Raw genomic sequence first — 54,690 nt, forward strand, 5'->3', positions numbered from 1 at the left:
ACGCCGTCCAGGACGAGATGCTCGTCGGCGTCGCGAAGATCACCGTCGCCACCCAGTAACACCCCTCCCTGCCGACCCCCGGGTCGGCAGGCCCCCGGGTCGTCTCCGTGGCGACGCACCGGCCCCGCCCTGCTCGACGGGGTCGGCGATCCCGGTGGACCCCGCCTCGTGCTCACGCACGGGGCGGGGTTTTTCCGTTCCCGGCCCGGGTCAGGATGACCGGCGGCGACCGGCGGCGGGCTCGGGAGGCGCGGCGGGCGGCCACGGGTCGGGCTCGGCCGTGCTGCGGGCGATGAGCGTACGGACGTCGGCGTCGTGCTGCAGCGTCCACGCGACGGCCGAGTTCAGCGACGACGCAGTGTGCAACCACGGGCGACGTCCGCCCTCGTCGCGGCAGTGGGCGTAGACGTCGAAGGCGAAACCGCCCGTGACCGGCCGCTGGCGCACGTAGCCGAGCGGGGCCGCCTCGCCCTGCCGGATCAACCACAGCCCCTGACCCCCCGGGATCGGCGGATGCGCGCACGGATGCTCGGCCGGCGGCTTGTTCAGCGCCGCCCGCGCGTTGTCGAACTTCGTCTGCACGCCCATGACGGTGACCGTAGGCGCGACCACCGACGCCCGGCCCGCCCGGCCCGCCCGGCCCGCCCGGCCCGCCCGGCCCGCCCGGCCCGGCCGGCCCGGCGAGATGTCGCGACGTGCCGCTCATCTCCGGACGTGAGCGGCACGTCGTGACATCTCGAGCCGCCGGGGAGGCTCCGGCGTACGACGAAAGTCGTACGCGAGGTCCCGACTCCTGCACCCGGTGTCGCGGCGACGCAACCGCGAGCGTAGAGACATGATCACGACACCGACCCGAGAAGCCCCTCCGTCCCGCCGGCGCCACCCGCGCCTCCTCGTCCGCAAGACCCTCGCCGCCGCGGCCGTCGTCGCCCTGGGCGTGACGCTCGCCGGGTGCGCCTCCGGGGCGACGGGCGCGACGACCGACGCCGCGCCTCCTGCACCGCCGCAGCACCAGCCCGGCGGGCACTCCCTCACCCGCGACGACGTCGACTCGTGGCTCGACGGGGCCGTCGGCTCGGCGCTGCAGACGACCGGCATCCCGGGAGCGACCGTCTCGGTCGTGGCCGACGGCGAGCTGCTGACGGCCCGCGGTTACGGCATGGCGGACACCGGCACCGGCGACACACCCGCCGCGGCCGTCGACCCCGAGCGCACGCTGTTCCGCGTCGGCTCGGTGTCGAAGGTGGTCTCGGCCACGGCCATCATGCAGCTCGTCGAGAAGGGCGAGCTCGACCTGGACGCCGACGTACAGCAGTACCTCGACTTCGACCTCGACACCCCGAAGGGCGCCGTCACCCTGCGGCACCTGCTCACCCACACGGCCGGCTTCGAAGAGGTCATCGCCGGACTGATCGGGACGCCCGGCAGCGAGAAGACCCTGCGTGAGGCCGTCTCGGAGGCGCCGCCCGCCCAGGTCTACACACCCGGCACGACCCCGGCGTACTCGAACTACGGAGCCACCCTGGCCGGTTACGTCGCCGAGCGGGTCAGCGGCGTCCCCTTCGACGAACTGCTGCAGCAGCAGGTCTTCGACCGCGCCGGTATGACCTCGTCGTCGTTCGCGCAGCCGCTGCCCGCCGACCTCGACGCCCGCCTGTCCCACGGCTACCCGGACGACTCGAAGCCCGCGGTCGCCACCGAGGTCGTCAACGCGGCCCCGGCCGGCGCGATGTCGGCGACGGCGACCGACATGGCCCGCTTCATGCTCGCCCAGCTCGGCGATCTGCCCGACGACCAGGCGCTGCTGCAGCCCGAGACGCTCGCCGAGATGCACCGCCCCGCCCTCGACGCCGACGACCTCGGCACGCTCGTGGCCGGCCAGCGCATGGACCTCGCCTTCTTCGACGACAGCACCCCCGGCCTGGCCGCCTTCGGTCACGACGGCGACACCCAGGTCTTCCACTCGGCGATGCGGATGTTCCCCGAGCACGACACCGGCATCTTCCTCAGCCTGAACGGCAGCGGCCGCTCGGCCACGGCCTCGCTCGACCTGCGCACCACGGTGCTGCAGGGGTTCGCCGACCGGTACCTGCGCGACACGGCGACGATCGCGTCGGGCGCCGGCACCGGCACCGGCTCCACCGACTCCGCGGACGGCCCCGTGGCCGCCGACCTGGCCGGCACGTACCTGTCGTCTCGCTCCCCCGTCACCAACCCCGGCGCCCTGCTCGCCCTGAGCGGTCAGACCACGGTCGTGCCCCGCTCGGACGGCACGGTCGCCGTGACCCCGAAGCCGCTCGGCGTGACCACCGGCGTCTACGAGAAGGTCGGGACCGACCTGTGGCGCGAGGTCGGCGGGGACGCCCTGCTCGCGACCCGGACGGCCGGCACCGACGGGGACGCGACGGTCGAGGCGATCTCGTGGGGCGCCTCCTTCACCATGCTGCGAGCGCAGCCCTGGCAGGCGGCGTCGGCCGTGCTGCCGGGCGTGATCCTCGCCGTCGTGGTGCTGCTCGCCTCGATGATCGTCTGGCCCGCCACCGCCCTCGCCGGCGTCGGTCGACGCCGTCGGGACATCCGAGCGGGCCTGTCGTCCGGATCGGTCGCCACCACCCCGCGTCGCCGCGACCGCACCCTGCTGCTGTCCCGCCTGGGGCAGGCGTCGACGCTGCTGGCCCTCGTCGGCTGGGCGGTCGTCGCGGTGCAGGCCATGTCGTTCGTCGAGGTGTCGGCCGTGACGATGCGTGTCCTGCAGGGATTGCAGCTGCTCGGAGTCGTCGCGATCGTGCCGGCGGCCCTGGTCGCCTGGCGAGCCGTGCGCGACCGTCGCGGCTGGGCCGTGCTGACCGGACGCCTCCTCGTCCTCGTGTCGCTCGTGGTGCTCGCCGGCTTCGCCTTCGGCTTCCGCCTCATCTCCCCGAGCGTGAGCTTCTGATGACCCGCCCCCAGCGCGACGTCCGGGCCGACGGTGCACAGCCGTCGTCGGCCCGGGGTCGCCAGGGCCACGGCACCTGGCATGCTCGGACGGTGACCACGACCCCTGACACCGCGCCCGCCGCGACCACCTCGGCGACGGACCCCACCTCGGCGGCCTCGGCCGGGCCGGGCGTGGCGACGGTGCGTCGCGTCCTCGAACGGCTGGGCGTGCGCACGGCGCTCGGCCGCGACGTCGCCCTCGCGGCCGTCTGGGCGCTCGTCACGATCGTCTTCCTCGCGACACTGCTGGCGGCGGGCGAGTTCTACGGGGCGAACCGCAGCATCCCGACCGCCCAGGTCGTCGCCGTCGTCGTGCTGGCGCTCGTCCAGCAGGTGCCCCTGGTGATGCGGCGGGTCCGACCGGTCACGGCGCTGCTCGCCGTCGCCGTGCTGCAGGCGGGCCTGCTCGCGGTGCTGCCCACCGGCCTCGCCCTCTGGACGGCGGCGCCCGTCGTGACGGCCTACACGGTCGCCACGCTCCGACCGACGCGGGTCGTCGTCGGTGCCGTGCTCGCCGCCGTCGGCATCGAGGCCGTCGGGGCAGCCGTCGGGGCCTCGGCGATCGTCAAGGACCAGCTCGGGGCCACCCCCGGCCTCGGCGAACTCGGCGCGGTCGTCGAAGCGCTCGCCCTCGTGGCCAGTGCGGTGCTGATCAACGGCGTGAGCGCGGCCGTCGGCTCGTGGGTGGCCCTGCGCCGCGCCCACGACCGCGACGCCCGCGCCCGCGCGGCCGAGAGCATCGAGCACCAGGCGACGCTCACCCGGGCGGCGGTCGCCGCCGAGCGCACCCGCATGGCCCGCGAGCTGCACGACGTCGCCGCGCACCACCTCACGGGGCTGGTCGTCCAGGCGGGTGCCGCCGAGCGCCTCGTCGACGGCGACCCCGAGCGCGCGAAAGAGTCCCTGCGCAGCGTCCGCGCCCAGGGTCGCGAGACCCTCGACGCGCTGCGGTCGATCGTGGGCATCCTCCGCGAGACCGGCGACGGGCCGAGCGGCACCGTGCCGGTGCCGGGTCTCGGTGACGTGAGCGACCTCGTCGACCAGGCCCGCGCCTCCGGGGTCGTCGTCGAGTCGCACGTCGACGGGACCCTGCCGTCGCTGCCCCCGCTCGCCGACGTGACGGCCTACCGCACGGTTCAAGAGGCACTCGTCAACGCCCGCCGCCACGCACCAGGGGTGGCGGTCGAACTGCGCCTGCGAGCCACGGCCGGCTCCCTGGTGATCGTCGTCGAGAACGACCTCCCCGTCACTCGCGACACGTCGGGCGGGGGCGGATTCGGGCTGGTCGGCATGCGCGAGCGGGCCGACCTGGTCGGCGGACGGCTCGACACCGGGGCGACCGCCGAGGGGCGGTGGCGGGTGCGGCTCGAGCTGCCGGTCGAGACCGACGCCTCGCCGGCCGGGCCGTCGGCGCCCGCTGCGACGTCCGCTGCGACGTCCGGGCCCGGCGCGGAGCTCGCCGGCGGGGGTGCCGAATGATCCGGGTCGTGCTGGTCGACGACCAGGCGATCGTCCGGACCGGCTTCCGGGTCGTGCTCGAGACGGCGGGCGGCATCGAGGTCGTCGGCGAGGCGTCCGGCGGGCGCGAGGCGGTCGAGGTCGTCCGCCGCACCCGACCCGACGTCGTCGTGATGGACGTGCGCATGCCCGGCGGCGACGGCATCGAGGCGACGCGGGCGATCGTCGACGCGCGGGTCGGGACCGGCGGCGCAGGAACGCCCGCCGTCACCGGCGTCACCGGCGTCACCGGCGTCACGGGTGTCACGGGTGTCGAACAGGAGGCGCGGGTCGGGTCGGCGAGCGCCCCTGCCGTCCTCGTCGCCACGACCTTCGACCTCGACGAGTACGTCTTCGGCGCCCTCGAGGCGGGCGCGAGCGGGTTCGTGCTGAAGGACGTCGAGCCGGACGAGTTCGTCGGGGCCGTGCGGGCCCTGGCCTCGGGTCGTGCGGCGATCGACGGTGCCACCACGCGGCGGGTGATCGCCGAGTTCACACGTCGGCGACGCACGTCGGCGGTCGAGCCGTCACCCGACGTCCTGACCGAGCGCGAGCGTGAGCTCGTCCGCCTGCTCGGCGAGGGGCTGTCGAACGACGAGATCGGCGAGCGCCTGGTCGTCGAGACGAGCACGGTCAAGTCGCACCTCACCCGCATCACGACCAAGCTCGGCACCCGTGACCGGCTGCAGACCGTCGTCTGGGCCTACCGCTCGGGCCTGCTGCCCTGAGCCGGCCGCCCCCAGCCGACCGCCCACGTCGCACCGTGCGGCACAGGGGTGGAGGTCGGCTAGGCGACCGGTTCGACGAGTGTGACGTGCTGCGTCGCCACCCGCACGGGCTGGCCGGCGAACGCGGCGGCCCGCGCCTCGGACTGCAGGTAGGCGGCCTCGACCTCGGCGAACCGGGCCGCGTCACCGGGAGTGCTGACGGCCCAGACGAACTCGTTCGCGTCGCGGTCGGCGTAGGCGAACTCGATCGCGAAGCCCTCGGACAGGCGGGCGGGGATCAACGTCGACGTGAACCACGCGACGAAGTCGTCGAGCACCCCCTCGACGAGTTCGTAGCGGCGCAGCTGGACGGTCTTCGACGAATCGGTCATGCCGCCACCCTACTGACGCCCCACAGCACCACGAGATGGACACCGCACCACGACTAGTCCTGGCGCTGTGGCCATCGCCTGGCGTTGTGCCGGCCCGGCCCGCCCGGCCCGCCCGGCCCGCCCGGCCCGCCCGGCCCGCCCGGCGTCGTACCAGCCACGCCCGCCACGCCCGCCCGGGTAGCGTGGCGGCGTGACACCGCTGACGCTCTCCCTCGCCGCCGCGGCCATCGTGGTCGGTGCGCTCACGCAACGGATGGCGGGTATCGGCTTCGCGCTCACCGCCGCACCCCTGCTCGTCGTGGTCCTCGGCCCCGAGGCCGGGGTCTCGGTCGGCAACGCCCTCGCCGCCGTGCTGGCGCTGGTGGTGCTGGCGAGCACCTGGCGGACGGTGCGGTGGCGGACGGCGGCCCTCCTCGTCCTGCCCGCGCTCGTGACGATCCCGATCGGGGCGTGGGTCGTGCGGACGGCCCCGACCGGTCCGCTGACCGTCGCGGTGGGCGCCCTGGCCTTGGTCGGAGTGCTGGTGATGGCGTTCTCGAGCCGCGCGCGCCTCCTGCCCGGCCGGGTCGGCGCCGTCGCCGCCGGGGCGCTCGGCGGCTTCATGAACGTCACCGCCGGTGTCGGCGGTCCCGCGCTCACGGTGCACGCCGCGAGCGACCGCTGGCCCCGCGAGGTCTTCGTGGGCACCGGCCAGGTCTTCCTGCTCTCGATCAACCTGACGTCGGTGGTGACGAAGGGCATCCCGCCCGAGCCGGTCCCGGTCTGGGCGGGAGCGCTCGGCCTGCTGTTCGTCGGGGCGTTCGTCGGGCACCACCTCAGCAAGGTGGTGCCGGCCCGGGTCGGCCGCGTCCTCGTGCTGACGCTCGCCGGCGTCGGCAGCGCCCTCGCCCTGGTCCGGGGCATCACCCAGCTCTGACCCGCCACCGCATCCCGCCGAGATGTCACGACGTGCCGCTCACGTTCGAACGTGCGCGGCACGTCGTGACATCTCGGCAGCTGGAGCAGAACGGGCAGCCCGGACGAGGAGGCGCGGGCCCCGTCCCCTCGCCCCTCGCCTAGACTCGGCCCGCCATGCAGTGCGACTACTTCGACGCGGGGCTGTGCCGTTCGTGCACGCTCCTCGACCGCCCCTACCCGGTGCAGGTCGCCGAGAAAGAGGCGCGCGTCCGCGACCTCCTCGGCGAGCGTCACGCCGCCGCGGCCTGGCTGCCGACGCTGACCGGCCCCGAGGCGGGGTTCCGCAACAAGGCGAAGATGGTCGTCGGGGGGACGATCGACGAGCCGACGCTCGGCATCCTCGACGGGCGTGGCCAGGGCGTCGACCTGCGGGGCTGCGGGTTGCACACGGCGGGCATCCAGGCGGTGCTGCCGACGCTGGCGGCGTTCGTGACCCGCGCGCGCCTCCTGCCCTACGACGTCCCGAAGCGTCGCGGCGAGGCGAAGTACGTGCACGTTACCGAGTCTCCGACGGGCGAGCTGATGGTGCGCTTCGTGCTGCGCAGCGAGCAGGCCCTGCCGCGACTGCGTGCCGAGCTGCCCTGGCTGCTCGAGACCCTGCCGCAGGTCGTCGTCGTCTCGGTCAACCTGCTGCCCGAGCACAAGGCCGTGCTCGAGGGCGCCGACGAGATCGTGTTGACCGATCGCGAGACGCTCACCATGGGGCTCGGCCCGGTCGACCTGCAGTTGCGGCCGCAGAGCTTCTTCCAGACGAACACCGCGATCGCGGCCGGGCTCTACGCGCAGGCGGCCGACTGGGTCGACGAGCTCGATCCGGCCTCCGTGTGGGACCTCTACTGCGGCGTCGGAGGGTTCGCCCTGCACGTCGCCCGCCCGGGCGCCGGTCGCACGAGTCGGCACGGGCACCGCGAGGTCGTCGGCATCGAGACCAGCGAGGAGGCGGTGGCCAGCGCCCGGGGCAGCGCCCGCCGCGCAGGCCTCGAGCACGTACGCTTCGCGGTGGACGACGCCACCCGGTTCGCGACGACCGCGTCCGCGGGGTCGGCGTCCTCGGGGCCCGGCACCGCGCCTCCTGAGCTCGTGATCGTCAACCCGCCCCGACGCGGTATCGGCGCCACGCTCGCCGCCTGGCTCGAGGGGTCGGACGTCGAGCACGTCGTCTACTCGAGCTGCAACCCCGTCACCCTGGCGAGCGACCTCGACGCCATGCCCTCGTTCGACGTGGTCGCCGTGCGCGTGTTCGACATGTTCCCGCAGACGCCCCACCTCGAGGCGATGGCCCTGCTGCGTCGCCGCTGAGCGCGCCCGGCGCCGCCGCGCGGAGGTCAGTCGTCCTCGCGGCGCTCGTTCTCGGCGGGAGGCGCGGGCTGGCCGGGCTGCGTCTGGCCGGGCTGCGTCTGCCCCGGCTGCGTCTGGCCGGGCTGCCCGGGCGGCGTCTGCCCGGGCCGGTCCGCGCCGCCGTCCTCGGTACCCGGTGCGGGGGCCGGCGTGGCCGACGGAGCGGGCGCGGGAGGCGCGGGTCGCGTCACCGCGGACCCTCGCGGAGCCGTGAACCCGCCTCCGCCGTATTGCGCGTTGGCCGCCTGCATGACCGGCTGGAACACCCGGTGCCGGGCGGTGTCGGCCGACCCCTCGGTCAGCCGGTTGCCGCGCATGCTGACCTCGCCCTGCACGTTGCCGACCCACACGGCGGTGGCGACCTCGGTGGTCGAGCCGACCATCCAGGTGTCCTTCGAGTTGTCGGTCGTGCCGGTCTTCCCCAGGATGTCCACCCCGTCGCCGGGGTTCGACGCCGTGCCGGTACCGCCCGCGGCCATGACCGACTCGAGCGCCAGGGTCGCACCGCGGGCCGCCTCCTGCTGCACGGCCTGACGGCAGTCGGCGCCCGGCGGGGCGATGGCCGACCCGTCGGGCCGGGTCACGCTGTCGATGGCGACCGGGCGGCAGGCCTGACCGTCGTTCGCGATGGCCGCGAAGGCCGACGCCATCTGCAGCGGGGCGATCGTGTTGCCGCCCGAGCCGAGGACGTCCGACGGCAGGGCGCTCAGGTCGTCGCCGCTCGCGGTCGTCACTCCGAGGTCGGCCGCGGTCTCGGCGACGTCGCACAGGTCGAGCTGCGCGGCCATCGCGATGAAGCCAGTGTTGACCGAGGCGCGCGTGGCCTGGAGCGGCGTGAGGTCGCTGCCCGCGCCTCCGGTGTCGTTGCGCACGTTGTAGGTGGGGCCGCTGAGCCTGGCGTCGCAGGCGGTGAACGACGACATCGGCCAGGCACCGCGCGAGGCGTTGACGGTCTCGTACAGGCTGTTGCCCTGCTGCAGCCACTCGACCAGCGTGAACGCCTTGTAGGTCGAACCGACCTGGAAGCCCGCCGAACCACCGTGTGCCGTGTCGGCCGAGTAGTTGACCTGGGTGGCGCCTGGTCCGGCGTCCGCGCTGCCGTAGGCCGTGTTCTGGGCCATGGCGACGATGCGGCCGGTGCCCGTCTCGACCGAGACGACCGAGCCGCCGATGTCGGTGAACGCCGCGGTCGCGGGCACCTGGCGCTGCAGCTCGCCGGCCGCGACGTCCTGCAGGCCGAGGTCGAGCGTCGTCACGATCTCGAGGCCGCCGCGACGCAGCAGCTGGCCGCGTTCCTCGCGGGTCTCGCCGAACTCCTCGCTGTTCAGCACCTCGGAGCGGACGTATTCGCAGAAGTAGGCGGCCGACGCGGGCTCGGCGTTGCCGCACCCGCTGGTCGACGGGGTGATGACGGGAGTCACGGGCGTGCCGATCGCGGCCTCGGCCTGCTCCGCGGTCAGCATGCCGGCGTCGCGCATGTTGGCGAGCAGCAGGTCGCGGCGCTCGGTGTTGGCCGGGACGTTCTCGGGCACGTCGATGCGCAGCGACTGCGGCGAGTTCACCATGGCGACGAGACTCGCGGCCTGCTCGGGCGTGACGTCCGCCGCCGGGACGCCGTAGTAGTACCGCGCCGCCGACTCGATGCCGTAGACCGTGCCGCCGAAGTTGGCGATGTTGAGGTAGGCCGTCAGGATCTGCTCCTTGTCGAAGCGCTCCTCGACGCCGATCGCCATCTTGATCTCGCGCAGCTTGCGCTCGAGCGTCGTGGTCGTGGCCTCTCGATAGGCGACCTCGCCCGCGGCGACGACCTCGGGGTCGCCCGACTCGAGCTGCGCCTCGGCCTGCTGCACGAGCACGTTGCGGACGTACTGCATCGTGACGGTGGACGCCCCGCTCTCGATGTCGCCCCCGCTAAGGTTCTGGAACACGGCCCGCACGGCGGCGAACGAGTCGACGCCGTTGTGCTCGTAGAAGCGCGGGTCCTCGGTGGCGACGACGGCGTCCTTCACACTCTGCGCGATGGCGTCGGGGCCGACCTCCTCGCGGTTCTGCGAGAAGAACTCGGCGACCTTCACGGGCTGCCCGTCGCGCGTCGCGTAGATCGTGCTGGTCTGCGCCTGCTCGCCGATCTCGAGCGCCTCGGGGATGGTGTTGAACGCCTGCACCCCGAAGCTCGCGGTCGTGCCGGCCACGGCGATGACGGGCGTCACCAGGATCGTGACGAGCACGCCGGCCAACACGGTCAGGCCCGTCATCGCGGCGAGCGCACCGATCACCCCCACGGGGTCGCGGCGGGTGGTCGGGCTCGGGAAGGTGGCCACGGGTCGGGCCTCTCGGGTCGCCATCCCCTCCACGGTAGGTCGGCGACCCGGCCGGGCGCGAGGGCCGGCCGCCCCCGGGGAGGTCATTCCCAGGCGACAGGTGTCGTTCTCTCAGGAGGCGCGGGCCGGTTCGGGCGCGCCGGCGGCGGCTGCGAACCGGCGAGCCGCGTCAGAGCACCACGGTGCTGCTGCGCCAGCCGAGCGAGTCGGCCCCCGTCTGCCAGACGACCGTGAGGCCACGACCGGCCTCGCTCGACTCGCCGACCTCGGTCGTGAAGCGCTTCCCCGAGCCGGCCGACACGGCCTCGACCGACGAGGGCTGCTGCCCGTCGAGGAAGACCTGGAGCGTGTCGGGGTAGCCGACGACGCTCGGTCCGGTCTGGTTCTGGCTCTGCGGGCTGGCGAACGAGATCGACGCGGGGGCCGTGGTGTTGTACGCCGCGCCTCCTGCGGTGCCGTCCTCAGGGCCGACGGCCGGGTTGATCCACTCGTAGAGCGAGTCGCCGGTCGGCGGCACGCCGGCGTCGTCGACCCGCAGCCCCTCGGCGGTCTCGCGCACCACCCAGGCGTCGGCCAGGTCGTCGGTCGTCGCGCTCACCAGGGTGAACGCCCCTTCGGGGCCCTCGGCGGAGACGAGTCCGGCGTCGCGCAGGACGGCCGCCTCGTCGGGCGTGACCGTGCCGTCGCTCGGCGAGGACGACGCGAAGGTCTGCTCGGTGCCGTAGAACCGCTGCGCCTCGGGGCTGAGCAGAGCCCAGGCGGCAGCCGTGTCGTCGTCCGCGATCGCGTCGAGGTAGCGGACGACGATCGCCTGCTCCGCCGAGGCCTGCTGCGCGTCGGCCGGGACGGTGGCGGTCGCCGTGGCACTCGACGAGCCCGTGCCCGCCGCGGTCGGAGCCGTGACGGCGGGGTCCGACGTGCATCCGGTGGCGGCGACCAGCGCACCGACGGCGAGGGTCGAGGTCATGAGTAGCTCTCGTGTCTTTGCCATGGGTGGCACGGTAGCGAGGCGCGGGGCGGGCTCGTCGCGACTCCCAGGGGATGCCCACGCACGTCGGCCGACCCCGAGCGGGCAGAAGATGCGGCTCGCGTGCGGCAGACGAGCACCTTCTGCCCACTCGCGACCGACACCAGGGGCCAGGGGCCAGGGGCCCCGACCGCAGGAGGCGCGGGCCGGCTCAGGCGCGCGCGACGACCGCCCAGCCGTGCGGCCCCACCGACAGGACCTCGCCGTCGAGCCCGGCGTCCCGGCCCGCCAGCCATTCGCCCGGGGCGGGGTCGGCCACGCGGAGTTCGTCGTCGCCCAGGTTGAGGGCCACGATCAGCGACTCCGCGGGCGACGAGCCGGTCAGCTCGAGCACGAGCGACTCGTTCGCGACCGACACCGTGCGACTGCGGGCGGTGTGCAGCCACGGGTGGCGTCGACGGACGCCGATCAGCCGCTGGTGCAGCGCGAGGACGTCGGGGAGGGCGTCCGGCACGCCGGCCCCCGGCGCGTCGGCGGGCGTGGGCGGGAACGCGGGACGCACGGCGTCGTCGCCGCCGACCCGCGCCTCCTTGACGGCCCGCAGGCCGAACTCGTCGCCGTAGTAGACCGAGGGCGTGCCGCCCAACGTGAAGAGCAGGGCCACGGCGTGGTCGTGGTGGCGGTCGTCGTCGATCTGGCTGGCGATGCGCGTGACGTCGTGGTTGCCGACGAAGGTGAGCGGCACGAAGTCGTCGAGGAACCCGTCGTGACGCTGCAGCGCCCACTCGAGCTCGAACAGGTTGACCTCGGCCAGGGCGTGCCAGACACCCTGCCACAGCTCGTACTGGGTGACGGAGTCGAGGCCTCCGTCACGGACGGCCGCGACGTAGTCGCCGTGCAGCACCTCGCCGACGACGTACACGTCCGGGTGCCGTTCGCGCAGCGGGGGCAGCACCGTGGCCCAGAACGACGACGGCACCGAGTAGGCGGCGTCGAGCCGCCACGCGTCGGCACCGCGGTCGGCCCAGTGGGTCAGGACGTCGGTCACCGTGCGGGCCACCTCGGGCGACGAGTGGTCGAGGGCGATGAGTCCGCCGTGCCCCTCGAACGTCGCGAAACCGTCGCCGTCGCCCGCGTCGTCACGCCGGAAGAGGGCGGCGGAGGGCGAGTCGGGGTCACGACGCGCCTCGACCAACGCGGGGAACTCCGGCCCGACGTGGTTGAAGACGCCGTCGAGCATCACCTTGACGCCCTTGGCGTGGGCGGCCTCGATCAGGGTGACGAGGTCGGCCTCGGTGCCCAGGCGCGGGTCGACCGAGAACCAGTCGATCGTGTCGTAGCCGTGGGTCGACGACGCGAAGACGGGCCCGAGGGCGAGCCCGTTGGCACCGAGCGTCAGCAGGTGGTCGAGCCACGGGACGAGATCGAGGAGGCGCGGTGCCGGCGAGCGGTCCGCCCCCGTCGTGTCGGCCCCGACGAAGCCCAGCGGGTACACGTGCCACCACACGACGTGCTCGGTCCAGGAGGGGCCCGCCAGGGCGGGGCCGGTCGTCGCGGGTTCGTGTTCGCTCATTCGCGCCACCCTAGCGACGGGTCGTCGTGAGGTGTCCCCCGCTCAGCTCGCGGGGCCGAGCAGGACGGCGAGCAGGGCCGCAGCGCCCCCGACGATGAAGAGCATCGTGCCGGCCTGCATGGTGCGGGTCTTGTTTCGGTCTGCCGTGGGGACGTCGACCTCGAGGATCGGGCAGCCCGACCAGCCGATCAGCCCGACGCTCAGGGCGACGAGCGCGGCACCGACCCAGAACAGCGTGGCGAGCCCGGCCGTGAGCAGGGCGGGACGCCAGCCGGTCGAGAGCAGCAGCCCGAGGGCCACCGCCACGCTGCCGACCGCGGCGACGAACCAGATCGTGCCGGTCCACATGATGCGTTGGACGTTCTTCTCGGGGGTCATCAGGTCGTGCAGCTCGTGGGTCACCAGAACATCTTTCACCCTCTGCAGCGATCCGGCGCACACGGGCACGGCAGAGCACACAGAAACGGGCGGGTTCGTGCGGTCCGGGCGTCCGAAGACGTCCGGACCGCACGAACCCGCCCGCCCTGCTCGCCGAGCCGCGGGCCGCGACTACTTCGTGGCGCCCTCGAGGAGCGGCACCAGCTGGTCGAGAGCGTACTGACGCGAGAGCGCCGAACCGAGCGAGTACGCGGCGGCGACGTCACCGTCGATGACGACGGCGTGGCCGTCCTGGACGGCCGGGAGGGCCTTCCACTGCGGGTCGTCGGTGATCTCGGTCGTGTCGATGTAGATCGGGAACGCCACGATGACGTCGGCGTCGATCTGGTCGAGCTGCTCGCTCGAGATCGACACCGAGAAGCCGCCGGCGTTCGGCTTCAGCGCCGCGATGGCGGGGTTCTGGTCGAAGCCGAGCGCCTCGAGCTGGTCGACCCGCTCGCTGTCCTCGACGTAGGCGCCCCAGCCCTCGCTGGTCTTGGTCGCGGCGGTGATCGTCTTGCCCTTCCACTCGGGGTGGGCGGCGGCGACGGCTTCGACGGCCTTCTCGTTCTCGTCGACGAGCTGCTCGCCCTTGGCCTCTTCTCCCAGCGCCTTCGACACGAGCTCCATCTGGTCGTCGAAGTCGGTCAGGTAGCTGTCGCCACCCTCGGGCACGCCGACGGTCGGGGCGATGCTCGACAGGCGGTCGTAGCGCTCCTGGTCGCCGGAGCTCTTCGTGTCGAGGATCACGTCGGGCTCGAGGGCCGCGATCGCCTCGTACGAGGGCTCCAGGGTGCCGATGATCTCGGGGGCCTGGTCGTAGAGACCCTGCGCCCAGGGGCCGACACCGTCGTTCTCGTCGCCGAAGGCCAGCCAGTCCGACGCCCCGACGGGCTGCACGCCCAGGGCGAGCGCTGCCTCGGCGTCGCCCCAGCCGAGCGCGACGACGCGCGTCGGCTTCTTCTCGACGGTGACCTCGCCGAACTTCGTGTCGATCGAGACGGGGAACGCGCCCGACCCGCCCGAGGCGCCCCCCGCGGCGTCGTCGGAGTCGGTGTCGGCCGAGCAGCCGGCCAGGGCGAGGGTGACGACCGTCAGGGCGGCGGCGATCGAGAGTGTCTTGCGCATGGATTCCTCGGGGCTGTGACGTCGGTGCTGTGACGTGGGGTCGGGCGGAAGGTCGGTGCGGGTCGAGACGGGCCACGCCCGGTACGACTCCAAGTGAGGGTAGCCTAAGCTAATCATCATGGCGATGCCCCGAGCGCTCACGGTCGGCCGTGCCCCGCGACCGACGCGAGGCTCCCGGCGCACCCGCACGCGCCTCCTCGCCCTCGTCGCCGCCCTGGCCCTGTTGGCCCTGGCCGTCGTGCTGGGCCTCGCCGTCGGCGCGCGGCCGGTCGCCTTCGACGAGGTGGTGCGCATCCTCTCCGGGGCAGCGAGCCGCGACACCGCCGACGCGACCGCCGTGCTCGACCTCCGCCTGCCGCGCACGGTCGCCGCGATCGTGGCCGGCGCAGGGCTCGGGGTCGCCGGTGCCGTCGTGCAGGCCGTGACGCGCAACCCGCTGGCCGACCCGGGCATCCTCGGCGTCACCTCGGGCAGCGCCTTCGCCGTCGCCCTCGCGGTCGGCTTCGCCGGGGTCACCTCGGCGAGCGGCTGGGTCTGGTTCTCGTTCGTCGGCGCGGGCGTCGCGACCGTGGCGGCCGCCCTCATCGGCGGCGCCGGACGAGGAGGCGGTGGCCCTGCCCGCCTGACCCTCGCCGGTCTCGCGCTCGGGTCGGTGCTCGCGGGCATCACCTCGTCGATCGTGCTGGCCGACCCCCGCCGGTTCGACGCCGTCCGCGCCTGGGAGGTCGGCTCGCTCGCCGACCGCGGCTGGGAGCCCGTGCTCACCGTGCTGCCCTTCGTCGCGGCCGGGGTCGTCGTCGCCCTGATCGCCTCGCGCCCGCTCGACGCGGTCGCGCTCGGCGACGAGCACGCCGCGTCGGTCGGGGTCTCGGTGCCCGCCGTGCGCGTCGTCTCGTTGGTCGTCGTCACCCTGCTGGCCGGAGGCGCGACCGCGGTGGTCGGGCCCGTCGCCTTCGTGGGGCTCATGGTCGCGCACGCGGCCCGCGGCGTCGTCGGGCCCAGCCAACCGTGGATCACGGCACTGTCGGCCGTGCTGGGGCCCGTGCTGCTGCTGCTCGCGGACGTGCTCGGCCGCGTGGTCGCGCCCCCGGGCGAGCTGGCCGCGGGGCTCGTCACGGCCGCCGTCGGCGCCCCCGTGCTGATCGCGATCGCACGACGCCGACGGGTGGGCGGCGCATGACGCGGGCGACCGAGCCGGGCACCCGTCCGACCCGGGGCACGCAGGCGACGCCGGCCTCCCCGGGTGCCGGGCCGCGCCTCCTGCGCTCGGTGCGCACGACCGGCGGGCGGCGGCGCACGGCGACGCTGGTGCTGGTCGTGGTGGCCGTCGTCGTCGCGATCGTCGCCCTCGGCATCGGCGACTACCCGCTCAGCCCGCCCGAGGTCGTGCGGGCCCTGCTCGGCGGCGACGGATTCGCCTCGACGATCGTGCTGAACTGGCGCCTGCCCCGCGTGCTCGCCGCCCTGGTCTTCGGCGCGGCGCTGGGCGTCTCGGGCGCGATCTTCCAGTCGCTGACCCGCAACCCGCTGGGCTCGCCCGACGTGATCGGCTTCTCGACCGGCGCCTACACGGGGGCGATCGTCGTCATCGTCTCGGGGGCGGCCACGACCCTCGGCACGGCGGCCGGCGCCCTGATCGGCGGACTCGTGACGGCGCTGGTCGTCTACCTTCTGGCCTACCGTCGTGGGGTGCACGGGCTGCGGCTGATCATCGTGGGCATCGGCGTCACGGCCCTGCTGCACTCGGTCAACAGCTGGCTGCTGCTGCGGGCCCAGACCGAGGTCGCCCTGACGGCATCGTTCTGGGGGGCGGGGTCGCTCGCGCTGGTCGGCTGGAAGCAGCTGGTGCCGGCGCTGGTGCTGCTCGTCGTGCTGACCCCGCTCGTCATGGGCCTGTCCCGCCCGCTACGACAGCTCGAGCTGGGCGACGACACAGCCCGGTCGCACGGCCTCGGCGCCGAGCGGTCACGCCTGGCGCTCGTCGTCGTGGGCGTCGCGTTGACCGCCGTGGTGACCGCCAGCACCGGCCCGATCGCCTTCGTGGCCCTGGCCGCACCGCAACTGGCCCGACGCCTCGTGCGGTCGGCCGGGGTGCCGCTCGTCGCGGGCGGCCTGGTCGGCGGGGTGCTGCTGCTCGTCGCCGACCTGATCGCCCAGCACGTGGCCGCCAACCCGGTGCCGGTCGGCCTCGTCACCCTCGTGATCGGCGGCGTCTACCTGATCACGTTGCTCGTCTCGGAATCCCGGAGGTCCGCGTGAACGCCGACGCCACCCGCCCGCCCCGCCTCGTCGCCCGGCAGGCGCATCTGGCCTACGACCGTCGCACGGTCAGCGAGGCCGTCGACGCCGACGTGCGCGACGGCTCGTTCACGGTCATCGTCGGGCCGAACGCCTGCGGCAAGTCGACCTTGCTGAGGGCTTTCGCGCGCCTCCTGAAGCCCCGGTCGGGGTCGGTCCTGCTCGACGGACGTGAGCTCGCGGACGTGCCGGCGAAAGAGGTCGCCCGCATCGTCGGCCTCTTGCCGCAGACCTCGACCGCACCCGACGGCATCACGGTCGCCGAGCTCGTCGCGCGCGGGCGCTACCCGCACCAGGGGCTCTTCCGGCAGTGGACCGGCTCCGACCGCGAAGCCGTCGACGCGGCCCTGTCCGAGACCGACCTCACCGAGTTGGTCGACGTGCCGGTCGACGAGCTGTCGGGTGGGCAGCGGCAGCGCGTGTGGGTCGCGATGGCCCTGGCGCAGCAGACACCGGTGCTGCTGCTCGACGAGCCGACGACCTACCTCGACATCGCGCACCAGTACGACCTGCTCGACCTGTTCGCGCGGCTGCACGGGCAGGGCACGACCGTGGTCGCGGTGCTGCACGACCTGAACCAGGCGGCGCGGTACGCGACCGACCTGATCGTGATGGCCGACGGCGACGTGGTGGCGACGGGCACCCCGGCCGAGGTGCTCACCGAGCGACTCGTCACCGACGTGTTCGACCTGCCCTGCGTCGTCGTGCCGGACCCCGTGACAGGGTCGCCGATGGTCGTTCCGCGGCGCCGCTGAGCCCCGGCCCCTGCCCCGCCGCGACCCCTGCCCCCTGCCCCCTGCCTGGGCCCGCGCCTGGGCCCCGACGCCAGGCCGCACCACCATCGCGTCGTCGAACCACGCTCCGGGGTGGTTCGACCACACGACGGTGGTGCGCCCCTCCCCGGAGGCGACGAGCTCTCGGTCAGGGCAGATCGGCTCCGAGCTAGCGGGTGCGGGACGCGGGGCGGGCGCCGCGGCCGCGACGGTCGGCACGCGGGGCACGGGAGGGCAGCACCGCCGCGACCAAGAAGAAGACGATGCCGAAGATGACGACGATCGACCCGATGACCATGAGGGCGATGATGACGGTTTCCATCCGACCATCCTCCCGGGCGGACGGGGTGCGCACAAGGCGCGACTCCTGAGCATCCGCCGCCCGCGCCTCCTCGGCTCTCGGCCGGCGAGTGGGCAGGAACTGTCCTTCCGACGGGGGCGGACGGCACCTTCCGCCCGCTCGGGGCCTCCCGCAGAACCAGGAGGCGCGGGTCGGCGGGGTACGCCTCCCAGCGTCCCGACCGGCGTCCGCGGGCAGACAGTCGTACCACCGGCTCGTCCCGCACGCCCTCATTCGGCCCGATGACGGTGGTGGGACGTAGCGTCGAGGTCGCCGGGGCGACGGGGGACGTCGACCGGCACCCCGTCTTCTCCGAGGAGCCCGAGTGACCAGCGACACCGCCACCACCCGCCCCACCCTGTTCTGCCTGCACGCCCTCGGCATGAGCCGGCTCGAGTTCGGCCCCGTGACCGAGTCGCTCGGCGACGAGTTCGAGGTGGTCGCCCTCGACCTGCCCGGCTTCGGTGACGCCACGACCGCCGACGGGGTGACCGTCGACGACATGGTGCGCCAGGTCACCCGGCAGATCCGCCGACACGGCGCCACGCGATGGCTGCTCGTCGGCCACAGCATGGGCGGCAAGGTCGCCTCGATCGTCGCCGCCCGCACGCTCGCCGGTCAGGGCGGACTCTTCGGCCTCGCCGGGGTCGTGCTGCTCGCGGCCTCTCCCCCGTCCCCCGAGCCGATGAGCGAGGCGAACCGCGAGCAGATGATCGCCGCGGCCGCCGACGGCCCGCTCGACGCCGACACGACCCGCGGCTTCGTGGACGACAACGTCGGGGCCCCCCTTCCCTCGGTGCTCGACGACCAGGCCCTCGCCGACCTGCATCGCGCCTCCCCCGAGGCGTGGACCGCCTGGTTCGACCGCGGCAGCCGCGAGGACTGGTCGGCCGAGGTCGGCACGCTCGGCCTTCCCGCCCTGATCGTCGCCGGGGGTGCCGACGGGCCGCTCGGTGAGGACGCCCAACGCCGCCTGAACGGCAGCGTCTACCCGCGCGCCACCCACCTGACCCTCGAGGGGGCCGGCCACCTGCTGCCGCTCGAGCGCCCGACCGAGGTCGCCTCGGCCATCGTCGACTTCTGGCGCGACGACGCCGGGCGGGCTCCCGTGATGTCCGACGACTTCGCCCGGGTGATCGCGTCGAGCCGCACCGCGTCGAACACGCGCGGCATCCTCGCCAGGCGAGCCGTCGCCGACGACCCGCGCTACGTGCCACAGGTGCTGACCGAGGCCCAGCTGACCACGCTGCGCGCCGTCGCCGCCCGAGTCGTGCCGCAAGAAGACCCTGCGCACTCGATCGACCTCGCCGCGCGGGTCGACGCCCAGCTCGCCGCGGGCTACGGCGACGGCTGGCGCAACGCCGACCTGCCGAGCGACCCCGAGGCCTACGCGCTGGGCCTCGCCGCCCTCGCCGACTTCACCGGTCTGACGCCCGAGCAGCAAGACGAACGTCTCGCCGCGATCGTCGCCGGCGACCCCGACGACACCCTCGAGACGGTCGGCGACAGCGGTGGCGGCGACTCGCACCACGGTGGCGACCAGGGCGAGGCCGGGCTCACCGGCGGCACCCCGGGCAGCACCGACCAGCCCAGCGCCGACGAGGCCCACCCCTTCTCGGTCGAGCAGCTCACCGCGTGGTTCGAGGACTGCCGGGTCGACCTGGTCAAGCTCTGGCTCGCCCACCCCGCGACGATGGAACGCATCGGCTTCGACGGTTTCGCGAACGGCCGTTCCGGTCGCGCCCTGCAAGGATTCAGCCGGCTCGGCGCCGGCCAACGAGAGGGCTGGGAACCAGCCATGGAGGTCACCCGATGAAGCTCGACGGACAACGCACGTACGACGAGTCCGAGGTCGTCGACGCGGTCGTGATCGGCACCGGCGCCGGCGGCGCCCCGATCCTCGCCAAGCTCGCCCTGCAGGGTCTCAAGGTCGTCGCCCTCGAGGCCGGCCGCAACTTCGAGCCCGACGAGTACACGCAGGACGAGATCGAGGCCGTCCAGATCAACTGGATGGACGAGCGGCTGAGCGGCGGCGAGACCCCGACCGCCTTCGGTCAGAACAACAGCGGCAAAGGCGTCGGTGGCTCGACCCTGCACTGGGGTGCGTTCACGCCGCGCCCCGACGAGCGCGACCTGAAGCTCAAGTCGCTGACCGGTGAGGGCGAGGACTGGCCCGTCGATCACGCCGAGCTGATCAGGTACGTCGAAGAGGTCGAGCACTTCGTCGGCGTCTCCGGCCCGGCCGACTACCCGTGGGACCCTTCGCGTTCGTATCTCATGCCGCCACCGGCGCGCAACGCGTCGAGCGACATGATGATCCGCGGCTGCGAGGCCCTGGGCATCCGGGCGACCGACGCCCCCGCGGCCCTGGTCAGTCGTGACTGGCGTCAGGAGCACGTGGGCACCCGCCCGGCCTGCGTCGGCTGCGGCAGCTGCCACCAGGGCTGCCGCAGCGGCGCCAAGGTCAGCATGGACACCAGCTACCTGCCGATGGCCGTCGCGAACGGGGCCGAGATCCGCCCCGAGTCGATGGTCACGGGCATCGAGCTCGACGAGGCCGGCGAGGTGTCGGCCGTGGTCTACGTCCGCGACGGCGTCGAGCATCGCCAGCGCACCGCCGCGCTCTTCCTCTGCGCGGGCGGCGTCGAGACGCCGCGTCTGCTGCTGCACGCCGGCATCGCCAACAGCAGCGACCAGGTCGGCCGCAACTTCATGGCCCACGGCGCCACCCAGGTGTGGGGCACCTTCGACACCGAGATGCGCGGTTACCGCGGCTACCCGTCGTCGATCATCACCGAAGACACGATGCGGCCCGAGGGCGTCGACTTCGTCGGCGGCTACCTGATCCAGAGCCTCGGCGCGATGCCGCTCACCCTGGCGACGACCCTGGCCCGCGGTGCCGGACTCTGGGGCCCCGAGCTCGTGACGGCGCTCGACGACTACCGCTTCATGGCCGGCGTCGGCATCAACGCCGAGTGCCTGCCGAGTGAGCAGAACCGGCTGACCCTGTCCGACGAGGTCGACGAGTTCGGCATGCCCAAGGTCGTCGTCACGTTCACGCCGGGCGAGAACGAGAAGGCGATCGACGAGCACGCCGTCGAGACGATGACCGCGATCGTCGAGGCGGCCGGTGGGCGCGACATCCGCGTGCTGGCCCGCACGGCGCACACGATCGGCACCTGCCGCATGGGCACCGACCCGGCGACGGCCGTGGTCGACCCCGACGGGCGCAGCTTCGACGTGCCGAACCTCTGGATCGCCGACAACTCGGTCTTCCCGAGCGCCGTCGTCGCCAACCCCGCGCTGACGATCATGGCCCTCGGCCTGCGCACCGCCGACCGCTTCCTGGCGAGCGCCGGGCTGACGGGCACCGTCGCCGGCGAGCGCGTCGGGGCCGACGTCTCGCGCGTGGTCGACGCGGCCTGACGCGCCTCCCGCGACCCGCGCCTCCTGAGCCCCCAGCCCAGGAGGCGCGGGTCGCGTCGGTCGGCCGGGATCGTCCTAGGGGCGCGCGGCGTGGTCCCCCAGGGGGACGCGGACCGTGGGGGCTCGTCCGTAGGCTCGACGGATGGCCTCTCGAACCCTGCGTCGGGCGATCGCGGCCCCGGTGGCGGCCGCCCTCGTCGTGTGCGGCCGCACCTCCTGCTTCCTCGCGAGCATCCGGGGCACGGCCGAGGGCTTGTCGTTCGGCGTCCAGACCGGGTGCCTCTCGTGAGGCCGCACGTCGAGTGGTCGCGAAGCGTCCTTCCGGCTCCGACGAAGGACGGTTCGCGACCACTCGACCCTGGGCGCGGGCGGCACGGGCGTGCACGACGAGCCCGGACCCTGACGGCGATCGCGGCGGCCACGACCGTCGCCCTCGGCGTCGTCGCGAAGCTCGTCGTGCCAGGGCTGGCCGGCGATCTGCTCGGCTCGGCGCTCTACACCGTGCTGCTCGCCCTGCTGCTCGCGTTCGTCGCCCCGCGCCTGCCCGTCCTCGTCACGGCGGGCACCGCCGCGGTCGCCTCGCTCGGCGTCGAACTGCTGCAGCTCACCGGGCTGCCCGCCGCCGCCGCGGCGACGTTCCCGCCCGCGGCCTGGGTGCTCGGCACGACGTTCGCGGCGACCGACCTGCTCGGGTACCTGGCCGGGGGCGTCACGGGGCTGGTGCTGCTCCGGGCCCTGCGCCGCGCCTCCTGACCTCGCCACCCCGGGAGGCGCGGGTCGAGTGGGCAGGAACGGTCCCTCGTCGAGGCGGGAACGACGTTTTCCGCCCACTCGACCGGCACGAGCACCAGCGGCGGCGTCAGGTCGTGAAGACGTCGTCGAGCGTGACCGTCCGCAGGCCCCGCTCGGTGATCAGCGCCGTCAACTGGTCGAAGACCGTGGTCACCGGCAGGTGGTTCGCGTGGCCGATCACGATGTGCTGCGGCAGGAACCACTCGGTGGCGAACTGCACGACCTGCTCGGGCGTGATCAGGCCCGAGTCCGACAGCGAGCCGTACCAGAGGACGGGTGACGTGTAGCCGATGCTCGCGGCCGCCGCGTCGACCCGGGCGTCGTGGTAGCCGAAGGGTGGTCGGAAGAACGGGCGCATGTCGACCCCGTAGGTCTGCTGCACGAAGTCGTGGTCGCGCTGCAGCTGCGAGACGATCTCGGCGTCGCTGCACGTCGTGAGGGCGGGGTGGCTCCAGGTGTGGTTGGCCAGCTGGACCTGGCCGGACGTGACGAGTGGGCGCAGCAGGTCGGCGTGGTCGGTCCAGCCGGGCTGTGAGCCGTTCAGGAAGAACGTCAGCCTCGTCCCCGTCGCCGCCGCGAACTCGGCGTAGAGCCGCACGACCTCGCTGTCGGCTCCGTCGTCGACGGTCCAGGCGAGCAGGTTCCCGTCGCCGGGCAGGCCGGTCGACGTGCCGGGCGGCACCGGTACGCGCGCCAGGGACGGCGCCGTGGGTGTCGGCGTCGGGGTCGGGGTCGGGGTGGGCGTCGGCGTCACGGGGGCCACGCCGGTCGGGCTCACGGAGGCGCTCGCCCGGGCCGACGGGACCAGCTCGTCGGGTGCCGACGCGCACCCCGCGAGGGCGAGGGCCAGCGACGCCCCCGATACCGACAGGAACGACCGACGATCCACGCGCGACCCCTTCGACGAACCGACCCGCCCGCACCGGGCGCCGATCGATCAGCCTGGCACGAGGGGCGGGCCGGTCGCAGCCACGGCACCCCGATCTCATCCTCGCCGCCGACCAGGCTCCGCCGTCCGACGGACCCGACCCGCGCCTCCTGCCCTCGCCGCCGAGGAGGCGCGGGTCGAGTGGGCAGCAACGGTCCCTCGTCGAGGCGGGAAGGACATCTTCCGCCCACTCGATCGGCGCGGGCGCGGGCGCGACCGCGGGCGCCAGGGCCGGCGGGTCAGCTCGCGGAGGCCCGCCCGCGCCAGAGCAGCCAGACGAAGTACGGCGTGCCGATGACGGCGGTCAGCAGCCCGGCACCGAGCTGTGCCGGGGCGATCACCGTGCGGCCGAGCACGTCGGCGGCGCACACCAGCACCGCGCCGAGCAACACGGCGACGGGCAGCACCCGTGCGTGGCGCCGCCCGACCAGCGACCGGGCCGCGTGCGGGGCGACGAGCCCGACGAACCCGACCACGCCGACGGCGGACACGGCCGTCGCCGTGAGCAGCACCGCCAGCGACAGGAACACCAGCCGCGACTGCGAGAGCGAGACCCCGAGGAGGCGCGGGGTGTCGTCGTCCACCCCGAGCAGGTCGAGCCGGCGACGCAGCAGCACGACCACGACGAGGGCGGCGACGAGCACCAGCGACACCGGCACGATGTCGTCCAGCGTGCGGCCGTAGGTCGAACCGGACAGCCAGGTGAGCGCCTTCGCGCCGTTGAACGGGTCGGTCAGGACGATCAGCAAGCTGATCGCCGCCGTCGTCGCGGTCGAGACGCCGATGCCGATCAGCACGAGCCGGTTCTGCGGGAAGCCCCCTCGTGAGGCCAGGCCGAACACGACCACGGCCGTCAGGACGGCTCCGGCGAACGCGGCCCCCGCGACGCCCCAACCGCTCACGAGCGGGACGGTGGTGACGAGCAGCACGGCCCCCAGGCCGGCACCGCCGGTCACCCCGAGCAGACCGGGCTCGGCGAGGGGGTTCCGTGTGACGGCCTGCACGAGCGTGCCGGCCAGGGCCAACGCGGCGCCCGCCGCGAGCGCCCCCACGACCCGGGGGACGCGCGTGTCGAGCACGTAGGTGACGACGCGGCCCGAGCGGCCGGCGGCCCAGTTCGCGACGTCGCCGAGCAGCAGCTTGGCGTCGCCGAGCAGCACCGAGCCGAGCACGACGGCGACGAGAGCGGCTGCGACGACCAGCAACACCACCGCGAAGCGCCGTCGCGAGACCACGGGGTGCCGGTCGATGGGGGTGACGCCGCCGTGGTCGCGGGCGCGGAACGCCAGCACGACCAGGAACACGGCCCCGAGCAGCGAGGTCACCACGCCGGTCGGCACCTGCACCGAGGTCTCGGCACCGACCAGGGCGCGCAGCAGCACGTCGGCGCCGAGCACGAGGGCCGCCCCGGCGAGTCCCGCGAGCGGGAGGAAGACGACGAACCGGCGGACGGCGGGCACGGCCCGACGCAGCAGCCGGACGAGAGCGGGGGCGCAGAGTCCGACGAAGCCGATCGGACCCGCGAGGGTGACGGCGGCGGCCGAGAGCAGCACGGCCGCGAGCACGGTCACCACGCGGGTGGTGCGGACGTCGACGCCGACGCTGCGAGCGGCGTCGTCGCCGAGGGCGAGGGCGTCCACGCGGAGGTTCATCGCGACCAGCACGAGCAGGCCCACGACGATCACCGGGGCGAGCTGGGCGACCCCGTCGAAGCCGTTCTGCGAGATGCTGCCCTGTCCCCAGGCGTAGAGGCCGGCGGTCTGCTGCGGGAAGAGCAGCAACAGGGCGCTCGTGACCGAGGCGAGGCCGAGGGCGAGGGCGCTGCCGGCGAGCACGAGCCGCACGGTGCCGGCTCCCAGGCCGGACAGGGCGAGCACGAGCCCCGCGGCGAGCAGTCCGCCGACGAACGCGACGCCGGACGACGCCAGCAGGGGCAGGCTGAGGCCGGTGACGGCGGCGACGGTGAGCGCCACGTAGGCACCGGCGTTCACGGCGAGGGTGTCGGGTGAGGCGAGCACGTTGCGGCTCATCTGCTGCAGGGCCGCCCCGGCCGCTCCGAGGGCGACGCCGACGAGCAGGCCCGCGACCATCCGCGGGAGGCGCGAGGCCACCACCACGGACGCGTCACCGGCCGTCGCGGTGCCGGTCAGCGCCTGCCAGACCTGCCGGGCGCCGACGTCGGCGGTGCCCTGCGTGACGTCGACGAGGGCGAGCACCACGACGACGGCGACCAGCGCGACCGTCACGCCCACCGACCCGAGCGTGAGCCGGCGGGGGGCGGCGAGCCGCGCCTCCTGGGCTCGTGCCGCGCGGAGCGCCCGCTCGTCGGGCCCGGTGGCGGGCTCGCCGAGCCGGGGCGGCGCGGGGTCGGTGGGGGTGACGGTCGTGCTCACGGTGCCGGTTACTTCGTCAGGGTCGACACCAGCGAGTCGACGTAGGCGGTCATCGCGGCGGGGCCCCCGAACATCCAGATGCCGTCGTCGAGGCGGTGCACGTCACCGGACTGCACGAACGGCAGCGACGTCCACACGGCGTTCGAGGCGAGCGACACCGCGAACGGGTCGTCGGCACCGGCGGCCGTGTTGTCGATGTAGAGGAACCGCACGTCGGCCGGCAGCTGCGTCAGGCCCTCGACGTCGGTCGTGGCGAGGCCGTACGCCTCGTCGCCCTCGACGGTCCAGGCGTTGGTGAGGCCGAGCTCTTCGGTGACGTCGGCGACGAGCGAGCCCTGTGCGTAGGGGCGGATGCTGACCTGACCGGCGTCGACGTAGCCGTCGGCGAAGGCGAACGGCGTGCCGGCGAGCCCGGCGTCGGCGAGGGCCTGCTTGCCCGACGCGACGGCGTCGGTGAACTGCTTCTTGACCTCGGTCGCCTTGTCTTCGGTGCCGGTCGCCTTGGCGATGAGGTCGAGGTTGTCCATGCTGTGCTCGATCTGACGCGAGGCGTCGGCCGAGGTGACCTGCAGCACGGGAGCGATCTCCTTCAGCTGCGTCACGGCGTCGGCGCTCAGGCCGTCGGTCGCGACGATCAGGTCGGGTGCGAGCGACGCGACGGTGTCGAGGCTCGGCTCGCCGCGGGTGCCGATGTCGGTCGGCTCGTTGGTCAGCGGCACGGCCGAGTCCCACTCGGTGTACCCCTTCACGTCGGCGACGCCCACGGGCTCGACGCCGAGGGCGACGAGGTCCTCGACGACGTTCCACTCGGTGCCGACGACCGTGGTCGCCGGGCCGTCGAGGGTGATCTCGGCCCCCGTGCCGTCGGTCAGGGTGATCTGCTCGCCGCTGCCCGAGCTCGAGCCGGCGTCGGCCGACTCGGTGGTGCCGCAGCCGGCGAGGGTCAGGGCCGCGGCGGCCGCGAGGGCGGTCACGGTCAGCAGTCGGCGGGCCGCGGGACGGCGGGCCGGGGTGCCGGAGGCGGGGCCACCGGAGGTCGGGGTGTAGCGGGGCGTCGTGGACGGGCGCTGGGTCACAGGTGGTGTCTCTCTCATCGGACGGGCGTCTCGGCCCGGCTGTGGTGTCGGCCGATCGCGCGGGTGCGCAGGTGGCCGGTGGTGGGGTCGGTGTCGACGTCGATGCGGATGCCCCAGACGTCGGTCAGGAGGCGCGGTGTCAGCACGTCGACGGGGTCGCCCTCGGCGACGATGCGGCCCTCGCTCAGCACGACGATGCGGTCGGCGAGCGCGGCGGCCTGGTCGAGGTCGTGCAGGACGACGCCGACCGCGATGCGGCCCGAGTCGGCCAGGTCGCGCACCAGGTCGAGCAGTTCGACCTGGTAGCGCAGGTCGAGGTAGGTCGTGGGCTCGTCGAGCAGCAGCACCCCCGTGTCTTGCGCGAGGCAACTGGCGAGCCAGACGCGCTGCAGCTGGCCGCCCGAGAGCTGGTCCACGCCGCGGTCGGCGAGGTCGGCGACGCCGGTCAGCTCGAGCGCCCGGTCGACGGCGGCGGGACCGTCGGGGTCGGAACGCCCCCAGCGGCCGCGGTGCGGGTAGCGGCCGAACTCGACGACGTCGCGCACGCCGAGGCCGCCGGGGGTCGGGCGCCCCTGCGTCAGCAGCGCGACGCGCCGGGCGAACTGCCGCAGCGACAGCTCGAACCCGTCGAGGGTCTCGCCCGGGCCCGCACCCTCGCTCGCGTCGGGCCGGTCGAGTGGTCCCGAATCGTCCTTCCCGTGCGCACGAACGACGTTTTCGGACCACTCGACTCTCGCAGGAGGCGCGGCGAGGGTCAGCGAACCCGTCCGTGGCTTCTGCAGGCGGGCGAGGGTGCGCAGCAGGGTCGACTTGCCGCTGCCGTTCGGGCCGACGAGGGCCGTGACGCAGCCGGGACGCAGCTCGAGACGGGCGCCGCGGACGACGTCGACGCCGTCGTAGGCGACCGAGACGTCGTCGGCGCGGAGGGCGGCCGAGGCGGATGCGGTGGCCGCGGCGGGCAGGTCGGTGGTCACGGGTTTAGGTTAGCCTAACCTCACCCCGGTGCCGCAACCCGGCCTCTCGACGTCGAGCCGACCCGCGCCTCCCGGGGCATCGGCGAGACTGGACCGATGACCTCACGGACGACGACCCTCCTGACCGCCGCCGCCCTCGGCCTGGGCCTGGGCCTCGGCCTCGCCGCCTGCTCGACGCCCGGGGCGCCGGCACCCACCCCGAGCGCGAGCGACACGCCGGTCCCCCTGCCCAGCCCGATCGCCGCGCCCGACCTCGCGACGCCCGAGGTCGAGGCCGCCCTGACCGACCTCGAGACGCGGTACGACGCACGGATCGGCCTGAGCGTGCTCGACACCGGCTCGGGCGCGACCCTCGACCACCGCGCTGACGAACGCTTCGGCTACGCGTCGAGCCTCAAGGCGTTCGCCGCGGCGGCCCTGCTCGACGCGACCGACGACGCCGCCCTCGACCGCGTCGTCACCTGGACCCAGGCCGATGTCGACGCCGCCGGGTACTCGCCGCTGACCAGCGAGCACGTCACCGACGGGCTGCCGCTGCGACAGCTGGCCGAGGCGGCCGTGCGGCAGAGCGACAACACGGCGCTGAACCTCGTGCTGACCGAGCTCGGCGGCCCCGCGGGGCTCGACGCCGCCCTCGCCGCGCAGGGCGACGACGTGACCGACGTCGTCCACTCCGAGCCCGAGCTCAACACGCTGACCCCGGGCAGCACGGCCGACACGACCACGCCCGCGGCCTTCACGGCGACCCTCGCCCGCGTCACGGACGGCGACTGGCTCGAAGCCGACGACCGCGCCACCCTGCTCGAGTGGATGTCGGGCAACGCCACCGGCGACACCCTGATCCGCGCCGGAGCCCCCGACGGCTGGCAGGTCGCCGACAAGTCCGGAGGCGCGGGCGGCATCCGCAACGACGTCGCGATTGTGGTCCCCCCGTCGGGCGACCCCGTGGTCATCTCGGTGCTCACCACGCGCAACGACCCCGCCGCGAAGTACGACGACGCCCTCGTCGCCGAGGCCGCCCGCATCGCCCTCGCCGCCGTCGCCGCCGCTCGCTGACCCGACGAGGCCCCTCGATGCCAGTCCAGTCGAGCGCCGCGGTGACCCGTTCCGCCGTGGGCAACGCCTGGCGCTCGGCTTCGGGCAGCGAGTCGTCCGTGTAGGTCGACACGGCGAGAGCGGATGCGGTGTGCCCGAGCGCATGGCGGACCGTGTGGTCGTTCCGGCCGCCGCAGATCAGGATTCCCCCGGTGGGACGGTGGAAGTCACGCCGCATGGTGTCGTCGACGACGGCGACGTAGAAGCCGAGCCGGCCGGCACCTCCTGACCCGCGTCGCGTGTCGCGCCCGAGTGGGCAGGAACGGCGCGTCGACTCGGCAGGGAGGACATCTCCTGCCCCGTGGCGCCGAGGTCGGCGGAGGCGGGGCTAGCGAGCGTTCCACGAGGCGCGCACGACGGTGTCGAGGGCGCTCGAGAGGTCGGTGCACCACCAGCGGCGTTCGGGGGCTGCGGTGAGGGTGAGCTCGTAGCCCGCTTCCGTCCGTGCGACCGTGCCGACGACGACGAGGGCACCGCGTTCGGACCGACGGACGTCCACGACGCGCCAGCGACCGCGCCCGACGACGTCGAGCCGCAGGTCGAGTGCGCTGGCCACGGGCCCACGCCCCCGCCAGGCCGTGCCCGACCGCGATCCGCCACCCTCGATGAGCATCGTCGCCTCTCTCGCGGCCCGCCCCTGCGCGGTCCGACGGGGTGCACGGTAGACACCCGACCTGACAACGCGCGGGGTTGACGACGGGGGCCCAGCGTGCTCCTCGTCCCCCGGCGCGTACCCCACCCGACCGCCGGCGACGGGTCGTGGGCCCGGACGCAGGGGCCTCCGCCTGTCAGGGTGGAGGAATGCCGTCCCCCACCCCGTCGTCCGACGCCGCGTCCCTCGAGGCCCTGCGCGCCTCCGTCCTGTCGACCCGAGGAGGCGCGGTGGACGACAGCATCCCCCAGCTCGCCGAGGCGGACCCCGAGCTGTTCGGGGTCGCCGTGGCGCGGCCCACCGGCGAGGTGGTCGCGGCCGGCGACTCCGGTCACGCGTTCTCGATCCAGTCGGCGGTCAAGCCGTTCCTCTTCGCGCTCGCCCTCGCCGACACCGGCGGAGCGGCGCTCGACGCGGTCGGCATCGAGCCGACCGGCGAGGCGTTCGACGCGATCAAGCTCGAGGGCGGCACCGGGCGGCCGCCGAACCCGATGGTCAACGCCGGAGCCCTGCTCACGGCGAACCTGGTCGACGGCGACACCTGCGACGAGCGCACGGCGCGCATCCTGGCGGGCCTCGGAGCCTTCGCGGGGCGCGAGGTCGACTACGACCGCGAGGTCAGCGAGTCGGAACAGCTGCACGGTGACCGCAACCACGCGCTGGCGCACCTGATGCGGTCGGAGGGCACGCTGGACCGCTCGGCCGACGACGCCGTCGCGCTCTATGCGCGGGCCTGCTCAGTGCTGGTCGACACCGAGGCCCTGGCCGTCATGGGCGCGACGCTCGCGTTCGGCGGTCGCAACCCGGTGACGGGCGAGCAGGTCGTCGGCGCCCGCGTCGCCCGCGACGTGGTGTCGGTCATGGCGACCTGCGGCGTCTACGACGGGTCGGGCCGCTGGATGCGCGGCGTCGGCGTCCCGGCGAAGTCGAGCGTGTCGGGCGCGATCGTCCTGTCGGCACCGAACCGGCTCGGGGCGGCGGTGTTCAGCCCGCCGATCGACGAACAGGGGACGAGCGTCCGCGGTGCCGAACTGAGCCGCCGGCTGAGCGACGAGCACGACCTGCACTCGTTCGGCTTCGGCGGCTAACACGATCGAGGCCCCCGGTGGGCATCCTGGAAACAGGAGCCGACCAGGGGCCTCGACGGGCCCGAGGCCGGACTCAGGCCTGGACGTCTCCGCGCCAGGCGCCGTCGACGTTGCCCTCGCGCTCGATGAACTCCTTGAAGTTCTTGAGGTCCTTCTTGATGGCGTGGTTGTCGGCGCCGAGCGTGCCGCCGACCTTCTCGAGGAAGCCCTCGGGGGTCCAATCGATCTGCACCGTGAGGCGCGTCTCGGTGTCGCTCAGCTTGTGGAACGTGATGACGCCAGCGTGGTCGACCTCGCCGCCCGTGCTGTTCCAGGCGACGCGCTCGTCGGGGTGCTGCTCGGTGATCTCGGCCTCGAAGGTCTTCTCGACCGGTCCGACCTTGACCTTCCACACCGTGAGGGTGGGGGTGGTCTGGGTGATCGACTCGACCTCGTCGAGGAACTTCGGGAACGACTCGAACTGGGTCCACTGGTTGTAGGCGACGCTGACGGGAACGTTGACGTCGATGGTCTCGATGGCCTGTGCCATGGTGCACTCCTTGCTGACGGTGTTCAGAATTTCCGGGCGACGCCGAGTCGGCGTCGTGCCCTGTCGTGAACGGTAGGAGGCGCGGGTCGGCTTCGCCCACGTGCGGAGGCAACGGTCAGGTGACGGGTGACGCCGCCGACCGTGGGGCCTCACACTACTCGCGTGCCTGGTCCGACATCGTCACGACGGTTCTCCTGCTCATCGGCGTCGGTCTCGGAGTTCGTCCTGGATCTCGAGCTTGCGATGCTGTGACCTCAGGCGGTCGAGGAAGTCGGCCACGGCCGAGACCTCGTCGGGGAAGGCATGCAGGCTCCGTTCCTCCACGGCAGCTCGTTCGTCGACGAAGAAGGTGCTCCACACACCGTCGCGTCGGGCCACGGCGAGACAGTCCGAGCGGCTGAGGTACACGTCACCGAGAGCGACGCGGAATCGGTCCAGGCCCTCCGCCTCCATCTGCGCAGGCAGCGACGCGAGGTCGGTCATCGGGGTCCGCGACCGGTCGCGCTCGAGGTCGCGCTCACGGTGCAGGTCACGGAGTAGCCCCTTCAGCCGGAGGAGGACGAGGAAGTCCTCGAGGGCGTCGGACTCGCTCGGGTAGGTCCGCACGCTCTCGTCGACGACCGTCGCGCGCTCGTCGGTGGAGAAGGTCACCCAGGCACCGTCGCGTCGGGCGACGACGAGGCAGTCCGTGCTGTTCGCGTGGTCACCGTCGATGACGTGTCCCAGGCCGCCGAGGCCCTCTGCCGCCATGACGGCGTGCACCGATTCGATCGTCGCCATGTCAGGCCCTCCCCGATCTGTCGTCTTGCGACGCCCGCCACGTCTCGTGGGCGAGCCTGTTCTTCTCCCTGATGCGCGACATGAGCGCGTCTTCGTCGGCCCTCGGCCTCATGAGACGCAAGAAATCGTCGAGGGCGTCGGAGAGTTCCTCGTAGGTGCGAACGCTGGCCGCCTCGACACCGGCACGTTCGTCGGTCGAGAACGACGATCAGTCATCGGGCTCCAGGCCTGCGTCGAGGACGGCCCGCAGCTCCTCCAACCGGGCGGCGTTCTGCAACTGGGACATGAACTCCGTCACGGCAGAGTGCTCGTCCGGATGCTCGACGAGTGTCAGCTCTTCGACGAGACCTCGTTCGTCGCGCAAGAACGTCACCCACACCCCGTCGATCTGCCCGATCACCTGCGCGCCCGGGACGTGTCGCGACGTGTCACCGATCAGAAAGTTCAGATGACCGAAACCGGCCGCTTCCACTTCTGCTCGGAGTCCGTTCACGTCGGTCGCGCTCCGTCGTCCTCGTCCGAGGTCGGGGACGGCGGTGCTGCAACGGTAGTCATGTCAAGCCCCGTCGAGCCGGCCGTTCTGCGACTGCTGCCACGTTTCGTGGGCGATCCTGTTCTTTTCCCTGATGCGCGACATGAGCGCATCCTCGTCTGCCCTCAGCCGCATGAGACGCAGGAAGTCGTCCAGAGCGCGGGACAGGTCTTCGTAGGTGCGAATGCTGGTCTCCTCGACACCGGCCCGCTCGTTCGTGGAGAAGGAAGTCCACACGCCATCCTTCTGGGTGAGGACCAGAGCGTTCGTCGAACTGCCGTGATCGTCTCCGATCACGTAAGGGAATCTGTCGAGCCCTTCGGCCTCGATCGTGGCCACAGCAGCCTCGAGCGTCGTCATGTCGCTTCCGTCCTCACGTGATGGTGATGTCCTTCAGAAGGCCGAGCCCGATCAGCAGATCGACGCCCAGGGGCATGCGGTACTGGATGCCGCCACCCCGTTCCCCGAAAGCCGAGGCTATCGTTCCGGCCTGGACATGGATGTCGTCCCAGCTCATGGTGTACCTGTCCATGATGACGTCCACCGCAGCCTTGGCGTCGGGATCGGTCGACCGGTCGTATGCACCTCGGATGTCGTTCAGATCGCCGGTCACCTCGTATCTGTGGACCGTGTCCTCGACCCACGGGAGGGCGCGCCAGCTGTGCGGCACGCTTTCCCCAGACGGAAGGAGCGGAGAGGTGAACCGGCCGTCGCCCGGACCCTCGCGGTCGATGATCGAACCTACGGGGATGTCCGGGTCGCGGGCCAGGATCGGGCTACCGTCCGCATGCCGCACGAACCCCTCCTTGGGTGCCAACTTCTCCCACCAAACTTTCCCGTCAGGCCCGAGGACGCTGGTGTCGCGAGGTACCTGCCGCTCGATCGGCCATTTGCCCTCGTCCCGGAACACCGCACCCGCCTTGGGGTCCATCACGTCCAGGTAGTCGGCCAACTGGTTACGGGTCATCGAGCTACCGTCGATGATCGGGGTGAGGTCCCTCGTCCCCGTGACGTCGGTGATCGGACCCGTCGGGGCGTCCTTGACCGGGGCTGGCTGAGCGGGGGCGTCGCCGCCTCCCGAGCCACCCGGTCCGGCATCGCCGTCGGCGCGACCGGGCTGCCCGGCCGCGGGGGCGTCGTCGACGTGACCCGTGCCTCCTGCGTCCTCGCGGACCGGAGGGGCGGACACGTCGTCGCGGACCGGAGGGGCGGACACGTCGTCGCGGACCGGAGGGGCGGACACGTCCTCGCGGACCGGAGGGGCGGCCACGTCCTCGCGGACCGGAGGGGCCGACGCGTCGTCGCCGCGGACCGGCCCGGGCGTCGTGTCGGGGCCGTCGACCCGCGCGGGCGGGGGTGCGAGGCCGTCGGAGCGGACGTCGACGACGTCGTCGAGACGGTCGAGCTGCTCGCCGAAGCGCGACGGGGAGTCCGGCCCGCCGGCCGCCGAGCGGGGGCCGTCGGTCGGCACCCTCAGGCGCTCCGACAGGCCGGTGAAGGCGTGTCCCACGTGTGTCAGGCCGTTGCGCAACGCCGACCCCTCGGGGGCGCGGAGGCCGGCCCGTTCGACCGCGCCGCCGAGCCGCGCGAGGCCCGACGTCGCCTTCGTCGCACCGACGGCCGCGCCTCCGACCGGGACGAAGAACGACGCCACACCGAGGGTGGCGAAGGTGCCGGCCGCGACCGGGTCCTCGTCGTACATCTCGGGCGTGCCGACGATGCCCTGCACGACGCCTTCGAGCGTGGAGCGGTACCAGTCGACCGCAGGCTGAGCGGGCGCCGAATCCGCACCCGGGGGTGCGTACGCCAGCGCGATCGTCGCCGGACTCGTGATCAGGATGGCCCCCAGGCCCTGCAGCAGGCCGCTCCAGGCCTGCAGGCCGAACTCCTTGGTGACGCCCGTTCCGCCCTGGATGTCCCAGCCGACCAGGGCACCGGCACCGTAGGCCGCCTCGGCGATGAACATGCCGAGGCCCGTCCCCATCGACTCGGAACAGGTCTTGTGCGGGTCTCCCGGAGCACCGTAGGGCAGGTCCTTCATCGAGTCGAGCTGCTCGGCCGTGAACGCGACCTGCTCGGGGAAGCACATCGGGTCGGTGCGCAACGCGTTGATGCCGTTCTCGCACTCGGCGCGGGCGGCGTCGATCTTGGCGACCTCGGCGTTCACCTCGCCGAGCAGCTCGTCGTTGCGGTTGCGAGAAGGGATGTGGTCGTACCACTCGACGGTGACCTCGTCGGGCCCGCTCGAGATGTACGAGTTGTAGCTCTCGGTGCTGTAGGTGACGCCGCCGGACACCTCGGCGTTGAAGGCCTCGGCCTCGGTGACGAGCTCCTTCAGCCGCGCGACCGGCGCGGCGACGGCGCTTGCCAGGTCGTCGAGCAGCGTCGCGACCTTGCCGAACGTGTCGCCGAGGGTCTGCGTGCTCGTGCCGACCGGGTCCATGGCGACGAACAACTGCTCGGCTTCGGGCGCCGCGTAGACACCCGACAACCCGGACCACGACGTGACGACCCCCGCACCCTGCTCGGCGATCGCGGTCGCCGTGCTGCGGAAGGTCGCGGCGGACCCCGAGATCGCGGCCGCGTCGATGGTGACGCCGGGGATCGCTCCGGGGACGATCAGCGAGGGGCTCATCCCGGCACCCCCGGGGTCGACGCGGGCGGGATGCCGGCGGCGCTCTGCTCGTTCGCCAGGGCGGGCGCCTGGGACGCGGCCGTCACCGCGGCGGACTGCGCGTTCGCCGCCATCTCCTCGTCGCCGGCCACGTAGGCGATCGTCGCCTCGGCAGCACCGGCGCCGCAGGAGTCGATGCGGTTCACGACCGACGTGAGGGTCGTCGTCTGGGACTCGATCAATCCGAACACGGCGTTGGCGACGCCGACGAGCAGGTCGCCGACGCCGCCGCTCAGTTCCTCGTGGCCGGTCGCGAGACCCTCGGCCGCCGTGCCGAGGTCGCCGGCCGAGACCTGGACGTCGGCCAGGATCGCCTGCACCCCGCTGGGCGAGATCGACCACGAACTCATGCGCCTGCTCCCTCGTTCGTCGTCGACGGCGACACGGTCGCCGGCGTCGCCGGCGTCGCGGGCGTCGCGGGCGCCGCGGTCGCGGGCCTCGGCCCGCCCGGCACCGCCTCGACGACGACCCGGCCCCCGGTGTTGCGGACGAGCGCCTGGACGACCGCGTCGGACACCGGGTCGGTGCCCGGCGCGTACGCCTCGGTCAGCCAGCTGCCCGCCTCGACGTCCACCCCGAGCAGGACGGACGCGTCGGCCGGGTCCTCGACGTACGTGCTGCGCACGATGGCCAGCACGAGTCCGTCGTCGGTCGCGATCTGCAGCCCGCCGCCCTTCCAGAGCTTGCCCAGGCCGAGGTACGGGTCGACTTCGGCGGCCGCACGGGCGCCGTCGACGGCGGTCACGGGACCGGGCGTCACCACGGTGTACTCACGAGGCACGGCGCACCCCCGGCGGGGTCATCGCGGCGAGGATCTCGTCGGCACCGACGACGTCGACCGCGTCGGCGAAACGCTGCCAGCGGGCGGCGGCGGCGGCACCGTCGTCAGCACCCGCACCGGCGCCGGCATCACCGGCCGGCCCCTCGTCGAACGACACGAGCACCGACGGCGTCCGCGACGACCCGAGCACCCGTCCGCCCACCCGACGGACGAGACCCTCGACGTCCAGGTGCATGCCCCGCACGCTCCGGGCCCCGATGACGGCGGCCACCGGCTGCGGCGCCACCCGGTCGTGGGCGGACACCGTCGCGTCGGCCCGGCCGGACATCGACCACGCCGTGGCCAGGAGGACCTGCTGTCGGCCGGCCACGTCGGCGAGGGCGTCCGCGACGACACCCGGGGCGACGGCACCGGTCACGACGATCCGGGTCTCCTCGACGACCCCGTCGTCGCTGCGCGAGACGCGCACCCACCCGCGGTACCTCGGCCCTGAGGCGTCGCCGCCGGCCACGTGGAACCGTGTCTCGGACGGCATGCGGCTGCGCGCCGCGGCGGTGAAGAAGTCACGGTCCCAGATCGCGGTGGCCGGCTCGGTCGTCCCCCAGAGGGTCCGTGTGCCGGGTGCGAGGGCCTCGACGAGTCGTTCGAGGGTCCCACCGAGCCGGGCCTCGGCCCTCGCCCGGTGATGCGTGACGACGGCGAGTTGCGTCCAGGGGACGGCGTCGGGGTCGACCGAGCGCCCTGCGTCGAGTCGGACCGCCGACGGGGCCTCGTCGCGTGGCAGCGGGTAGCCGTCCTCGGTCACGCCGAGCCCGTGCGCCGGCGACCGCAGCGGCTCGAGCGTGACCGCCCGACGCAGCGAACCGTCGGAGGCGCGGGTCAGCCAGACCCCGCCGAGGACGTCGAGCAGATGGAACAGCGAGTACGTGAGCCGCGACTCCGGGCCCGTGACGAGCGCGACGCGGGTACCGAACTCGGCACAGTCGACGAAGAGGGCCGAGAGGCCGCTCGACACCCCGACCACGGGCTTGCTCGACCGCGACTCGACCCACCCGGGCCCGTGCGTGTCGAGCAGGGGGTGCAGCAGCTTCACGGATGTCGTGGCATCGTCGGTCATGGCTTCCCCCCGGTAGCGGCGACGTCCATCGTACGGCTCCGCGCCCTCGGGCGCGGTCCGCCGAACGCCCCACGCATCCGTACCCCGACGACCGGCCCGAGCCTAAACTCGGACGATGTCTTCGTCAGCCACCGACCAGCACCGCCTCGACCGACGGCGACGGGTACGGAGGCACGGCACGTTCGCCGCCGTGCTCGTGGTCGGGCTGGTCGTGATGGCCGGGGCGGCGTACCTCTTCTCGGACGTGTACGCCGCGGTCACCGACGACGAGAGCATCGCGCTGCTCGATCAGCCGACCCTGCGTCTGGCCATGGAGGCGCGCTCCCCCTGGCTGGACACCGCCCTGACCGTCTACACGAACGTCGCCGGCGTGATCGCCCTGCCGATCCTGGGGCTGCTGGTGGTCGTCGTGCTCGCCGTCCGCCGCCGGGAGTGGGTCCCGGTCGTGCTCGGCCTGTCGGCGGGGGCCGGCTCGTTGCTGATGACCCAGGCCGGCAAAGAGCTCTTCGGTCGGGACCGCCCGCCGATGTCGGACGCGGTGCCGCCGTACGAGACGAGCGCGTCGTTCCCGTCGGGGCACACCCTGAACGCCACGGTCGTCGTCGGTGTCGTCGCCTACCTGCTGGTGCTGCGGCAGACCCGGCGGTCGATGAGAGCACTGACCATCTCGGCGGCTGCCGTGTTCGCCCTGACGATCGGCCTCAGCCGCGTGTACCTCGGGCACCACTGGCTGACCGACGTGGTGGCCGCGTGGCTGCTGGCCCTGGCCTGGCTGGCGGTGCTGGTGATCGCGCACCGCCTGTGGCTGCGTCTCGACCAGCCGCCTCGGAGGGAAGAGAGCGAGTGACGGGAATCGAACCCGCGCTATCAGCTTGGGAAGCTGAAGTTCTACCATTGAACTACACTCGCGCGGCGCCTCGAGGGCGCGTCAGACCACTATAGCGGCCCGCGCCTCCTGTGCTCCCCGTGCCCTGCCGAGCGTGTGGCACCGCCGGCAGGAGGCGCGCTCAGGCCCCGGTCGCGACCGAGACGATGCGCAGGTCGACCGAGGCCGGCGGAACGGGCTCCCCGCTCACCCGGTCGAGCAGCGCCTGGGCGACCGCACGGGCCACGAGCGGCCCGGAGCCGCTCTCGTCGACCGCGATGTCGAGGGTGATGCGGGTCTCGAGGTCGGCCACGGCGATGCCCACGACCGGCACGGGCCGCCCGGGGGCCGCGGCCGCGGCGGCCTCGACCGAGGACGGGTCGGCGCGCTCGGCGTCGGGCACGTCGGGCGCCGGCGGGGCGCCCGACGCGGCGGCGACCGAGTCGTCGCTCTGCACGGTGGAGCCCACGACCCCTCCGCCACCGACGACGGTGCTCAGCCCCTGCAGGGCCGACCGCACGACGCTCCCGAAGCCGGGCCGGGCCCGGACGTGCACGACGCCGTCGACCGACGCCGCGATCTCGCCGAGCTCGGCGGCGAGCAAGGACAGGTCGGCCGGGCTGATGCGGGCCCGCAGGCCGTCGTCGTCGCTCATGTCGCGCCTCCTCCGCTCTGCAGGTGGACGTCGTCGACGACGACGTCCACGCTCTCGAGGGTCAGTTCGGTCTGACGGGACAGGCTCGACGACACGGCCGTCCGCACCGCCTCGGCGAGCGCGGGCAGGGGTTCGCCGAACAGGCCGCTGACGACGACCTCGACCCGGACCAGCGCCCCGGGAACGCCGACGTCGCCGTGGATCGTGCACGAGACGACCAGGGCGCCGTCGACGCCGTCGCCCGCCTCGCGGATGAGCGCCCGGACGGCGCCCTCGGTGATGTGCAGGGTCGACCGGTCGTCGATCGAGGCGAGCGGGATCTGCCGTCCGGCCCGCGACTCGAGGCGCACGCGGTCCATCACGCCCGAGATCCAGCTCGGGTCCGGCGCGGGCGTCGTGGCGGCGTCGGACTCGAGGAGCCGGGCGCCCATGGCCCGGAGGCGCTCGAGGGCGGCGAGCTGGGCCCTGGCCTCGGGTGACTCCTCGATCTCGGGGTCGTACGGCTGCCGACCGGCGTCGAGGTAGTCGACGAGACGTTCGGGCGAGATGCCGTCGTCGTCGCCCTCGACGGGCTCGTCGGGCGCGGGGTCGGCCTCGACGGACCCGCTGAGGTCCACGGCCACGTCGGGTGGCGTCGGGTCCTCGTGGGCGTGGTCGGTGCCGTGTGGACGGTCACTCATCGCCAGGCCTCCATCTCGCGGGTCAGGGTCTCTCGGGCCCGGGCGAGCTGCCCCCGGACCGCGGTCACGGTGGCGCCGGTCCGTTCGGCGATCTCGGTGTACGACTCGCCGCCGACCTCACGCAGCGCCCACACCCGCCGCTGGGCGGCGGGGAGTCGGGCGAGTGCCGCGCGCAGCGCCTCCATGGCGTCGTTCGACGCCGCCTGGCGTTCCGGATCGGTCGTCGGCGTCGCCGAGGGCAGTTCGAGGTCGTCGACGTCGTCGGTGAGGCGTCGCGACCGGATCAGGTCGAAGGCCTTCCGTGACACGATGCGCATCATCCAGCCCTTGGCCGCGGCGGGCGTCTGCAGGGTCGGCAGTTCACGCCAGATCGTGATCGACGCCTCCTGCACCGCGTCGGTCGCGTCGGCTCGTGAGCCGGTCAACCGGGTGGCGTAGGCCGTCATCAGCCCGAGGTGCCGCCGCAGCAGCACCTCGAAGGCCCGCTCGTCCCCCTCGGCGGCACGTGACGCGAGCACGGCGTCGGAGGCCTCGGTCAGGTCTGCCGACATGCCCACCCCCTCTGGCGCTGCGTCCGACCGGCCCCCGGACGAGGAGGCGCGGGTCGCGACCCGTGGAAAAGTACCGACGGGTTCCGTGACGTCCGAACGCCGGAACGCGTCTCATCCCTGGATACACCGGAACCACCTGAACCGGTACCGGTTCCCCGGCGCGTCGACGGCGCCGACGGCCCCGTGGCCTGACGACCCGCGCCTCCTCGGCTCAGCGGACGGCGAGCAGGATCTTGCCGCTGTGCCCGCCGGACTCCATGCGCTTGTGGGCCGTGGCGACGAACTCGAGCGGGTAGACGCTGTCGAGCACCGGTCGCACCGACCCGGCCTCGACCAGCGGCCAGACGTGGTCGCGCACCTCGGCCATGATCGCGCGACGTTCGTCGAGCGAGCGGGCGCGCAGCGTGGTCGCCCAGACCCGACCGCGCTTGGCCATCAGCCGTGACAGGTCGATCGTGGCCGACGCCCCGCCCTGCACGGCGATCACCATGACGCGGCCGTTCACGGCGAGCGCCTCGACGTCGCGGGCGATGTAGTCGCCACCGACCAGGTCGAGCACGACGTCCACGCCGCGGCCCTCGGTCAGCTCGTCGACGACCGCGACGAAGTCCTCGGTCTTGTAGTCGATGCCGCGGGCGGCGCCGAGCTGTTCGCAGAACGACGTCTTGTCGGCCGACCCGGCGGTGGCGTAGACGGTCGAGCCGAGCGCCACGGCCATCTGGATGGCGATCGAGCCGACGCCGCTGGCGCCGCCGTGCACGAGAAGGGTCTCGCCCGGTTTCAGCCCGGCGCTCATGAACACGTTCGACCAGACGGTGGCGACGGCCTCGGGCAGGCCGGCCGCCTCGACCAGGTCGACGCCTCGGGGCAGGGGCAGCACGAGCCCCTCGTCGACCTGCACGCGGTCCGCGTATCCGCCGCCGGGCAGCAGGGCCACGACGTAGTCGCCGACGGCCGCGGTGGTCACGTGCTCGCCGGTCGCGACGACGGTGCCGCTGACCTCGAGCCCGGGCCAGGACGGCGCCCCGGCGGGCGACGGGTAGTGGCCCTCGCGCTGGTTCACGTCGGCTCGGTTGACCCCGGCGGCGGCGACGTCGATCACGACCTCGCGGGGGCCGGGCACCGGCTCGGCCACCTCGGAGACGACGAGGGCGGAGGGCCCTCCGGGCACGGGGACGGTGATGGCACGCATGCCTCCATCCTCCCCCCGTGGCCCCCCGCGCGCTGACTAGTCTTGTCGCGTGCTGCTCTCCGACCGTGACATCAAGCTCGAACTCGACGCCGGGCGAATCGGCCTCGACCCCTACGACCCGACGCTGATCCAGCCGTCGAGCATCGACGTGCGTCTCGACCGGCTCTTCCGTCTGTTCGACAACCACAAGTACCCGTTCATCGACCCGGCCGACGAGCAACCCGAGCTGACCCGCCTGGTCGAGGCCAAGGCCGACGAGCCGTTCATCCTGCACCCGGGCGAGTTCGTGCTGGGCAGCACCTACGAGTTCGTCAGCCTGCCCGACGACGTGGCGGCCCGGCTCGAGGGCAAGAGCTCGCTCGGGCGCCTGGGTCTGCTGACGCACTCGACCGCCGGCTTCATCGACCCCGGCTTCGGAGGCCACGTCACGCTCGAGCTGTCGAACGTCGCGACCCTGCCGATCAAGCTCTGGCCCGGCATGAAGATCGGCCAGCTCTGCTTCTTCAAGCTCAGTTCGCCGGCCGAGCACCCCTACGGCTCGTCCGAATACGGCTCGCGCTACCAGGGTCAGCGCGGTCCGACCGCCAGCCGGTCGTCTCAGAACTTCGTGCACACGGACGTCTCCGCCCGCGACTGACCTCGGCGCGAGACCGATCTCGACGGGCGACTCCCCTCCACGGACGAGAAAGGGGTGCGGAAGGAACCCGACTCCCTCCGCACCCCGGCGACACGAGAGAAACCCGACGTCGATCTCGTGCGCTGTGACTCGCGGTCCTGAACCTGTCACCGCGAGGCTTTTTCATTCTGCGGCTCTCTGCCTGACGGGCAAACCCAGCTCTGTCCGGAAAACGAAACGAAAGCTCAGGTTGCGAAGCGGCGGCGGAAAGTCACCCGTCAGGACTCGAGGGTGTCCCGGGGCGAACGCCCGAACTCGGTCGTGTACTGGGCGGCGAACCGGCCGGCGTGGGCGAAGCCCCAGCTGAGCGCGACCCCCGCGACCGTGTGGCCGAGGGTCGGGTCGGCCATGACGAGATCGCCGTGCGCCCCCCGCAGTCGGGCCCGTCGCAACTCGGCCATCGGCGTCGAGTCGAGGTGGCGACGGAACGCCAGCTGCAGGGCCCGCGGTGTCACCCGTGCCGCCTCGGCGATCTCGACGACGCCGATGTCGTCGTGGGCGTGCTGCTCGATGAACTCGCGCGCGCGCCGCACGGTCGACGGGAGGGGGGCGAGACCGTCGTCGCCACCCGTGCCGACGACGTTGGTCTCGAACGTCTCGAGGTAGGCCGCGACGAGCGACCGGAACGCCGAGCCACGCACCAGGGCACTCGCCATGGCGGCGTCGTTGCGGATGACGTTCTCGTGCACGTGGGTGACGAGGTCCGACCAGTAGCGGCCCATCGAGACCGACACCGCCTCGGTGGCCGTCGACCGCAGGCCACCCGGGGCCGCCAGCCGCATGGCACCCAGCTCGCGTTCGACGGCGGCGCGGTCGAGCATCACCTGGCCGAGCACGAGGTCGAACGACTCCATGGTCTTGGCGTCGTGCGAGGGGAACGCGAACGGGGCCCCGGGCTCGACGCGGATCTCGTGGTCCCGCGTCCGCATCGCCAACCGGCCCGCCATCACCCCGCCCGCCACGAGGAACCCCGCGGGGTCGCTTTCGGTCAGCAGCCGACCACGCCGGTACTCGAAACGGCACAGCGCGAACCGGGTGTCACCCGACACGGCCCGGCTGTAGACGAACGGCTCGGGACCTTCGCCCTCGAGTCGGGTGATCTTGTAGTTCTTGCGGATCAGGGCATGCGCGACGTCGCGGTCGCGGGTGGTCACGCTTCGGACCCGGGGGTCGACGTGGGCCGCGGGGGGCATCGACGACGGGCCCGGCAGGTAGGCAGAGGCTGATCCGGCGGCGGCTGCCGCCACCTCGGGTGAGACTGATGACACGGTCGTTCTCCTGGGGTGGGAGCTGATCCGGGGTGGTTGGTCCCGGCTCGGTCGGGCCCGACGTCGGCGTCGGAGGACCATCTCGCGATTATCCACCAGACGAACCGGGCGTGCCCGCGTCCGTGAGGTCGCCGACGCCCCGGCGGCCTGGTCCCGGCACGCGTAGCGTCGGGTCATGGACTACAGAACCCTCGGAAACAGCGGTGCCTCGGTGTCGGAGCTGACACTCGGCACCATGACGTTCGGCGCCGAAGCCGACGAACCGACCTCGCACGCCATCCTCGACGCCTTCGTGACCGGCGGTGGCACGCTCGTCGACACGGCCGACGTCTACAGTGCCGGCACCAGCGAGAGCATCATCGGCCGCTGGCTGGCGAGCCACCCGACCGACGCCGACCAGGTCGTGCTCGCGACGAAAGGGCGCTTCCCGATGGGCGACGGGCCCAACGACGTCGGCCTGTCGCGTCGGCACCTCGCCAAGGCCCTCGACGCCTCGTTGACCCGGCTCGGCGTCGAGCACGTCGACCTCTACCAGATGCACGCCTGGGACCACCTCACCCCGATCGACGAGACCCTGCGGTTCCTCGACGACGCGATCTCCGCAGGCAAGATCGGCTACTACGGCTTCTCGAACTACCTCGGGTGGCAGGTGACGAAGGCCGTCGGCCGGGCCGAGGCGCTCGGCTTCGCCCCGCCCGTGACGCTGCAGCCGCAGTACAACCTGCTCGTGCGCGACATCGAGCACGAGGTCGTCCCGGCCTCGCTCGACGCCGGCATCGGCCTGCTGCCCTGGTCACCGCTCGCCGGCGGCTGGCTGAGCGGCAAGTACGTCCGCGATCAGGCGCCGACGGGCGCCACCCGCCTCGGCGAGGACCCGAAGCGCGGCATGGAGGCCTGGGAGGCGCGCAACGCGGACGAGCGCACCTGGACCGTCCTCGAGGCGGTCACCTCGATCGCCTCCGCGCACGACGCCTCGGCCTCGCAGGTCGCACTGGCGTGGTTGCTCCGGCAGCCCGCGGTCACCTCGGTGATCCTCGGCGCCCGGACGGTCGAGCAACTCGACGACAACCTCGGCTCGTCGGCGCTGGCCGCGGCCCTCACCGACGACGAGGTCGCCCGCCTCACCGCGGCGAGCGCACCTCGCGTCGACGACTACCCCTACGGCACGGCAGGCGTCGCCCAGCGCGACCGCAAGATCACCGGCGGCCGCTGACCAGGAGGCGCGCCGCGCCTCCTGCAGGCACCGCGCCCCCCACGGTCGCGACACGACACCACGAGATGGGCACCGCGCCAGGTTTTCGCCTGGCGCGGTGCCCATCCGCTGGTGCCGTACCGACCGGGGCGGCTCAACGCTGCAGCGACGCGGTGGCGCCGACGCGGCCCCGGGCGACCCGCACGGCGATCGTGACGACGAGCACGACGGCGGCGGCGACGATCGCGGCCACCCCGGCGACCACGTTCTCGGGCTCGCCGGCCAGACGACCGACCGCGATCCAGGCGAGCCCCCACGACAGCGACAGCGCCGGAGTGATGCGACCCCGTCCGGCGAGGGCGAGCACGATGCCGACGAGGGCGGCCACGCCGAGCACGACCGACGACCAGAACCCGGCTCCGATGCCGAAGCCGTCGAAGCCCGCGTCGACGAAGCCGGCGGCGATGTTGGCGACGGTCGCGACGCTGACCCAGCCGAGGTAGAGGCCGAGCGTGCCGTCGGTGACGACCGCGTCGACCCACCCGCTCGACGCGGTGTGGAACAGGATGACGAAGACGCGCGCGAGCACGAGCAGCAGCACGACGATGACGACGGCGCCCAGCCAGACGCTGCCGAGTTGCACGGCGGCGACCAGCCACGCGGCGTTCAGCACCAGCGAGGCCGCGACCCAGTAGCCCAGGCGACGGTGCCGGGTCACGGCGCGCTGGCCGGGCAGGGCCTGGTAGACGGCGTAGGCGACGAGGCCGAGGTAGATGACGCTCCAGATGCCGAAGGCCGTGGTCGCGGGGGCGACCGTCGTGGCGGTCGCGCTGAGCGCACCGCCTGCCGCGTCGGACACCGAGACGCCACCGAAGGCTCCCGAACCGTAGGCGGCCAGCACGATCGCGAGCACCGCGGTGACGACCACGACGATCTGGCGGACGACGTCTCGGGACGTCGCGGCTTCGGCAGGGGGGCGGTTGCTCGTGTCGGCGGTCATGACAGGGACGCTAGTCGCGCCGGCCCGCAGATCTCTTAGTTGCTAAGAGGATTGCCAGGGAGGCGCGGTGCGGGCGGGCGGTGAACGCACCTGGACGGGCGGCCGGGCGGTCAGCCCACCGGGACGGGCGGCCCCGCGATCAGCAGCACCACGAAGACGACGACCACGGCGACGGCCAGCAGCACGAGGGCGAGCACGAGGTGCCCGAGCATCCAGCGCAGCAGCCGGTCGAGCGGACGCCGGTCGCGCGGGTCGTCCGTGGCCGTGCGGCGCCAGGCCCCCGCCAGGAGGCCGCGGCGGTCGATCCAGCGCTCGACGGGCAACGACGCGAAGGGCACCACGGCGCTGGCGAGGGCGGCCAGGGTCACGCCGCCCGACCAGCGCTGGTTCACCGCGACGACGACCCCGGCCACGAGGTACGCGAGGAACACGAAGCCGTGGATCGGCCCGGCCACGCTCACCGGCCAGTCACCCAGCCCGACCGCGTACTTGAGGATCATGCCCACGATGAGCAGCGACCAGGTCACCACCTCGGCGACGGCGAACGAACGGAAGAGGGCGCGAGGCGACACGAGCTGCTCCTGGTGAGGGGGCCGACGGGGTACTCGTCCATGCTCGCAGCCACCGGCTGGACACCAGCCCTGCTCCCCCGGACTCGCCGCCCGCGTACCCCTCTGGCTGGGTGCCGCACCGCGCCTCCTCGGTTTGATGGGACCCATGACGACACTCGCGATCATCGGAGCAGGCAAGGGGCTCGGCGCTGCCGTGGCCCGACGATTCGGCGCGGAGGGTTTCGGCGTCGCGCTCATCTCGCGGAACCAGGGCCGGCTCGACGCCCTCGCCGCCGAGCTCGAAGCCGACGGGATCACCGCCCAGGGCTTCACGGCGGACGTGCGCGACCCGGCGAGCATCGCCGCCGCGCTCGAGCAGGCGACCGAACGGCTCGGACCGATCCAGGTGATGCAGTACAGCCCGCTGCCACAGAAGGACTTCATGCGTCCGGTGCTCGAGACCATGCCCGCCGACCTGGTCGGCCCGGTCGAGTTCTCGATCTACGGGCCGGTCGCGGCGGTGCACCAGGTGCTGCCCGGCATGCGCTTCTTGCCCGACGGCGGTGGCACCATCCTCTTCGTCAACGGCGGCTCGGCCGTCACGCCGGGGGCGAAGGTCACCGGGACGTCCATCGCGTTCGCCGGCCTGACCGCGTACGCGCAGCTGCTGCACGACGAGCTCGCCGACGAGGGCATCCACGTCGGGCAGCTGATCATCCCCGGCGGCATCGAGCCCGAGAGCCGGGACAAGAGCCCGGAGGCGCTGGCCGAGCTGCTCTGGCGGCAGCACGTCACGCGCGGCGAGTTCCGCACCACGGCGCCCGAGAAGGGCACGCCCGCCTGACGCCCGGGCCTCGCCGCCCGGGCCTCGCCGCCCGGGTCTCGACGCCCGGGTCTCGCCGGTGGCGCCGTGAACCCCGTTTCGAGCGATGAACCCCGTTCGTTCTGGGTCCATCGTTCGAAACGGCGTTCTTCGCTGATCCGAGACGTACCGGCCTCAGCGTGCGCCGGCCGCGATCACGAGAGCGGCTTCCACAGGGAGGGCGCGTTGATCCAGTTCGGGTCGCCCGCGCCCTTGCTGCCCTGCACGGCCTCGAAGAGGCGGCCGTCGTGCGCGACGACGTCGCCCTTCGCGTACGTACCGAACGCGTCCCAGCGCGGAGCCGAGACCTGGTTGCCGTCGTCGGCACCGTCGGCCTTCGGCGTGGTCACCTCGAGCGCCGTGCCGTGCCCGGACTCGTTGCCCGCGGCATCTACGGCGCGCACCGTGTAGTGGTATTGCGCGCCAGGCTTCACGGTGGTGTCGTCGAACATGGTCGCGGTCGACGGGAAGGTCTTGACCTCGTGGCCCTTGGTCCGGGTGACGACGTAGTGGTCCACGCCGACGTCGTCGACCGACGCGGTCCACATCAGCGTGACGAGCCGCGGCTCGACGGCCATGGTGTGCAGGCCGGTCGGCACGGTGGGTGCGGTCTCGTCCTTCGTCGGCAACGCCTTCGTGGTGACCTTGAGCGCGTGGCTCGTGCCCGAGACGTTCCCCGCCGCGTCGAGCGCTTGCACCTGGTACTCGTAAGCCGTCTTCGCCGAGAGCCCCGTGTCGGTGAACTCCGGGGCGGAGACGGAACCGACGACCTTGCCGTCCCTGAGCACGCGGTACTCGGCCACGCCGACGTCGTCCGTCGAGGCCTTCCACCGGATCGTGGCCGAGGTCGTGGCGACGTGATGGGCGCTGAGTCCCGACGGCGTCGACGGAGCCTGGGTGTCCGGTGCGGCCGCGCCCTCGATGTCGACGTCGATGGCGTTGTAGAAGGCGTTGGGGGTGTCGGCGACGTCCCAGACGGCATAGATCACGTGATAGCCCTGGTGGTCCGCCGGGACGTCGACGAAGTGCTTCGGGTTCGTGGTGGCCTCGCTGCCGTCGTGCTTGATGGTCGAGATGCGCTGCAGATCCGACCGCTTAATGGGAGCGTTCGGGTCCCAGCCGTTCTTGGTGATGTAGTACCGCCACTGAGACGTCTTGTGCGGCGCCGTGTACTTCCAGTCGATCTCGACCGGCCCTGCCTGGATCTCGTTCTTCGCCCACAGGTCCGCCTTCTGCTCGTCCACCTGAGAGAACGCGGCGACGCCGGCCGACGGCAGATGGCCGTCGACCGGCCCGTCCGCGGGGAAGCCTTTGGGAGCCTCGAACGACTGCTTGTCGTAGGCGGCCGCGCCGACCAGCCCGGCGTTCGCCGGCATGGCCTGGCGAGCGATGAGTTGCGACCCCTCGGCACCGACCCAGCCGTGCGCGCTGGCGGCGGTCGTCAGTCCGAGGGTGGAGACGCCGGCCAGCACGCCACAGGCGACGACCCCGGCCACGAATCTGTTCTTCTTCTTCATGCTCAACACCTTTTCGATCGCTGATGAATCTTGCGTGCGAAATGTTAAGTACAGAGTCTAAGAAGTTCCTGCCAGGCACGAGGGGGCGGGGGGCACGAGACGCAGTCCACCCCGGGCACGCGAGTCGGCCGCCGCTCGCGGACCTCACGCGGGGGACTCTCGACCCCGGCTCAGACGCCGCCGAAGCGCTCGGTGCGGACGCGGGTCGGCGCGTGCCCGAGTTCGACCATCCAGCCCGCGACGACCGCCACGAACGAGTTCGCCCCGCAGACGTAGACCAACGGGTGCTCGGAGGCGGGCAGCACGAGCCGCCCGAGCTCGTCGCGGGTGAGCCGGCCGGCCCGGCGGGCGTGCCCCTCGGGGGCCTCGCGGCTGTGCACCCAGTCGACGGCGAAGGAGCCGGGCCCCTCGCCCGCAGCGGAGTGCGGCCCCGACGCGGCACGAGCCGAGGAGGCGCGCGCGGCCTCGTCGAGCTCCGTCACGAACCACCGGGAGCCCGGGTCGCGCACCGAGGCGAGCAACCGCATCGGGGGCGCGTCCCGGCCTCGTGCCCGCACCATCGCCATCAGCGGTGCGACGCCCGACCCGCCACCGATCAGTTGCACGGGGGCCGACGTCGGAGGGGCCGCCCCGTCGGGCTCGGGCAGCACCGCGTGCACCGCCGAGTCGGGCTCGAACTCGGTCGGCGGCCAGACGAACCACCCGCCGATCGGTCCGCGCACCTCGATCGGGTCGCCGGGTTCGGCCGCATCGACCAGGTAGGGCGAGACCTCGCCGTCGTCGAACCGCTCGACCGTGACCTCGATCCGCGGGACCCGGCCCGCGCCTCCTGAACCGGCGTCGTTCGAGGCCCGGACGTCACTGAGCGAGTACGACCGCACGGCCGTGTAGCCGTCGTCGGCGGTCAGTCGCAGGTCGACGTGTTGACCGGCCCTCGCCGAGCGCAGACCGGGCACCGCCAGGGTCAGCGACCGGGCCCGCGACGTCTGCGCGACGGACGAGACGACCACGGCGGGCAGCCAGGCGTACGGGTCACCCGCCGAGTCGAGCCCGACGTCGCCGTCGGTCACGCGTACCGTTCTTCCTGCCAGGGGTCGCCGTGCGGGTGGTAGCCCATGCTCTCCCAGAAACCGCGGCGATCGGTCGCCATGGTCTGGATGCCCTGCAGCCACTTCGCGCTCTTCCAGAAGTAGAGTCCCGGCACGAAGAGGCGGGCGGGCCCGCCGTGCTCGGCGTGCAGCGGTTGCCCCTCGTAGGTGTCGACCACCCAGGCCTTGCCCCCGAGCAGCTCGCTCAGCGGCAGGTTGGTCGTGTATCCGCCGTGACTGGTCGCCATCGCGAACTCGTGGGTGGTGTCGAGACCGTCGAAGAGCGTGTCGAGCGAGACGCCGCGCCAGTGCGTACCGAGCTTCGACCAGCTCGTGACGCAGTGGATGTCGGTCTCGATCGCCTCGTGGGGCAACGCCTGGAAGTCGGCCCAGCTGAGCGAGCGGTGCCCGGTCTCGGTCGCGACCTGGAGCTCCCACCGCTTGATGTTCGGTGTCGGGCCGGCCGACAGCACGGGGAACCCGCTCTCGAGGTACTGCCCAGGGGGCAGTCGCGGGTCGGCCGCGCGCCGCCTGCCGAAGCCGGTGAATCCTGCCATGGTGCGCCTCCTCGGGGTGTGCTCGGTGTGCACCGGGGGTCGTCGGTGGGTGCGTCGTGCGCCCGTCAGCCTACGCACGACCTCCGACGACGTGGGGCCCCGTGGCTGCGTCCGCGCTGGGAGAACGTTGACCCCGCCATGGGTGGAGGTCGTACGGTGGGTGCAGGTCAACTCGAAAGGACCCCACATGGCTGAGTACACCCTGCCCGATCTGCCCTACGACTACTCCGCACTGGCGCCGCACATCAGCGCGAAGATCATGGAGCTGCACCACTCCAAGCACCACAACACGTACGTCACCGGCGCGAACACGGCCAACGCCGCCCTCGCCGAGGCCCGCTCGACGGGTGACCTGGCCAACGTCAACAAGCTCGAGAAAGACCTGGCCTTCAACCTCGGCGGCCACGTCAACCACTCGATCTTCTGGACGAACCTCACCCCCGAGACCAGTGAGCCCACGGGCGACCTGCTCGAGGCCATCGGCCGTGACTTCGGCGACCTCGAGAAGTTCAAGGCCCACTTCACCGCCACCGCGCTCGGTGTGCAGGGTTCGGGCTGGTCGGTGCTCGCCTACGATGTGCTCGGCCAGCGCCTCAGCGTCTTCCAGCTCTTCGACCAGCAGGGCAACGTGCCGTTCGGCCTCGTCCCCCTGCTCATGCTCGACGTCTGGGAGCACGCCTACTACCTCGACTACCAGAACGTGCGCGCCGACTACGTCAAGGCCTTCTGGAACATCGTGAACTGGAGCAACGTCGAGGCGCGCCTCGCCGCCGCGACGACCAAGACTGACGGCCTCATCACCGGCTTCTAAGCACTCCCGCGTGACCCGGTGCCCCGGCAGCCTCCGCGCTGCCGGGGCATCGTGCTGTCGCCCGACGGCGCATCGGCCGACCGACACCGTGAGCGGCACGACGGGCGGCAGCGGTGCCATGAGGGGCGCTCCTCAGCACGAGGGGGCCGGGAGCATCCGCAGCCTTGAGGCGTGATCCCGTTCCGAGTTATATTTGAAATATGTTCGCGAGATGCGTAGCTCCCGTCCTGGTAATCGCCACGTTGGTCGGTGTCACGATCGCCGCTCCTCCGGCACACGCCGCTGCGTCAGTCGTTCCCGTCCGCTCTGCGCCGTACAACCTGGGCGGCACGGTCGACGGGCGATACACCGACGCCGACGGTCACACGTACGACGGCCGGGGTTCGACCGTCGTCGACATCGACGGAGCGTTCGACCTGACGGACCCGAACCTGTCGTCGCGGGTGATAGCCGAATACTGCTTCGGGCAGGTCGGAACCGCTCACGGCAGCTTGTGCAGCGGCGGGACCACGGTCTCGCGTCAGACGCAGTACGCCGGACACGGATTGGCCGAGCAACCGTTCGTCCTGCAAAGCGGCAGGGGGGCGTCCGCTCCGTCTGACGGGACCACGTCCGCGTGCCGCGACGGTCTGAACTTCTGCCATTGGTTCCACGGCACGATGACCGCCGGACTCATCGCCGGCAATCCGTCGCAGCGGTACGCCGGTGGCGAGATCCAGCCTTACTCCGGGGCAGCCCCCGGCGCGAAACTGATCACCATGAAGGTCGGCAGCGGAACGACGGGGCCGGCCTTCGAGGCGGACAACATCCTGAACGCTCTCCTGCAGACCGAGAAACTCGTCGAGTCGCCTGACACGGACGAGCTTCGCGCGAATCCGATCGTCGCGGTCAACATCTCGAACTCGGGCATGTACGACACACCCAAGAACTGGAACCCCGGCCCGAACTGCCGGGCGGACTCGGTCGGCGCGAGGATCAACGCCGTGACCTCCCGCCTGGTGAGCAGAGGCGTCTCGACGATCTTCGCGGCGGGCAACGACGCACTGACGGGCGGCTCCACGCCGTACACCTGTGGATGGTCATCCCTCGTGGCCGGGGCGACGGAGATCGCTCAGCCGGGTCTTCCGACGTCGTATTCGAATGTTCTCGACACCGGCGCTCGTACCCTGTATGCCCCGGTCGGCTATGGAAAGTGGCCCGCCGACGCGAACACCATGCTCACCTTCTACCCGGGCGGCGGAGCCAGCACGACCTGGGGCACGTCGTTCGCCGCGCCTCAGATCGCAGGTGCCATCGCCGTCCTCGCGCAGAAGACCGGAGCACCCCAGAACGCGGCCGACCGGTTCGCCATCGTCGATGCTCTCCACCGGTCCGGCACGCCCCTCGTCGGCGACCGCGTGCCACGCATCGGTGGCGGACGCCTGATCGACATCCCCGCGACCCTGAACCGGCTTCCTTAGGTCGCCCCCTCTGACCGTCGAACCGGTCCTCCGACAGCGAGCAGCGCCGCGGGACACGATCACGTCATCAGGGCCGACCCCGAGCTCGACACGCCGTCGCCGCGTCCGCGGGCTCGACGGCTCGTCCCCAGCCCGCGCGCGTTCGTCCTCAAGGATGAAAACCCCCAGGAGGCGCGCGCGGCCCACCGACGACGCCTTACGGTCGTCGACATGGACACCATCCCCGACGACCTGCGCACCTGGGTGCCGCGCCTCGCGGCTCCCGCCGCCGCGGCGGTCTTCGTGCTGCTGTGGACGATCGCCGAGGCCGGTCGGGGCGACCTCGTCGAGAACGTCGTCCTGTTCGCCCTGTTCGGCATCGCGATCGGCCTCTCCGTCTGGATGCCCTGGACGGCCGTCGGCGTTCTCACCGTCGTGCCCGCCCTGCAGCTCGTGGGGTGGGTCGAACCGCCCGGGTCGACGACGTGGCCCACGTACCTCGCGATCGCGTTCGTGGCCTTCTTCGCGGCGTTCGCCCGGTCGATCGCCGTCCGCCTGGTCGCCCTGGCGGCCGCCGGCCTCGCGTCGGGGCTCGCCGCGATCGCCATGGCCGTCCCCACCCTCGCGCGCCCGTACGTCTGGTCGTCCTGGGTCGGCGGCGGGCAGGGCACGCGCACCGACGTGATCACCCTGGCGGCCTCGCTCTTCGGTGCCGCGGCCGCGGCCTGGGCCGTCGGCATCTTCCTCTCGAGCGTGTTGCGCGTGCGCCGCATCGGGCAGGTGCTCGAGCTCACCGAGACGCGCTTCCACGAGACGGACTTCGAGCTGCGCTTGGCCCACGACCGAGCCCGCATCTCGCGGGACGTGCACGACGCGCTCGCGCACTCGCTCGCGGTGGTCGTGTCGCAGGCACAGGGTGCCCTGGCTCTGTCCGCGACCCGCCCCGAGGTCGTCGACCAAGCGCTGCGCACCATCGCCGACGTCGGCCGCACCTCGCTGGTCGACGTCCGGCATCTGGTGGAGCGCATCCAGCAGGACGCCGACGACACGACGCCCCGCGAGACCGTCGCCGACCTCGACCGGTTGGTGACGACGATGCGCGACGTGGGCATGACGGTGACCTTGCGACACCTCGGCGACACCACCGAACTGTTGCCCTCGCACGAGCTCGCCGTCTTCCGCATCGTGCAAGAGAGCTTGACGAACGCGCTCAAGCACTCGGGCTCGTCGAGCACGGTCGACGTCGCGCTCGACTGGCGCGGGCCCGGCCTCGCCCTGCTCGTGACGTCGTCCGGCGACGACCCGCTCGTGGCCTCGCGCCGCGACACGGGTCGGGGCACCGGCATCGCGAGCATGACCGAACGAGCCCGGCTCGCCGGTGGCTGGCTGACGGCCGAACTCGGTGACGACGGCGTCTTCGTCGTCACCGCGTTCCTGCCCGCACCCGAGCCGATCCGTGTGCTGCAGTCCTGGACGGAGCAACCCGCATGACCGACGTCACGACCTCGACGACCCGCACCGCGCCTCCTGCCCTGGTGAAGGTGATCGTCGTCGACGACCAGCCGCTGTTCGCCTCGGGGCTGCAGATGTTGATCGAGGCGCAGCCCGACCTGGTCTGCGTGGGCACGGCCGTCGACGGGGCCGCCGGCCTGGCCCTGGTCGAGCGCGAGCGGCCGGACGTCGTGTTGATGGACCTCCGCATGCCCGTGATGAACGGCCTCGAGGCGACGACGCGCATCGTCGCGGCGGCCGGCGCCGACCCCGACTCGGCCCCCCGCGTCGTCGCCCTCACCACCATCCAGCGTGACGAGGCCGTCTTCAGCGCCTTGAAGGCGGGGGCTTACGCGTTCCTGACGAAGGACGCCACACCCGACGAGGTGTTGACGACGATCCGGGCGGCGGCGGCCGGCGAACCCGTGCCGACCACGGCGGCGGCACTCGACGTCGTCCACGCGTTCGCCGTGGCGACCCCCTCCCCGAAGCGGCGGACCGAGCCGCTCGACGTGCTGTCTCCCCGCGAGCGGGAGATCTTCCTGCTCGTGGCGAGGGGCTTGAGCAACGCCGAGATCGCCGAGAGCGCGTGGCTGAGCGAGGCGACGGTGAAGAGTCACGTGCGAGCGGTGTTGCAGAAGCTGGGCATGCGCAATCGGGTGCAGATCGTCGTCTTCGCCTACGAGAACGACCTGGTGGGCTCCGCGCCCGCAGACGAGGGGGGCACCCGATGAACGACCAGCAGCGCTCGGCGCACCACGCCGTCTCGACCCGGCAGCGGCGGGCGAAGCGGGTGACGCTCGCGGCCGTGGTCGCGGTCGTCGCCGGTGTCGTCGCGTACGGCATCCCCGCCAACGCGGCCTACGCCCTTCCCGACCTGCCGGCGAAGGACGTGGACGCCTGGACGATGCCCCTCGACCGGTACGTGCCGGTCGGCGACAGCTCGTCGAGCTACGCCCTCCTCCTCGCCACCCAGCCGTGCATGCTCGAGGCGGGCTACGACGAGTACGCGATGCCGTGGCGCGACGTCGAGGCCGCCGACCGGGCGGGTGAGCTGTCGATGAACGGCTCGCTCCGCCTGCGGGCCTTCGACCTGACGACGGCCGAGACCCGCGGCTACCACGCGGCCTCGGTGATCGACGCCGGGGCCGCGGCCTGGTCGGAGTGGTCGATGCAGGCATGGACCGACGAGAAGTCCGACCTCCAGACCACCTGCGTGCAGCGCGCCCGCAAGACCTTGCCGTCGCTGGACGACTACTACAACCGCACCCAGTCGCTCGTCCGCCTCAACAACGCGGCGTTCGAGGGCGCACGTCACGACCCGTCGGTGACCGCCACCTGGGCCGATTGGCGCTCCTGCATGCAGGCCGCCCGGGTCGGCGACGTCGCGGACGACCCCTCGGGCATGCCGACCCTCGAGATGGTCGACCGGTTCGAGACGCTCGACTCGAGCACGTCGCCGACCGACGACGAGCTCGAGATCGCGACGGCCGACGCCCGCTGCCGCGAGTCCTCCGGCTACCGGGACGCCCTCTACGACGCCGAATGGCAGCGGCAACTCACCGTGCCGCACGATGACGGCGAGTCGCTCGCACAGATCGACACCGAGGCCCTGGCCGCCGACAACGCGACGATCCGGCGCGTGCTCGCCGAGCTCACGCCACCTCGACCGACGGTCTGACCGGGCCGGGCCCCACATGAGGGGACTGGAAAACCGGTCGGCCAGTATCTAACCTGGGAGCGCAGAGGACACGTCGGGGGACGGGGGAACGTC

55 protein-coding genes, 1 tRNA gene and 1 pseudogene (1 of these 57 only partly in view) are annotated in these 54,690 nt (G+C 72.8%); 23 read left to right on the forward strand and 34 right to left on the reverse strand.

The features are described 5' to 3' along the window. Positions 1-210: 210 nt before the first annotated feature. Entirely contained in the window at positions 211-588 is a 378-nt protein-coding gene (locus EDF50_RS11660; protein ID WP_123519723.1) for a hypothetical protein, read from the reverse strand. Positions 589-835: 247 nt separating this feature from the next. Between EDF50_RS11660 and EDF50_RS11665 the strand changes: the two genes are divergently transcribed. From EDF50_RS11665 to EDF50_RS11675, 3 genes are all read left to right on the forward strand, one after another. Continuing rightward, positions 836-2,935, forward strand: coding sequence for a serine hydrolase (locus tag EDF50_RS11665; RefSeq protein ID WP_123519724.1), 2,100 nt, complete (start codon positions 836-838; stop codon positions 2,933-2,935). Between the two features lie 92 nt (positions 2,936-3,027). Next, on the forward strand, positions 3,028-4,455 hold the full coding sequence (locus EDF50_RS11670; protein ID WP_233570606.1) for a sensor histidine kinase: 1,428 nt from the start codon (positions 3,028-3,030) through the stop codon (positions 4,453-4,455). Then, a complete protein-coding gene (locus EDF50_RS11675) occupies positions 4,452-5,201 on the forward strand; it encodes a response regulator transcription factor (protein WP_123519726.1) in 750 nt (249 codons plus the stop codon). Before EDF50_RS11670 ends, EDF50_RS11675 begins: the two co-directional genes overlap by 4 nt. Positions 5,202-5,260: 59 nt before the next feature. Here EDF50_RS11675 and EDF50_RS11680 read toward each other — a convergent pair whose 3' ends face one another. Continuing rightward, complete coding sequence (locus EDF50_RS11680; RefSeq protein WP_123519727.1) at positions 5,261-5,572, reverse strand: hypothetical protein; 312 nt, start codon at positions 5,570-5,572, stop codon at positions 5,261-5,263. 190 nt (positions 5,573-5,762) lie between these two features. Between EDF50_RS11680 and EDF50_RS11685 the strand changes: the two genes are divergently transcribed. Both EDF50_RS11685 and rlmC read left to right on the forward strand, forming a co-directional pair. Beyond that, a complete protein-coding gene (locus tag EDF50_RS11685; RefSeq protein WP_123519728.1) occupies positions 5,763-6,488 on the forward strand; it encodes a sulfite exporter TauE/SafE family protein in 726 nt (241 codons plus the stop codon). Between the two features lie 155 nt (positions 6,489-6,643). Continuing rightward, positions 6,644-7,828: a 23S rRNA (uracil(747)-C(5))-methyltransferase RlmC gene (rlmC, locus tag EDF50_RS11690; protein ID WP_123519729.1), complete on the forward strand. Its 1,185-nt coding sequence runs from the start codon at positions 6,644-6,646 to the stop codon at positions 7,826-7,828. 26 nt (positions 7,829-7,854) lie between these two features. On the opposite strand, the gene EDF50_RS11695 is transcribed toward rlmC, so the two are convergent. From EDF50_RS11695 to EDF50_RS11715, 5 genes are all read right to left on the reverse strand, one after another. After that, positions 7,855-10,212: a transglycosylase domain-containing protein gene (locus EDF50_RS11695; protein ID WP_158612700.1), complete on the reverse strand. Its 2,358-nt coding sequence runs from the start codon at positions 10,210-10,212 to the stop codon at positions 7,855-7,857. 145 nt (positions 10,213-10,357) lie between these two features. Continuing rightward, the gene (locus EDF50_RS11700; protein ID WP_148076828.1) at positions 10,358-11,179 is read right to left on the reverse strand and encodes a hypothetical protein; all 822 of its coding nucleotides are present in this window, start codon (positions 11,177-11,179) and stop codon (positions 10,358-10,360) included. 187 nt (positions 11,180-11,366) lie between these two features. Beyond that, the gene (locus tag EDF50_RS11705) at positions 11,367-12,728 is read right to left on the reverse strand and encodes an alpha-amylase family glycosyl hydrolase (protein WP_123519732.1); all 1,362 of its coding nucleotides are present in this window, start codon (positions 12,726-12,728) and stop codon (positions 11,367-11,369) included. 42 nt (positions 12,729-12,770) lie between these two features. Continuing rightward, positions 12,771-13,130: a hypothetical protein gene (locus EDF50_RS11710; RefSeq protein ID WP_123519733.1), complete on the reverse strand. Its 360-nt coding sequence runs from the start codon at positions 13,128-13,130 to the stop codon at positions 12,771-12,773. Between the two features lie 147 nt (positions 13,131-13,277). Then, positions 13,278-14,273: an iron-siderophore ABC transporter substrate-binding protein gene (locus tag EDF50_RS11715; protein ID WP_123519734.1), complete on the reverse strand. Its 996-nt coding sequence runs from the start codon at positions 14,271-14,273 to the stop codon at positions 13,278-13,280. 118 nt (positions 14,274-14,391) lie between these two features. Between EDF50_RS11715 and EDF50_RS11720 the strand changes: the two genes are divergently transcribed. The 3 genes from EDF50_RS11720 to EDF50_RS11730 are packed head-to-tail and all read left to right on the forward strand — an operon-like array spanning position 14,392 to position 17,326. After that, complete coding sequence (locus EDF50_RS11720; RefSeq protein WP_123519735.1) at positions 14,392-15,453, forward strand: iron ABC transporter permease; 1,062 nt, start codon at positions 14,392-14,394, stop codon at positions 15,451-15,453. After that, positions 15,450-16,532, forward strand: a complete 1,083-nt coding sequence (locus EDF50_RS11725; RefSeq protein WP_123519736.1) for an iron chelate uptake ABC transporter family permease subunit — start codon at positions 15,450-15,452, stop codon at positions 16,530-16,532. Before EDF50_RS11720 ends, EDF50_RS11725 begins: the two co-directional genes overlap by 4 nt. Continuing rightward, positions 16,529-17,326, forward strand: coding sequence for an ABC transporter ATP-binding protein (locus tag EDF50_RS11730; RefSeq protein WP_123519737.1), 798 nt, complete (start codon positions 16,529-16,531; stop codon positions 17,324-17,326). The genes EDF50_RS11725 and EDF50_RS11730 overlap by 4 nt, the downstream gene beginning before the upstream one ends. A 187-nt stretch (positions 17,327-17,513) precedes the next feature. Here EDF50_RS11730 and EDF50_RS16680 read toward each other — a convergent pair whose 3' ends face one another. Next, positions 17,514-17,666 (reverse strand): hypothetical protein, encoded by a 153-nt coding sequence (locus EDF50_RS16680; protein WP_158612701.1) that lies wholly within the window; start codon positions 17,664-17,666, stop codon positions 17,514-17,516. Positions 17,667-18,009: 343 nt separating this feature from the next. Between EDF50_RS16680 and EDF50_RS11735 the strand changes: the two genes are divergently transcribed. From EDF50_RS11735 to EDF50_RS16690, 4 genes are all read left to right on the forward strand, one after another. Continuing rightward, the gene (locus EDF50_RS11735; protein WP_123519738.1) at positions 18,010-19,500 is read left to right on the forward strand and encodes an alpha/beta fold hydrolase; all 1,491 of its coding nucleotides are present in this window, start codon (positions 18,010-18,012) and stop codon (positions 19,498-19,500) included. After that, positions 19,497-21,110, forward strand: a complete 1,614-nt coding sequence (locus EDF50_RS11740; RefSeq protein WP_123519739.1) for a GMC family oxidoreductase — start codon at positions 19,497-19,499, stop codon at positions 21,108-21,110. The genes EDF50_RS11735 and EDF50_RS11740 overlap by 4 nt, the downstream gene beginning before the upstream one ends. A gap of 142 nt (positions 21,111-21,252) precedes the next feature. Continuing rightward, on the forward strand, positions 21,253-21,399 hold the full coding sequence (locus EDF50_RS16685; protein ID WP_158612702.1) for a hypothetical protein: 147 nt from the start codon (positions 21,253-21,255) through the stop codon (positions 21,397-21,399). Further along, positions 21,396-21,863 (forward strand): DUF2809 domain-containing protein, encoded by a 468-nt coding sequence (locus tag EDF50_RS16690; RefSeq protein ID WP_158612703.1) that lies wholly within the window; start codon positions 21,396-21,398, stop codon positions 21,861-21,863. Before EDF50_RS16685 ends, EDF50_RS16690 begins: the two co-directional genes overlap by 4 nt. Positions 21,864-21,969: 106 nt before the next feature. Here EDF50_RS16690 and EDF50_RS11750 read toward each other — a convergent pair whose 3' ends face one another. The 4 genes from EDF50_RS11750 to EDF50_RS11765 form a co-directional block, all read right to left on the reverse strand. Continuing rightward, complete coding sequence (locus EDF50_RS11750) at positions 21,970-22,791, reverse strand: polysaccharide deacetylase family protein (protein ID WP_123519741.1); 822 nt, start codon at positions 22,789-22,791, stop codon at positions 21,970-21,972. A gap of 278 nt (positions 22,792-23,069) precedes the next feature. Further along, positions 23,070-25,223 (reverse strand): iron ABC transporter permease, encoded by a 2,154-nt coding sequence (locus EDF50_RS11755; protein WP_123519742.1) that lies wholly within the window; start codon positions 25,221-25,223, stop codon positions 23,070-23,072. Between the two features lie 8 nt (positions 25,224-25,231). After that, positions 25,232-26,206 (reverse strand): iron-siderophore ABC transporter substrate-binding protein, encoded by a 975-nt coding sequence (locus tag EDF50_RS11760; RefSeq protein ID WP_233570633.1) that lies wholly within the window; start codon positions 26,204-26,206, stop codon positions 25,232-25,234. 107 nt (positions 26,207-26,313) lie between these two features. Next, positions 26,314-27,273, reverse strand: coding sequence for an ABC transporter ATP-binding protein (locus tag EDF50_RS11765; protein WP_199738765.1), 960 nt, complete (start codon positions 27,271-27,273; stop codon positions 26,314-26,316). Between the two features lie 96 nt (positions 27,274-27,369). On the opposite strand from EDF50_RS11765, the gene bla reads away from it, so the two are divergent. After that, a complete protein-coding gene (gene bla / locus EDF50_RS11770; RefSeq protein WP_123519744.1) occupies positions 27,370-28,329 on the forward strand; it encodes a class A beta-lactamase in 960 nt (319 codons plus the stop codon). Here bla and EDF50_RS11775 read toward each other — a convergent pair. After that, positions 28,235-28,576 (reverse strand): annotated as a pseudogene (locus EDF50_RS11775) (PDDEXK nuclease domain-containing protein); the annotation flags it as partial. The gene bla and the pseudogene EDF50_RS11775 overlap by 95 nt on opposite strands. 120 nt (positions 28,577-28,696) lie before the next feature. Continuing rightward, complete coding sequence (locus EDF50_RS11780; RefSeq protein ID WP_148076829.1) at positions 28,697-28,924, reverse strand: hypothetical protein; 228 nt, start codon at positions 28,922-28,924, stop codon at positions 28,697-28,699. 245 nt (positions 28,925-29,169) lie between these two features. Between EDF50_RS11780 and glsA the strand changes: the two genes are divergently transcribed. Next, entirely contained in the window at positions 29,170-30,108 is a 939-nt protein-coding gene (glsA, locus tag EDF50_RS11785; RefSeq protein WP_123519747.1) for a glutaminase A, read from the forward strand. 73 nt (positions 30,109-30,181) lie between these two features. On the opposite strand, the gene EDF50_RS11790 is transcribed toward glsA, so the two are convergent. The 8 genes from EDF50_RS11790 to EDF50_RS11820 all read right to left on the reverse strand — a co-directional run bounded on the left by EDF50_RS11790 (position 30,182) and on the right by EDF50_RS11820 (position 36,521). After that, positions 30,182-30,637, reverse strand: coding sequence for an SRPBCC family protein (locus EDF50_RS11790; protein WP_123519748.1), 456 nt, complete (start codon positions 30,635-30,637; stop codon positions 30,182-30,184). Positions 30,638-30,835: 198 nt separating this feature from the next. Beyond that, positions 30,836-31,417 (reverse strand): hypothetical protein, encoded by a 582-nt coding sequence (locus EDF50_RS11795; protein ID WP_123519749.1) that lies wholly within the window; start codon positions 31,415-31,417, stop codon positions 30,836-30,838. 208 nt (positions 31,418-31,625) lie between these two features. Further along, positions 31,626-31,910, reverse strand: a complete 285-nt coding sequence (locus EDF50_RS11800) for a hypothetical protein (protein WP_148076830.1) — start codon at positions 31,908-31,910, stop codon at positions 31,626-31,628. Between the two features lie 63 nt (positions 31,911-31,973). Continuing rightward, entirely contained in the window at positions 31,974-32,309 is a 336-nt protein-coding gene (locus EDF50_RS11805) for a hypothetical protein (RefSeq protein WP_123519751.1), read from the reverse strand. A gap of 13 nt (positions 32,310-32,322) precedes the next feature. Then, positions 32,323-34,584 carry a TNT domain-containing protein gene (locus tag EDF50_RS11810; RefSeq protein WP_158612704.1) on the reverse strand — a complete coding sequence of 754 codons (2,262 nt, stop codon included), beginning with the start codon at positions 34,582-34,584 and terminating at the stop codon, positions 32,323-32,325. After that, positions 34,581-34,973, reverse strand: a complete 393-nt coding sequence (locus EDF50_RS16695) for a DUF6507 family protein (protein ID WP_158612705.1) — start codon at positions 34,971-34,973, stop codon at positions 34,581-34,583. The genes EDF50_RS11810 and EDF50_RS16695 overlap by 4 nt, the downstream gene beginning before the upstream one ends. Then, positions 34,970-35,404 carry a hypothetical protein gene (locus EDF50_RS11815; protein ID WP_123519753.1) on the reverse strand — a complete coding sequence of 145 codons (435 nt, stop codon included), beginning with the start codon at positions 35,402-35,404 and terminating at the stop codon, positions 34,970-34,972. The genes EDF50_RS16695 and EDF50_RS11815 overlap by 4 nt, the downstream gene beginning before the upstream one ends. Continuing rightward, positions 35,394-36,521, reverse strand: a complete 1,128-nt coding sequence (locus EDF50_RS11820) for a DUF6177 family protein (RefSeq protein ID WP_123519754.1) — start codon at positions 36,519-36,521, stop codon at positions 35,394-35,396. The genes EDF50_RS11815 and EDF50_RS11820 overlap by 11 nt, the downstream gene beginning before the upstream one ends. Positions 36,522-36,636: 115 nt before the next feature. Here EDF50_RS11820 and EDF50_RS11825 point away from each other — a divergent pair, with 115 nt between their 5' ends. Next, on the forward strand, positions 36,637-37,368 hold the full coding sequence (locus EDF50_RS11825; protein WP_123519755.1) for a phosphatase PAP2 family protein: 732 nt from the start codon (positions 36,637-36,639) through the stop codon (positions 37,366-37,368). Here EDF50_RS11825 and EDF50_RS11830 read toward each other — a convergent pair. The 5 genes from EDF50_RS11830 to EDF50_RS11850 all read right to left on the reverse strand — a co-directional run bounded on the left by EDF50_RS11830 (position 37,360) and on the right by EDF50_RS11850 (position 40,464). Continuing rightward, positions 37,360-37,430 (reverse strand) — tRNA-Gly (locus tag EDF50_RS11830). The genes EDF50_RS11825 and EDF50_RS11830 overlap by 9 nt on opposite strands. A gap of 98 nt (positions 37,431-37,528) precedes the next feature. Continuing rightward, entirely contained in the window at positions 37,529-38,041 is a 513-nt protein-coding gene (locus tag EDF50_RS11835) for a hypothetical protein (RefSeq protein ID WP_123519756.1), read from the reverse strand. Continuing rightward, complete coding sequence (locus tag EDF50_RS16700; protein ID WP_158612706.1) at positions 38,038-38,721, reverse strand: Asp23/Gls24 family envelope stress response protein; 684 nt, start codon at positions 38,719-38,721, stop codon at positions 38,038-38,040. Before EDF50_RS16700 ends, EDF50_RS11835 begins: the two co-directional genes overlap by 4 nt. Next, entirely contained in the window at positions 38,718-39,272 is a 555-nt protein-coding gene (locus tag EDF50_RS11845; RefSeq protein ID WP_370453995.1) for an RNA polymerase sigma factor, read from the reverse strand. Before EDF50_RS11845 ends, EDF50_RS16700 begins: the two co-directional genes overlap by 4 nt. Before the next feature lie 211 nt (positions 39,273-39,483). Further along, positions 39,484-40,464 carry an NAD(P)H-quinone oxidoreductase gene (locus EDF50_RS11850; RefSeq protein WP_123519759.1) on the reverse strand — a complete coding sequence of 327 codons (981 nt, stop codon included), beginning with the start codon at positions 40,462-40,464 and terminating at the stop codon, positions 39,484-39,486. Positions 40,465-40,513: 49 nt separating this feature from the next. On the opposite strand from EDF50_RS11850, the gene dcd reads away from it, so the two are divergent. Next, entirely contained in the window at positions 40,514-41,101 is a 588-nt protein-coding gene (gene dcd, locus EDF50_RS11855) for a dCTP deaminase (protein ID WP_123519760.1), read from the forward strand. Positions 41,102-41,358: 257 nt separating this feature from the next. Here the strand turns inward: dcd and EDF50_RS11860 are convergent, their stop codons facing one another. Next, on the reverse strand, positions 41,359-42,408 hold the full coding sequence (locus tag EDF50_RS11860; protein WP_233570609.1) for a helix-turn-helix transcriptional regulator: 1,050 nt from the start codon (positions 42,406-42,408) through the stop codon (positions 41,359-41,361). A gap of 175 nt (positions 42,409-42,583) precedes the next feature. On the opposite strand from EDF50_RS11860, the gene EDF50_RS11865 reads away from it, so the two are divergent. After that, the gene (locus tag EDF50_RS11865; RefSeq protein ID WP_123519762.1) at positions 42,584-43,621 is read left to right on the forward strand and encodes an aldo/keto reductase; all 1,038 of its coding nucleotides are present in this window, start codon (positions 42,584-42,586) and stop codon (positions 43,619-43,621) included. Between the two features lie 133 nt (positions 43,622-43,754). Here EDF50_RS11865 and EDF50_RS11870 read toward each other — a convergent pair whose 3' ends face one another. Then, complete coding sequence (locus EDF50_RS11870) at positions 43,755-44,600, reverse strand: tryptophan-rich sensory protein (RefSeq protein WP_123519763.1); 846 nt, start codon at positions 44,598-44,600, stop codon at positions 43,755-43,757. Between the two features lie 110 nt (positions 44,601-44,710). Further along, positions 44,711-45,172, reverse strand: a complete 462-nt coding sequence (locus tag EDF50_RS11875) for a DUF3817 domain-containing protein (protein ID WP_233570611.1) — start codon at positions 45,170-45,172, stop codon at positions 44,711-44,713. 145 nt (positions 45,173-45,317) lie between these two features. Here EDF50_RS11875 and EDF50_RS11880 point away from each other — a divergent pair, with 145 nt between their 5' ends. Beyond that, positions 45,318-45,995 (forward strand): SDR family NAD(P)-dependent oxidoreductase, encoded by a 678-nt coding sequence (locus EDF50_RS11880; protein ID WP_199738773.1) that lies wholly within the window; start codon positions 45,318-45,320, stop codon positions 45,993-45,995. Positions 45,996-46,168: 173 nt separating this feature from the next. On the opposite strand, the gene EDF50_RS11885 is transcribed toward EDF50_RS11880, so the two are convergent. The 3 genes from EDF50_RS11885 to EDF50_RS11895 all read right to left on the reverse strand — a co-directional run bounded on the left by EDF50_RS11885 (position 46,169) and on the right by EDF50_RS11895 (position 49,175). Then, a complete protein-coding gene (locus EDF50_RS11885) occupies positions 46,169-47,530 on the reverse strand; it encodes a lytic polysaccharide monooxygenase (protein WP_123519766.1) in 1,362 nt (453 codons plus the stop codon). 170 nt (positions 47,531-47,700) lie between these two features. Continuing rightward, positions 47,701-48,600, reverse strand: coding sequence for an FAD-binding oxidoreductase (locus EDF50_RS11890; protein WP_233570613.1), 900 nt, complete (start codon positions 48,598-48,600; stop codon positions 47,701-47,703). After that, the gene (locus tag EDF50_RS11895) at positions 48,597-49,175 is read right to left on the reverse strand and encodes a molybdopterin-dependent oxidoreductase (protein WP_123519767.1); all 579 of its coding nucleotides are present in this window, start codon (positions 49,173-49,175) and stop codon (positions 48,597-48,599) included. The genes EDF50_RS11890 and EDF50_RS11895 overlap by 4 nt, the downstream gene beginning before the upstream one ends. Positions 49,176-49,362: 187 nt before the next feature. On the opposite strand from EDF50_RS11895, the gene EDF50_RS11900 reads away from it, so the two are divergent. The 5 genes from EDF50_RS11900 (at position 49,363) to EDF50_RS11920 (ending at position 54,597) form a co-directional block, all read left to right on the forward strand. Further along, entirely contained in the window at positions 49,363-49,986 is a 624-nt protein-coding gene (locus tag EDF50_RS11900; protein ID WP_123519947.1) for a superoxide dismutase, read from the forward strand. Positions 49,987-50,186: 200 nt separating this feature from the next. Beyond that, entirely contained in the window at positions 50,187-51,446 is a 1,260-nt protein-coding gene (locus tag EDF50_RS11905; protein WP_123519768.1) for a S8 family serine peptidase, read from the forward strand. A gap of 210 nt (positions 51,447-51,656) precedes the next feature. Then, positions 51,657-52,916 carry a sensor histidine kinase gene (locus tag EDF50_RS11910; RefSeq protein ID WP_123519769.1) on the forward strand — a complete coding sequence of 420 codons (1,260 nt, stop codon included), beginning with the start codon at positions 51,657-51,659 and terminating at the stop codon, positions 52,914-52,916. Next, positions 52,913-53,650 (forward strand): response regulator transcription factor, encoded by a 738-nt coding sequence (locus tag EDF50_RS11915; protein ID WP_233570615.1) that lies wholly within the window; start codon positions 52,913-52,915, stop codon positions 53,648-53,650. Before EDF50_RS11910 ends, EDF50_RS11915 begins: the two co-directional genes overlap by 4 nt. Then, entirely contained in the window at positions 53,647-54,597 is a 951-nt protein-coding gene (locus EDF50_RS11920; protein WP_123519770.1) for a hypothetical protein, read from the forward strand. Before EDF50_RS11915 ends, EDF50_RS11920 begins: the two co-directional genes overlap by 4 nt. Before the next feature lie 48 nt (positions 54,598-54,645). On the opposite strand, the gene EDF50_RS11925 is transcribed toward EDF50_RS11920, so the two are convergent. After that, positions 54,646-54,690: the 3' end of a ScbR family autoregulator-binding transcription factor gene (locus EDF50_RS11925; RefSeq protein ID WP_123519771.1), read on the reverse strand. It continues 633 nt past the right edge of the window; 45 of the gene's 678 nt are visible here — the last part of the coding sequence; its start codon lies beyond the right edge, outside the window; its stop codon occupies positions 54,646-54,648.

This window comes from Frigoribacterium sp. PhB24, assembly GCF_003755185.1.
GTDB lineage: Bacteria > Actinomycetota > Actinomycetes > Actinomycetales > Microbacteriaceae > Frigoribacterium.

What these genes read in the sequence shown, in the direction of transcription:
- EDF50_RS11700 (WP_148076828.1), bottom strand. Translation starts at nt 11,179, where the DNA reads ATGGCAAAGACACGAGAGCTACTCATGACCTCGACCCTCGCCGTCGGT.
- EDF50_RS11895 (WP_123519767.1), bottom strand. Translation starts at nt 49,175, where the DNA reads ATGGCAGGATTCACCGGCTTCGGCAGGCGGCGCGCGGCCGACCCGCGA.
- EDF50_RS16695 (WP_158612705.1), bottom strand. Translation starts at nt 34,973, where the DNA reads ATGAGTTCGTGGTCGATCTCGCCCAGCGGGGTGCAGGCGATCCTGGCC.
- glsA (WP_123519747.1), top strand. Translation starts at nt 29,170, where the DNA reads ATGCCGTCCCCCACCCCGTCGTCCGACGCCGCGTCCCTCGAGGCCCTG.
- EDF50_RS11805 (WP_123519751.1), bottom strand. Translation starts at nt 32,309, where the DNA reads ATGACGACGCTCGAGGCTGCTGTGGCCACGATCGAGGCCGAAGGGCTC.
- EDF50_RS11850 (WP_123519759.1), bottom strand. Translation starts at nt 40,464, where the DNA reads ATGCGTGCCATCACCGTCCCCGTGCCCGGAGGGCCCTCCGCCCTCGTC.
- EDF50_RS16680 (WP_158612701.1), bottom strand. Translation starts at nt 17,666, where the DNA reads ATGGAAACCGTCATCATCGCCCTCATGGTCATCGGGTCGATCGTCGTC.
- EDF50_RS11675 (WP_123519726.1), top strand. Translation starts at nt 4,452, where the DNA reads ATGATCCGGGTCGTGCTGGTCGACGACCAGGCGATCGTCCGGACCGGC.
- EDF50_RS11915 (WP_233570615.1), top strand. Translation starts at nt 52,913, where the DNA reads ATGACCGACGTCACGACCTCGACGACCCGCACCGCGCCTCCTGCCCTG.
- EDF50_RS11725 (WP_123519736.1), top strand. Translation starts at nt 15,450, where the DNA reads ATGACGCGGGCGACCGAGCCGGGCACCCGTCCGACCCGGGGCACGCAG.
- EDF50_RS11845 (WP_370453995.1), bottom strand. Translation starts at nt 39,272, where the DNA reads ATGTCGGCAGACCTGACCGAGGCCTCCGACGCCGTGCTCGCGTCACGT.
- rlmC (WP_123519729.1), top strand. Translation starts at nt 6,644, where the DNA reads ATGCAGTGCGACTACTTCGACGCGGGGCTGTGCCGTTCGTGCACGCTC.
- EDF50_RS11880 (WP_199738773.1), top strand. Translation starts at nt 45,318, where the DNA reads ATGACGACACTCGCGATCATCGGAGCAGGCAAGGGGCTCGGCGCTGCC.
- EDF50_RS11665 (WP_123519724.1), top strand. Translation starts at nt 836, where the DNA reads ATGATCACGACACCGACCCGAGAAGCCCCTCCGTCCCGCCGGCGCCAC.
- EDF50_RS16700 (WP_158612706.1), bottom strand. Translation starts at nt 38,721, where the DNA reads ATGAGTGACCGTCCACACGGCACCGACCACGCCCACGAGGACCCGACG.
- EDF50_RS11705 (WP_123519732.1), bottom strand. Translation starts at nt 12,728, where the DNA reads ATGAGCGAACACGAACCCGCGACGACCGGCCCCGCCCTGGCGGGCCCC.
- EDF50_RS16685 (WP_158612702.1), top strand. Translation starts at nt 21,253, where the DNA reads ATGGCCTCTCGAACCCTGCGTCGGGCGATCGCGGCCCCGGTGGCGGCC.
- EDF50_RS11920 (WP_123519770.1), top strand. Translation starts at nt 53,647, where the DNA reads ATGAACGACCAGCAGCGCTCGGCGCACCACGCCGTCTCGACCCGGCAG.
- EDF50_RS11695 (WP_158612700.1), bottom strand. Translation starts at nt 10,212, where the DNA reads ATGGCGACCCGAGAGGCCCGACCCGTGGCCACCTTCCCGAGCCCGACC.
- EDF50_RS11715 (WP_123519734.1), bottom strand. Translation starts at nt 14,273, where the DNA reads ATGCGCAAGACACTCTCGATCGCCGCCGCCCTGACGGTCGTCACCCTC.
- EDF50_RS11870 (WP_123519763.1), bottom strand. Translation starts at nt 44,600, where the DNA reads ATGACCGCCGACACGAGCAACCGCCCCCCTGCCGAAGCCGCGACGTCC.
- EDF50_RS11865 (WP_123519762.1), top strand. Translation starts at nt 42,584, where the DNA reads ATGGACTACAGAACCCTCGGAAACAGCGGTGCCTCGGTGTCGGAGCTG.
- EDF50_RS11810 (WP_158612704.1), bottom strand. Translation starts at nt 34,584, where the DNA reads ATGAGCCCCTCGCTGATCGTCCCCGGAGCGATCCCCGGCGTCACCATC.
- EDF50_RS11910 (WP_123519769.1), top strand. Translation starts at nt 51,657, where the DNA reads ATGGACACCATCCCCGACGACCTGCGCACCTGGGTGCCGCGCCTCGCG.
- EDF50_RS11820 (WP_123519754.1), bottom strand. Translation starts at nt 36,521, where the DNA reads ATGACCGACGATGCCACGACATCCGTGAAGCTGCTGCACCCCCTGCTC.
- EDF50_RS11900 (WP_123519947.1), top strand. Translation starts at nt 49,363, where the DNA reads ATGGCTGAGTACACCCTGCCCGATCTGCCCTACGACTACTCCGCACTG.
- EDF50_RS11885 (WP_123519766.1), bottom strand. Translation starts at nt 47,530, where the DNA reads ATGAAGAAGAAGAACAGATTCGTGGCCGGGGTCGTCGCCTGTGGCGTG.
- EDF50_RS11825 (WP_123519755.1), top strand. Translation starts at nt 36,637, where the DNA reads ATGTCTTCGTCAGCCACCGACCAGCACCGCCTCGACCGACGGCGACGG.
- EDF50_RS11720 (WP_123519735.1), top strand. Translation starts at nt 14,392, where the DNA reads ATGGCGATGCCCCGAGCGCTCACGGTCGGCCGTGCCCCGCGACCGACG.
- EDF50_RS11795 (WP_123519749.1), bottom strand. Translation starts at nt 31,417, where the DNA reads ATGGCGACGATCGAATCGGTGCACGCCGTCATGGCGGCAGAGGGCCTC.
- EDF50_RS11680 (WP_123519727.1), bottom strand. Translation starts at nt 5,572, where the DNA reads ATGACCGATTCGTCGAAGACCGTCCAGCTGCGCCGCTACGAACTCGTC.
- EDF50_RS11740 (WP_123519739.1), top strand. Translation starts at nt 19,497, where the DNA reads ATGAAGCTCGACGGACAACGCACGTACGACGAGTCCGAGGTCGTCGAC.
- EDF50_RS11790 (WP_123519748.1), bottom strand. Translation starts at nt 30,637, where the DNA reads ATGGCACAGGCCATCGAGACCATCGACGTCAACGTTCCCGTCAGCGTC.
- EDF50_RS11660 (WP_123519723.1), bottom strand. Translation starts at nt 588, where the DNA reads ATGGGCGTGCAGACGAAGTTCGACAACGCGCGGGCGGCGCTGAACAAG.
- EDF50_RS11835 (WP_123519756.1), bottom strand. Translation starts at nt 38,041, where the DNA reads ATGAGCGACGACGACGGCCTGCGGGCCCGCATCAGCCCGGCCGACCTG.
- bla (WP_123519744.1), top strand. Translation starts at nt 27,370, where the DNA reads ATGACCTCACGGACGACGACCCTCCTGACCGCCGCCGCCCTCGGCCTG.
- EDF50_RS11905 (WP_123519768.1), top strand. Translation starts at nt 50,187, where the DNA reads ATGTTCGCGAGATGCGTAGCTCCCGTCCTGGTAATCGCCACGTTGGTC.